This is a genomic window from Microbulbifer maximicatervae (SeqCode) (assembly GCF_056232625.1).
In genome coordinates, this window is the sequence record NZ_CP174324.1 from 3,806,543 (window position 1) to 3,864,213 (window position 57,671).

Annotated in this window: 48 protein-coding genes (1 of these 48 cut by a window edge); 35 read left to right on the forward strand and 13 right to left on the reverse strand. The window is 50.6% G+C overall.

The window, feature by feature from the left end; all coding sequences use genetic code 11:
* The 5 genes from ACJJI6_RS16595 to ACJJI6_RS16615 form a co-directional block, all read left to right on the forward strand.
* Positions 1–873: the 3' portion of a TrkH family potassium uptake protein gene (locus tag ACJJI6_RS16595; protein ID WP_282930546.1), read on the forward strand. 579 nt of this gene lie to the left of the window's left edge; the window shows 873 of its 1,452 coding nt (coding positions 580–1,452); its start codon lies beyond the left edge, outside the window; it ends in the stop codon at positions 871–873.
* 97 nt (positions 874–970) lie between these two features.
* Complete coding sequence (locus tag ACJJI6_RS16600) at positions 971–2,002, forward strand: efflux RND transporter periplasmic adaptor subunit (protein WP_108731210.1); 1,032 nt, start codon at positions 971–973, stop codon at positions 2,000–2,002.
* Between the two features lie 46 nt (positions 2,003–2,048).
* Positions 2,049–2,744: an ABC transporter ATP-binding protein gene (locus ACJJI6_RS16605; RefSeq protein ID WP_282930547.1), complete on the forward strand. Its 696-nt coding sequence runs from the start codon at positions 2,049–2,051 to the stop codon at positions 2,742–2,744.
* Complete coding sequence (locus ACJJI6_RS16610) at positions 2,741–3,901, forward strand: ABC transporter permease (RefSeq protein WP_444940347.1); 1,161 nt, start codon at positions 2,741–2,743, stop codon at positions 3,899–3,901. The genes ACJJI6_RS16605 and ACJJI6_RS16610 overlap by 4 nt, the downstream gene beginning before the upstream one ends.
* Before the next feature lie 63 nt (positions 3,902–3,964).
* Entirely contained in the window at positions 3,965–5,152 is a 1,188-nt protein-coding gene (locus tag ACJJI6_RS16615; RefSeq protein WP_445355334.1) for an ABC transporter permease, read from the forward strand.
* Positions 5,153–5,185: 33 nt separating this feature from the next.
* On the opposite strand, the gene ACJJI6_RS16620 is transcribed toward ACJJI6_RS16615, so the two are convergent.
* Positions 5,186–6,067 (reverse strand): lysophospholipid acyltransferase family protein, encoded by an 882-nt coding sequence (locus tag ACJJI6_RS16620; RefSeq protein WP_475713466.1) that lies wholly within the window; start codon positions 6,065–6,067, stop codon positions 5,186–5,188.
* A gap of 164 nt (positions 6,068–6,231) precedes the next feature.
* Between ACJJI6_RS16620 and glyQ the strand changes: the two genes are divergently transcribed.
* From glyQ to ACJJI6_RS16640, 4 genes are all read left to right on the forward strand, one after another.
* Positions 6,232–7,188 carry a glycine--tRNA ligase subunit alpha gene (glyQ, locus tag ACJJI6_RS16625; RefSeq protein ID WP_282930551.1) on the forward strand — a complete coding sequence of 319 codons (957 nt, stop codon included), beginning with the start codon at positions 6,232–6,234 and terminating at the stop codon, positions 7,186–7,188.
* On the forward strand, positions 7,188–9,269 hold the full coding sequence (gene glyS, locus ACJJI6_RS16630; protein WP_444918655.1) for a glycine--tRNA ligase subunit beta: 2,082 nt from the start codon (positions 7,188–7,190) through the stop codon (positions 9,267–9,269). The genes glyQ and glyS overlap by 1 nt, the downstream gene beginning before the upstream one ends.
* 56 nt (positions 9,270–9,325) lie before the next feature.
* Positions 9,326–9,877: a D-glycero-beta-D-manno-heptose 1,7-bisphosphate 7-phosphatase gene (gmhB, locus tag ACJJI6_RS16635; RefSeq protein ID WP_444918654.1), complete on the forward strand. Its 552-nt coding sequence runs from the start codon at positions 9,326–9,328 to the stop codon at positions 9,875–9,877.
* Between the two features lie 304 nt (positions 9,878–10,181).
* Positions 10,182–13,163, forward strand: a complete 2,982-nt coding sequence (locus ACJJI6_RS16640) for a S8 family serine peptidase (RefSeq protein WP_475711304.1) — start codon at positions 10,182–10,184, stop codon at positions 13,161–13,163.
* Positions 13,164–13,229: 66 nt separating this feature from the next.
* On the opposite strand, the gene ACJJI6_RS16645 is transcribed toward ACJJI6_RS16640, so the two are convergent.
* A complete protein-coding gene (locus ACJJI6_RS16645; protein ID WP_444892436.1) occupies positions 13,230–14,504 on the reverse strand; it encodes a serine hydrolase domain-containing protein in 1,275 nt (424 codons plus the stop codon).
* Between the two features lie 426 nt (positions 14,505–14,930).
* A complete protein-coding gene (locus ACJJI6_RS16650; RefSeq protein WP_444915111.1) occupies positions 14,931–15,926 on the reverse strand; it encodes a GlxA family transcriptional regulator in 996 nt (331 codons plus the stop codon).
* Between the two features lie 272 nt (positions 15,927–16,198).
* Here ACJJI6_RS16650 and ACJJI6_RS16655 point away from each other — a divergent pair, with 272 nt between their 5' ends.
* The gene (locus tag ACJJI6_RS16655; RefSeq protein WP_475711306.1) at positions 16,199–17,386 is read left to right on the forward strand and encodes a class I SAM-dependent rRNA methyltransferase; all 1,188 of its coding nucleotides are present in this window, start codon (positions 16,199–16,201) and stop codon (positions 17,384–17,386) included.
* A gap of 71 nt (positions 17,387–17,457) precedes the next feature.
* On the opposite strand, the gene ACJJI6_RS16660 is transcribed toward ACJJI6_RS16655, so the two are convergent.
* On the reverse strand, positions 17,458–19,638 hold the full coding sequence (locus tag ACJJI6_RS16660) for a TonB-dependent receptor family protein (RefSeq protein ID WP_475711308.1): 2,181 nt from the start codon (positions 19,636–19,638) through the stop codon (positions 17,458–17,460).
* A gap of 230 nt (positions 19,639–19,868) precedes the next feature.
* Here ACJJI6_RS16660 and ACJJI6_RS16665 point away from each other — a divergent pair, with 230 nt between their 5' ends.
* The gene (locus ACJJI6_RS16665) at positions 19,869–20,315 is read left to right on the forward strand and encodes a GNAT family N-acetyltransferase (protein WP_475711310.1); all 447 of its coding nucleotides are present in this window, start codon (positions 19,869–19,871) and stop codon (positions 20,313–20,315) included.
* Between the two features lie 139 nt (positions 20,316–20,454).
* Positions 20,455–21,135: a phosphoadenosine phosphosulfate reductase domain-containing protein gene (locus ACJJI6_RS16670; RefSeq protein WP_444911839.1), complete on the forward strand. Its 681-nt coding sequence runs from the start codon at positions 20,455–20,457 to the stop codon at positions 21,133–21,135.
* A gap of 221 nt (positions 21,136–21,356) precedes the next feature.
* On the opposite strand, the gene ACJJI6_RS16675 is transcribed toward ACJJI6_RS16670, so the two are convergent.
* Positions 21,357–21,863, reverse strand: a complete 507-nt coding sequence (locus ACJJI6_RS16675) for an SRPBCC family protein (protein ID WP_282930559.1) — start codon at positions 21,861–21,863, stop codon at positions 21,357–21,359.
* A 96-nt stretch (positions 21,864–21,959) separates the two neighbouring features.
* On the opposite strand from ACJJI6_RS16675, the gene ACJJI6_RS16680 reads away from it, so the two are divergent.
* Positions 21,960–22,853 (forward strand): LysR family transcriptional regulator, encoded by an 894-nt coding sequence (locus tag ACJJI6_RS16680; RefSeq protein ID WP_475711311.1) that lies wholly within the window; start codon positions 21,960–21,962, stop codon positions 22,851–22,853.
* Positions 22,854–23,104: 251 nt separating this feature from the next.
* Here the strand turns inward: ACJJI6_RS16680 and ACJJI6_RS16685 are convergent, their stop codons facing one another.
* From ACJJI6_RS16685 to dnaA, 5 genes are all read right to left on the reverse strand, one after another.
* Positions 23,105–24,886, reverse strand: a complete 1,782-nt coding sequence (locus ACJJI6_RS16685) for a hypothetical protein (RefSeq protein WP_475711313.1) — start codon at positions 24,884–24,886, stop codon at positions 23,105–23,107.
* A 315-nt stretch (positions 24,887–25,201) separates the two neighbouring features.
* On the reverse strand, positions 25,202–27,622 hold the full coding sequence (gyrB, locus tag ACJJI6_RS16690; RefSeq protein ID WP_444959780.1) for a DNA topoisomerase (ATP-hydrolyzing) subunit B: 2,421 nt from the start codon (positions 27,620–27,622) through the stop codon (positions 25,202–25,204).
* A gap of 18 nt (positions 27,623–27,640) precedes the next feature.
* On the reverse strand, positions 27,641–28,747 hold the full coding sequence (gene recF, locus ACJJI6_RS16695) for a DNA replication/repair protein RecF (protein ID WP_475711315.1): 1,107 nt from the start codon (positions 28,745–28,747) through the stop codon (positions 27,641–27,643).
* Positions 28,748–28,864: 117 nt separating this feature from the next.
* Positions 28,865–29,971, reverse strand: coding sequence for a DNA polymerase III subunit beta (dnaN, locus tag ACJJI6_RS16700; protein ID WP_108731194.1), 1,107 nt, complete (start codon positions 29,969–29,971; stop codon positions 28,865–28,867).
* Positions 29,972–30,004: 33 nt separating this feature from the next.
* Complete coding sequence (gene dnaA / locus ACJJI6_RS16705) at positions 30,005–31,624, reverse strand: chromosomal replication initiator protein DnaA (protein WP_475711317.1); 1,620 nt, start codon at positions 31,622–31,624, stop codon at positions 30,005–30,007.
* A gap of 511 nt (positions 31,625–32,135) precedes the next feature.
* Here dnaA and rpmH point away from each other — a divergent pair.
* The 20 genes from rpmH to ACJJI6_RS16805 all read left to right on the forward strand — a co-directional run bounded on the left by rpmH (position 32,136) and on the right by ACJJI6_RS16805 (position 52,118).
* A complete protein-coding gene (gene rpmH, locus ACJJI6_RS16710) occupies positions 32,136–32,270 on the forward strand; it encodes a 50S ribosomal protein L34 (protein ID WP_020413885.1) in 135 nt (44 codons plus the stop codon).
* 29 nt (positions 32,271–32,299) lie between these two features.
* On the forward strand, positions 32,300–32,686 hold the full coding sequence (gene rnpA / locus ACJJI6_RS16715; protein ID WP_413663877.1) for a ribonuclease P protein component: 387 nt from the start codon (positions 32,300–32,302) through the stop codon (positions 32,684–32,686).
* Positions 32,683–32,916 (forward strand): membrane protein insertion efficiency factor YidD, encoded by a 234-nt coding sequence (gene yidD, locus ACJJI6_RS16720; RefSeq protein ID WP_475711319.1) that lies wholly within the window; start codon positions 32,683–32,685, stop codon positions 32,914–32,916. Before rnpA ends, yidD begins: the two co-directional genes overlap by 4 nt.
* Positions 32,917–32,924: 8 nt before the next feature.
* A complete protein-coding gene (gene yidC, locus ACJJI6_RS16725) occupies positions 32,925–34,595 on the forward strand; it encodes a membrane protein insertase YidC (RefSeq protein WP_444892426.1) in 1,671 nt (556 codons plus the stop codon).
* A gap of 79 nt (positions 34,596–34,674) precedes the next feature.
* On the forward strand, positions 34,675–36,051 hold the full coding sequence (gene mnmE, locus ACJJI6_RS16730; RefSeq protein WP_475711320.1) for a tRNA uridine-5-carboxymethylaminomethyl(34) synthesis GTPase MnmE: 1,377 nt from the start codon (positions 34,675–34,677) through the stop codon (positions 36,049–36,051).
* An 866-nt stretch (positions 36,052–36,917) separates the two neighbouring features.
* The gene (mnmG, locus tag ACJJI6_RS16735; RefSeq protein WP_475711322.1) at positions 36,918–38,807 is read left to right on the forward strand and encodes a tRNA uridine-5-carboxymethylaminomethyl(34) synthesis enzyme MnmG; all 1,890 of its coding nucleotides are present in this window, start codon (positions 36,918–36,920) and stop codon (positions 38,805–38,807) included.
* 85 nt (positions 38,808–38,892) lie between these two features.
* Complete coding sequence (rsmG, locus tag ACJJI6_RS16740; protein ID WP_252083956.1) at positions 38,893–39,522, forward strand: 16S rRNA (guanine(527)-N(7))-methyltransferase RsmG; 630 nt, start codon at positions 38,893–38,895, stop codon at positions 39,520–39,522.
* 126 nt (positions 39,523–39,648) lie between these two features.
* Complete coding sequence (locus tag ACJJI6_RS16745; RefSeq protein WP_020413891.1) at positions 39,649–40,458, forward strand: ParA family protein; 810 nt, start codon at positions 39,649–39,651, stop codon at positions 40,456–40,458.
* 12 nt (positions 40,459–40,470) lie between these two features.
* Positions 40,471–41,373, forward strand: coding sequence for a ParB/RepB/Spo0J family partition protein (locus tag ACJJI6_RS16750; RefSeq protein WP_282930568.1), 903 nt, complete (start codon positions 40,471–40,473; stop codon positions 41,371–41,373).
* Positions 41,374–41,574: 201 nt separating this feature from the next.
* Positions 41,575–41,937, forward strand: coding sequence for an ATP synthase subunit I (locus tag ACJJI6_RS16755; RefSeq protein WP_282930569.1), 363 nt, complete (start codon positions 41,575–41,577; stop codon positions 41,935–41,937).
* A gap of 49 nt (positions 41,938–41,986) precedes the next feature.
* The gene (gene atpB, locus ACJJI6_RS16760) at positions 41,987–42,913 is read left to right on the forward strand and encodes a F0F1 ATP synthase subunit A (RefSeq protein WP_282930570.1); all 927 of its coding nucleotides are present in this window, start codon (positions 41,987–41,989) and stop codon (positions 42,911–42,913) included.
* Between the two features lie 59 nt (positions 42,914–42,972).
* Positions 42,973–43,218: a F0F1 ATP synthase subunit C gene (gene atpE, locus ACJJI6_RS16765; RefSeq protein WP_020413895.1), complete on the forward strand. Its 246-nt coding sequence runs from the start codon at positions 42,973–42,975 to the stop codon at positions 43,216–43,218.
* A gap of 52 nt (positions 43,219–43,270) precedes the next feature.
* On the forward strand, positions 43,271–43,741 hold the full coding sequence (locus ACJJI6_RS16770) for a F0F1 ATP synthase subunit B (protein ID WP_282930571.1): 471 nt from the start codon (positions 43,271–43,273) through the stop codon (positions 43,739–43,741).
* 12 nt (positions 43,742–43,753) lie between these two features.
* Positions 43,754–44,290 carry a F0F1 ATP synthase subunit delta gene (locus ACJJI6_RS16775; RefSeq protein WP_108735091.1) on the forward strand — a complete coding sequence of 179 codons (537 nt, stop codon included), beginning with the start codon at positions 43,754–43,756 and terminating at the stop codon, positions 44,288–44,290.
* Between the two features lie 48 nt (positions 44,291–44,338).
* Positions 44,339–45,883, forward strand: a complete 1,545-nt coding sequence (gene atpA / locus ACJJI6_RS16780; RefSeq protein ID WP_108735090.1) for a F0F1 ATP synthase subunit alpha — start codon at positions 44,339–44,341, stop codon at positions 45,881–45,883.
* Positions 45,884–45,960: 77 nt separating this feature from the next.
* Positions 45,961–46,821, forward strand: a complete 861-nt coding sequence (gene atpG, locus ACJJI6_RS16785; protein WP_282930573.1) for a F0F1 ATP synthase subunit gamma — start codon at positions 45,961–45,963, stop codon at positions 46,819–46,821.
* Between the two features lie 53 nt (positions 46,822–46,874).
* The gene (gene atpD / locus ACJJI6_RS16790; protein ID WP_282930574.1) at positions 46,875–48,278 is read left to right on the forward strand and encodes a F0F1 ATP synthase subunit beta; all 1,404 of its coding nucleotides are present in this window, start codon (positions 46,875–46,877) and stop codon (positions 48,276–48,278) included.
* Between the two features lie 18 nt (positions 48,279–48,296).
* A complete protein-coding gene (locus tag ACJJI6_RS16795; protein ID WP_108735087.1) occupies positions 48,297–48,716 on the forward strand; it encodes a F0F1 ATP synthase subunit epsilon in 420 nt (139 codons plus the stop codon).
* 109 nt (positions 48,717–48,825) lie between these two features.
* Complete coding sequence (locus tag ACJJI6_RS16800) at positions 48,826–50,967, forward strand: NHL repeat-containing protein (RefSeq protein WP_475711323.1); 2,142 nt, start codon at positions 48,826–48,828, stop codon at positions 50,965–50,967.
* Positions 50,968–51,143: 176 nt separating this feature from the next.
* Positions 51,144–52,118, forward strand: a complete 975-nt coding sequence (locus ACJJI6_RS16805) for a hypothetical protein (RefSeq protein WP_445355353.1) — start codon at positions 51,144–51,146, stop codon at positions 52,116–52,118.
* 1 nt (position 52,119) lies between these two features.
* On the opposite strand, the gene guaD is transcribed toward ACJJI6_RS16805, so the two are convergent.
* Positions 52,120–53,514, reverse strand: a complete 1,395-nt coding sequence (gene guaD, locus ACJJI6_RS16810) for a guanine deaminase (RefSeq protein ID WP_475711325.1) — start codon at positions 53,512–53,514, stop codon at positions 52,120–52,122.
* 239 nt (positions 53,515–53,753) lie between these two features.
* Here guaD and ACJJI6_RS16815 point away from each other — a divergent pair, with 239 nt between their 5' ends.
* Positions 53,754–54,182, forward strand: a complete 429-nt coding sequence (locus ACJJI6_RS16815; protein ID WP_444934527.1) for a VOC family protein — start codon at positions 53,754–53,756, stop codon at positions 54,180–54,182.
* A gap of 115 nt (positions 54,183–54,297) precedes the next feature.
* Positions 54,298–54,936, forward strand: a complete 639-nt coding sequence (locus ACJJI6_RS16820) for a glutathione S-transferase family protein (protein WP_475711327.1) — start codon at positions 54,298–54,300, stop codon at positions 54,934–54,936.
* A 78-nt stretch (positions 54,937–55,014) separates the two neighbouring features.
* Here ACJJI6_RS16820 and ACJJI6_RS16825 read toward each other — a convergent pair whose 3' ends face one another.
* Both ACJJI6_RS16825 and ACJJI6_RS16830 read right to left on the reverse strand, forming a co-directional pair.
* Positions 55,015–56,013: a hypothetical protein gene (locus tag ACJJI6_RS16825; protein WP_475711328.1), complete on the reverse strand. Its 999-nt coding sequence runs from the start codon at positions 56,011–56,013 to the stop codon at positions 55,015–55,017.
* Between the two features lie 24 nt (positions 56,014–56,037).
* Positions 56,038–57,384, reverse strand: a complete 1,347-nt coding sequence (locus ACJJI6_RS16830) for a methyltransferase (protein ID WP_475711330.1) — start codon at positions 57,382–57,384, stop codon at positions 56,038–56,040.
* Positions 57,385–57,671 lie beyond the last annotated feature (287 nt).

Sequence of the window (57,671 nt, forward strand, 5' to 3'; positions counted from 1 at the left end):
ATCCTCTGCGGCATCGGCTACTGGTGGGCCGGCATGACGGTATTCGACGCCGTTGGCCATGCGTTTTCCACCGTGGCCAATGGAGGCTTCTCCACCCACGATGCCAGTATGGGTTTCTACGCCCACAACCGCGCGATCATGATTATTTGTATCGTGTTTATGTTTACTGCTGCCATTAACTTCGGTCTGCATTTCTTCGCATTTCGCAACAGGACCCTCAGCCACTATTGGCGCGACTCAGAATTCCGCTTCTACGTTATGTTGATTCTCGGTGCCGGCCTGTTGATCAGCTGTTACCTGTGGATATTGAATATCTTCTCCCCCGGCAACAGCCTGCTACACGGTTTCTTCCAGGTGGTCTCGATCAGCACCACTGCCGGATTCGCCTCGGAAAATTTCTCAGCCTGGCCAGTATTCTTACCCTACGTCCTCTTGCTGTTAGGTATTCTCGGTGCCTGCGCCGGCTCAACCTCGGGGGGCATTAAGGCGGTGCGCGGTATGCTGATTATGAAGTCCGGTATGCGCGAGCTGAATCGCCTGGTACACCCCAATGCGGTTATCCCTATCAAGATCAACCGGAAAATTGTCCCCGATCGAGTTACCGACGCTGTGTGGGGCTTCTTCGCGGTCTATGTTTCATCCTTTTTTATCCTCGCCATTATCGTCATCGCCACCGGTGAGGACTTTGTCACCTCCGTTACTACAGTAGCCTCCTGCCTGAGTAATATCGGACCCGCCCTCGGCGAAGCCGCTGCCCACTATGGTGCGGTTAATGAAGTCGCCAAATGGTTTCTTATCCTGGCGATGTTGATGGGACGCCTGGAAATTTTTACCCTGCTAGTACTACTTACCCCGGCTTTTTGGCGCCACTAACGACACAAGATGTCATGGCCACGCTAACGCGTGGCAATATTTTTTAATTTCTGCCACAGTTGCTGTTTACAGGAAGTAACTAATAAAAACAGGCTGTATGAGCAGAGATACTAGTGCGCTGCTCGGTCAACTCAAAATTGATCGGGAAACAGCGCCCGAACCCAGTTCCCCATCGCGCAAAGTTATATTGGCGGCATCTGTCGGCCTAGTTACTGGCATAGTTATAGGCCTTGCCGGCGCTTCTCTATTTGCAGAAGACAGTACACCAGTGCTCCCCCAAAGTAGCGAACCTCAAGCCAAGACTCTCAGCTTGATTCCCAGGGAGGAAAAATTTCACGAGACCATTCTTAATGCTTCCGGCTATATCACACCGAGGCGCATGGCTACGGTCTCTGCTGAAGTAATGGGCCTGATCAGTAGTGTGGATGTCGAAGAGGGAATGCAGGTCGAGGAGGGGCAGGTTCTGGCCCGCTTGGATGATGCCAAAGCGCGGGTCGCGCTGGATTTTGCCCAGGCACAAATTCAAGTGCTTCAAGCCAAGGAAGCGAGTATTCACGCGAAGTTAAAAGAGGCTGAACGCCAATATCGGCGTTTTGCCGGACTTCGAGACAAAAATTATTCCAGCAAAGCGCAGCTCACCCAAAGTGAATCCTCGGTAGAGGGGTTACGGGCAGACTTAAAAAGTGCCCGCGCCAATATTCAAGTCGCCATTCTTGAAGCTGAGAGGCAGCGAGAACGCCTGGCAGATCATATTATCCGCGCGCCTTTTGCCGGCGTAGTCACGACAAAAAATGCACAACCTGGCGAGATAGTTGCCCCCAGCTCTGCCGGCGGAGGTTTTACCCGTACTGGAATCTGTACCATCGTGGATATGAATTCACTCGAAATCGAAGTGGATGTGAACGAGGCCTTTATCGGCCGGGTCGCCAAGGGACAGAAAGTTAACGCCAACCTGGATGCCTACCCGAACTGGGACATTCCAGCTACCGTTATCGCCATCATTCCAACGGCCGATCGAGCCAAGGCAACTGTTCGAGTGCGAATAGCTATCGATGACAAAGATGCTCGAATCCTGCCGGATATGGGCGTTAAGGTGGGCTTCCTCGCAGGCGAGGCCGCAGCTCCTTAGCAAACACCAATAAAAACACAACAGTATTTATAAGAGGGAATTTGAGATGTCAGAGGAAGTGTTGTTTCAGCTGAAGGATGTCAGCAAAAGTTTTACCAAGGGCAAAGAGACCATTTCCATTTTTGAATCCCTGAATATGGAAATTGATCGCGGTGATTTCGTTGCCATTATGGGGCCTTCGGGCTCCGGTAAAACAACGCTGTTAAATATGTTGGGCGGCGTCGATCAACCCAGCGGTGGAGAGATATGGTTTGACAGCGAGCGCATTGACTCCCTCAATGAAGGCGCCCTAACCCGCTGGCGAGCGAGAAATATTGGTTTCATTTTCCAATTTTACAATTTAATGCCGATGCTCAATGCCCAGCGCAATGTAGAGCTGCCGCTACTGCTGACAAATCTCTCCAAATCTCAACGCCGCCACAATGTGGAAACCGCACTGGCCCTGGTGGGGTTAAGTGATCGGGCAAAACATATGCCCAGTGAAATGTCCGGCGGGCAACAACAGCGTGTTGCCATCGCTCGCGCCATCGTTTCCGATCCAAAACTGATTCTGTGTGATGAGCCCACTGGTGACCTGGATCGTGCCACAGCAGATGAAATACTGGAAATGCTGCAATTGTTAAACCGCGATCACGGCAAAACCATCGTGATGGTTACCCATGATCCCGCGGCTGCAAGATACGCCAAGCGCACGCTGCATCTGGATAAAGGGCAATTTGTGCAGAGGGAAATAGTGGCATGAGTGATTTTTATTTGGTTTTTAAAAATATGACAAGGAAGCCCTTGCGGCTATTCCTTACTTGCTTTGCTATTTTTATCGCCTTCTTGATTTTCGGTTCGGTTACCAGCCTCAAGTCCGCATTAAATTCCAGCGTGGAATTATCCGCTGATAATCGTCTGGTGGTATTCAATAGAATTAACTTTACCCAGTCACTACCCATTGCCTATGTGCAAAAGGTTGCAGCCGTCGAGGGAGTGAAACATGTAACTCATCTCAACTGGTTTGGCGGTTATTTTCAGGAACCCAGCCGGCAGGTCGTTTCAATGGCTGTAGATCCAGAATCCTATTTAAAAGTCTATGAAGAAATTGTTATTCCCGAGGAACAAAAGCAGGCTTGGTTTAACAATAGGCAAGGGGCCTTGGTTGGGGAAAAACTCGCGCAGATTTACGGCTGGAAAGTGGGCGATAGGATTCCTTTATCCTCCAATATTTTTTCGCATAAAGATGGTGGCTACACCTGGGAATTTGTGATTTCCGGGATTTTTAAAGGGGATACGGAACAGTACGATACACGCCAATTATTGTTTCATTATAAATATTTTATGGAGACACAGACTTTCGGTGGTGACTGGATTGGCTGGATGGCACTAACAACCGATGACCCTGCCATCAATGAAAACGTCGCAAAAACTATCGATGACAATTTTGCCAACTCGCAGAGTGAAACCGATACCAGTACCGAGAAAGCCTTTAATAAAGCCTTTATTGAACAAATCGGAAATATTGGCTTAATTATTTTTTCTGTGGTGTTTACTGCCTTTTTCACCATTTTGGTAGTGGTTGGCAACACTATGGCGCTAGCTATTCGCGAGCGTACCGGGGAAATTGCTGTATTAAAAACCCTGGGTTTTTCCAGCACCCGTATTTTCCGAATGGTGCTGTCGGAGTCCCTGTTAATTGCCTTTGTCGGCGGCCTTTCCGGCCTGGCCGCAGCCTGGCTGCTGGTCGAAGGGGTAAAAACCTTCCTTGCCCGCTTTTTGCCCAACTTGATTTTGGATGGGGATATCGCCCTGCAAGCCATTCTATTTATGTTGTTGTTGGGTCTGATTACCGGGCTGATGCCAGCCTTTCAGGCTCTGCGACTTAACATAGTAACTGCATTTAACCGACAACAATAAACTGGTGCCCCACTGAGACTACACAATGGTTTTCACTGGGGAAGCCTTAAAGGAGAAGAAATTATGGGTTCTCTTATTGCACAAATTGTTTCGGTAACCCTGATGAATCTGGGCAGCCTGCGTCGGCGCCTGTGGATGTCACTGGCCATGGTATTTGCCTCGGCAGTTGTCGTCGCAATCCTGCTGGCGTTTCTCGCTATGGCCAAGGGATTTGAGGCGACCATGAGTGGGGCCGGCTCCAGCCAGATCGCTATCCTGATGCGAGAGGGGTCTGCCAGTGAAATCAACTCTGTAATCCTGCAGGACCAGGTCAACCTGATTGCGGAATCGGCCGGTGTTGCCAGGGATACGAACGGCCCGCTGGTATCACCGGAGCTCTACGTTATTGTCGATGGCCTGAAGAAATCCACCGGCACCGAAGCCAATATCCCCTTGCGCGGCCTCAATGAAACCGGCATGGCCATGCGCAATAACATGCGTATGGTGGAGGGGCGTATGTTTACTCCCGGCACTAACGAAATGATTGTTGGTGAAGGGGTATTGCGTGAATTTAATGGTTTCGAAATCGGTAAAGAAGTGCGCTTTGGCAAAAACCTGTGGACAGTTGTTGGGGTCTTTTCCACAGGGGGTAATATATTTGAGAGCGAGCTGTGGGCAGATATCAAAATTATCCAAAGTCACTACAACCGGGGTAACAGCTACCAGTCAATCCGTTTGCAATTGGAGAATAACGGCGATCTCAAGCCCATTCAGGAAACCATCAAACGCGAGCCCCGCCTGAACCTGGAAGCGCAAACCGAACAGGAGTACTTCGCCAGCCAGGGTAAACAACTGCAATATATCGCTACTTTTGGCTGGATTATCAGCTCTGTGATGGCGCTAGGCGCACTGGCCGGGGCGCTCAACACCATGTATACCTCGGTAGCGGACCGGGCTCGTGAAATCGCTACTTTGCGCGCATTGGGGTTCAGCAACTTCTCCGCGTTCTGCGGCACTATTGCTGAGGCAATGGTTTTAGCTGTTGCCGGTGGGCTTTTGGGTTCCCTAGCTGCTTACCTGTTTTTCGACGGCCTCAATACCTCAACTCTGGGAGGCAGTTTTACCCAGGTGGTGTTTAGTTTTGAGATGTCCCCAGACCTGTTTGTGCAGGGCGCCGTATTGGCGCTGGTAATCGGTTTTATCAGCGGCTTCTTCCCAGCCTGGCGCGCGGCACGCATGCCGGTTGTGGTCGCTTTCCGGCACGCGACTTAAATAATTTTATGTGGGGGCTTCTATGAAGAGCCCCTACTTTTTCTTGCGGTAAATTTTACTCTTGCCTTCCGGCTGTTTCCTGAAGCGCTTGTATTCCCACTGATACTGCTCTGGTGCCTGGGCAATACAGGCCTCCACTCCCCGATTCATCGCCGCCAGGGAAACTTTCTGCTCATCGCTTCTAATCGCATTTTCAGCGGGGAGAAATACCAGTTCAAAACCTTCATCGACACGTTTGCCGAAACCAAATACCACATGGCAGTTGGTGCGCTGAATCAAGTTGTGGGCGAGGGTCATCGTCAACGCGGGACGGCCAAAGAAAGGGGCAAAATCCCCCCCCATATCCGGCTCTTGGTCCGGTAACACCATCGTCACATGGCCCGCTTTCAGACATTTGAGCAGGGAGCGAACACCGTGAATATTGGTCGGTACCATGGTCGCATTGGTTTTCTCCCGGCCACCTCGAATCACAGGATCCAAAGCCTCAATTTTGGGAGGCTGGTACAACGCCATAGACGGCCCCATAGCAGCCAGGTACATGCCAAAAATTTCCCAGTTGCCCGTATGCGGCATCAATACCAAGGTACCGCGACCATCTTCTTTTCCTTGAAACAACAACTTCTCGTTGCGGACGTTCACAATAGTCTTCTTATTCGTGTCCCAGGAGTGATGCCAAATATTGGCCATCTCAAAACCGTTGATTGCAGTATTCACCACACTTGCACGCGCAAGCTTCTCACGCTGTTTCGGGTCCATGGCTGGGTAGCACTGAGCCAGGTTAATCCTACTCAGGCGTAGTCCTTCCGACCGGGTCCACACGGCAACCCTGCCAACGAATCGCCCCAAACGCCGCGACCAAGATAGCGGGAGTTTACCGATTAATTGCAGTGCCCCGACAGCAAGGCGCCCTTTCATATCCACTAAGTTACTTCCTATACAAAGAGCCGCATCTTAACGGCAATATTGCCAAAGTATGGCCAATGAGCTTTTTCATGCGGCTATAGCGCTTTAAGCACAGCAGCCGCTGCCGCTATAATTGCGTCCCTTTGCCCACAGCAGATACTGATCCGGAGATAGCGGTGTCCAAGCAATACGATCTCAGTACCTTTCAGGGACTCATTTTTGCCCTGCAGGATTATTGGGCGCGCCAAGGGTGCGTCATTCTACAGCCTCTGGATATGGAAGTGGGCGCCGGCACCTTTCATCCAGCGACCTTCCTCCGTGCCATAGGCCCGGAAAACTGGAATGCGGCCTATGTACAGCCCTGCCGCCGCCCTACCGATGGCCGCTACGGCGAGAACCCCAACCGCCTTCAGCACTACTACCAATACCAGGTAGTAATGAAACCATCCCCGGACAATATCCAGGAATTGTACCTCGATAGCCTTCGCGCCATGGGCGTAGATCCCGCTGTCCACGATATTCGCTTTGTTGAGGATAACTGGGAATCCCCAACCCTGGGCGCCTGGGGCCTCGGCTGGGAAGTTTGGCTGAATGGTATGGAAGTTACCCAGTTCACCTACTTCCAGCAGGTTGGCGGCCTCGAGTGCTACCCAGTTACCGGCGAGATCACCTACGGTCTTGAACGTATCGCCATGTATCTGCAAGGTGTCGAGTCTATCTACGATTTAGTTTGGACCCGCAACCCGGATGGCAGCCCCGTCACCTACGGCGACGTTTTCCATCAGAACGAAGTGGAAATGTCCCACTACAACTTTGAACACGCCGATGTGGAGTTCCTGTTCGCGACCTTCGATCACTGCGAGCGCGAGAGCACACGCCTGATTGAGCTGGGCCTGCCGCTCCCCGCTTACGAGCAAGTTATGAAGGCCTCCCACGCCTTCAACCTTCTGGATGCGCGCCACGCCATCTCAGTGACTGAGCGCCAGCGCTATATCCTGCGCGTACGAACCCTGGCCCGCGCCGTGGCACAGGCTTACTACGATGCGCGCCGCGCCTTAGGCTTCCCCATGGCAGATGAAGCACTGCGGGCAGATATTTTGGCGGAAGACATCGAGCAAGAGGAGAAGCAGTAATGGCTCAGGATTTTCTGGTAGAGCTGGGCACCGAAGAGCTGCCGCCCAAGGCGTTACACAAATTAATGAGCGCTTTCGCCGATGGTATTACCCAGGGCCTCAAAGGCGCCGAGTTGTCTTTTGGCGAAGTTAAAGCCTACGCAGCCCCACGTCGCCTGGCGGTAGCGGTATTCGGTTTGGCAGATAAGCAGCAAGACAAACAAATTGAAAAGCTGGGCCCGGCTGTCAAAGCCGCTTTCGATAAAGAGGGTAAGCCCAGTAAAGCCGCTGAGGGGTTCGCCCGCAGCAACGGCGTAACTGTTGAAGAGCTGGGACGCAAAGAGACCGACAAAGGCGAGCGCTTGGCCTTTATCAACGAGCAAAAAGGCGCTGAAACCGAATCCCTGTTAGCGAGCATTGTCGAGAAGGCATTGGCGCAACTTCCAATTCCCAAGCGTATGCGCTGGGGTGCGCGCCGCGAGGAGTTCGTGCGCCCGGTGCACTGGCTCGTCATGCTGTTTGGCAACAAGGTAGTAAACGGTGAAGTACTCGGCTTAAAAGCCGGTAACACCAGCCGTGGTCATCGCTTCCACTGCAATCGCGAGCTGGAGATCCACTCCGCCCACGACTATGCACAGGTTTTGCGCGAACCCGGCTACGTAATGGCTGACTTTGCCGAGCGCCGCGAAGCCATTCGCGCCCAGGTGATTGCCGAAGCCAACAACGTCAATGGTGAAGCGGTCATCGATGACGATCTGCTCGACGAAGTGACTGCATTGGTGGAGTGGCCTGTTGCCCTCACCGGCCGCTTCGAAGAGCGCTTCCTGGAAGTACCCGCTGAAGCCCTGATCTCCTCCATGAAGGAGCACCAGAAATATTTCCATGTAGTAGATGAAGATGGCCAGTTGCTGCCTTTCTTTATCACCGTGTCCAATATCGAGAGCCAGGATGCCGCCCAGGTTATCCACGGCAATGAGCGCGTAATCCGTCCGCGCCTGGCGGATGCCGCCTTCTTCTTTGAGACAGACAAGAAGACCAGCCTGGAATCACGACGCGAGAAACTGCGCCAAATCGTATTCCAGCAGCACCTGGGTAGCGTCTACGACAAGACTGAACGGGTAGCTGCCTTGGCCCGCACCATCGCTGAGAAAACCGGAAGCAACGGCGACTGGGCCGAGCGCGCTGGCCGCCTGTGCAAGTCAGACCTGGTTACCGAGATGGTGTTCGAGTTTGCCGATATGCAGGGCATCGCCGGCTACTACTACGCCGAAAACGACGGTGAGCCGTTGGATGTAGCCAAGGCCATGTACGAGCAGTATATGCCCAAGTTTGCCGGCGACGAGCTGCCCGCCAGCGACACCGGCACTGTAATTGCCCTGGCGGATCGCCTGGATACTTTGGTCGGCATCTTCGGCATAGGCCAACCTCCCAGCGGCTCCCGCGACCCCTTCGCCCTGCGCCGCGCCAGCCTGGGGATCATCCGCATCCTCATAGAGAAGCGTCTCGACCTGGACCTGCGCGAATTGCTGGAATTGGCCCGCGACAGCTATCCGCGCACTGCCCTGGGTGAATATGACAAGGTGGTGGAACAGACTCTGCAGTATGTACTGGAACGCTTCCGCGCCCGCTACGAAGACCAGGGTATCGCCACCGAAGTATTTATGTCCGTTGCCGCGCGCAAGCTGTCGCGCCCGCTGGATATCGACAACCGCGTGCACGCGGTCAACGCGTTTAGCCAGCTGCCAGAGTCTGGTGCTTTGGCCGCCGCCAACAAACGCGTTTCCAATATCCTCGCCAAGTTAGACAGTGCTGTACCCAGCAGTGTGGATGAGGCTCTGTTGCAGGAGGAGGCGGAAAAGGCTCTGTTCGCCGCAGTACAGGTTGCCCGCACAGAAGTCGAGCCTCTGTATAGCGATGCGCTCTTCGCTGAGGGCCTCGCCGGCCTGGCTGGCCTGCGTGAAACCGTAGACAGCTTCTTCGACCACGTGATGGTAATGAGTGACGACGAGCAACTGCGCAACAACCGCCTGGCCCTATTGGCCCAACTGCGCGCACTGTTCCTCGAAGTTGCCGATATTTCCCTACTGGTTCCTGCCAAGTAATGACTTGAAGAGGCGGGGCATTAACCCCCCGCCTCGCAAATCAGGGAGATACGAATATGGCAATTATCATTCTCGGCCGCGACGGGGTGATCAACGAAAACCCCGATAAATTCGTCAAATCCGCCGACGAATGGCAACCCCTGTCCGGCAGTATTGAAGCGCTGGCAGCGCTCAGTCAGGCCGGCCATCAACTGGTGATAGCCACCAATCAGAGCGGCCTGGCGCTGGGCCAATTTGACCTGGATGACCTGGAAGAAATGCACGCTAAAATGCGTGCTCAGGTGGAAGATGCCGGTGGCGAAATCGCCGCTATTTTCTACTGTCCCCACGGCCCTGAAGATAATTGCCGCTGCCGCAAACCCCTGGCGGGTCTGCTGGATGCCATCGAGGCTGAATTTGATACCAGCCTGCACGACTGTTATTTGGTCGGAGACAAGCTGGCAGATCTTTATCTGGCGTTGGAGAAGGGGTGTAAACCCGTTCTGGTAAAAACCGGTGCAGGTGATCAGACGTTACAGCACCTGATCGAGCAGCCGGATCCCCGCCTCGCTAATACTTCAGTATTTGTTGATCTTTCGCATTTTTCTCAGTTTCTATTATCCCCCTAAATCACTCCCTCTCTCTTTTCGCTAGATGATTCAAGCGACCAATATCTAACCTGGCGCACCATTTTTGCGATCTGTTGTTCAGCTAGGCGCCAACATGTTGAGCTGTATGGCGCATTCCTTTAAAAGCAACTAGCGGGAAGGCGAGCCCATTGTTGTATCAATGATTCGTGCCAAGCCAAGGATGGGTAAGGCTTAAATGACGCTCTGAACATTCCTGTCGGGGGAAAAGGAGTAATGCCCCCGGCGACGAGCTCTTTTAAGCCTTTTGTTGCCGCCTGCACAAAACAATAAAAGGGATACTTCAATGAAAAGAAAAATTCTTACTGCCCTGACAGCCGGTATGTTGTTATCCAACAGTGTATTTGCTGAATCAGCCACAAGTAAGTTTGCCCCCAGTCAAAAAAAACCAAAAAAAGTTTACATTGTTCAACTGGACAGCGAACCTCTGTCCTCCTATAGCGGTACCATCCCCGGCTTATCGGCCACCAAACCGACCAAGCGTGGCAAAATCGACCCCCAAAGCAGTAGCTACCAACACTATTCCAATTTCCTCCGGTCGCGGCGGGAACAAGTTCTATCCACCGTTCCCAGCGCACACACTGTTCATGAATACGACACCGCTTTTAATGGCTTCGCCGCCGTAATGAGTGAAAAGGAAGCGGCTGCTCTGCGCGGTCGCGCCGACGTTAAAGGTGTTTGGGAAGATGAATTACTAAAGCCCCATACTGACTCCACTGCGGACTTCCTCGGCATCACAGATATGCCCAGTCCATGGCTTTGGGGGATTACGGGTGAGGATATTGTTGTAGGTGTTATCGACACGGGGATCCACCCTGAACACCAGAGTGTCGCAGATATAGCTACACCGTTACAGGGCAACCTGGGGCCCCAAGTTCCCTACGGTTCAATACCCGACAGCTTTACTGGTGACGGTTGTGAATTTGGAAACAGTGACCAAAACCCCAACGACGCTGCGTTTACCTGTAACAATAAGCTGATTAAGGCCAAGTCATTTTCCGATGCCTTCCTGACCAACAACGAATTGGCAGATTACGAATTCCTGTCAGCCAGGGATGCAGACGGGCACGGTACCCACACCGCGACCACTGCCGCCGGTAACTATGGCGTTATTACCCCGGATGGAAAAACCCTTACCGGAATGGCGCCACGAGCCCGCATAGCGGTGTATAAAGTGTGCTGGGATGCTCCAGACCCCGATGATAGTGGTTGCTCGTCCGCCGACTCCATGGCGGCTATTGATGAAGCCGTGGCCGATGGTGTGGATGTTATTAACTTCTCGATAGGTGGCGCCAGTACCACCTTTAGTGGTGCCGATGACATCGCATTTTTATTTGCCGCCGATGCCGGCGTTTTCGTCGCCACATCTGCCGGTAATAACGGACCAGGCCCAGAGACCATGGGAACCCCTTCAGGGGTTCCTTGGATAACCGCAGTCGGCGCCTCTGAAGATGACCAGAGCTTCGGCTTAGCCCTACAAGTATCCTCACCAGAGTCGGTTTCCGGCACTTACGAAGGACGCGAGGGTAACGGCACAGTAAGTCTGGAAGAGGTTGGAGCAGTCTCTGCTGAGGTTGTTCTCAGCGAGCCGTTAGAAGCTTGTAGCGAAGTCACTAACAGCGAGTCTTTGGAGGGCAGTATTGCTCTGGTAAGACGTGGGGGTTGCTCCTTTACCGATAAATATAACAATGCTGCCGATGCCGGAGCCTTGGCTATCGTCGTTTACAACGATGGTACTGCAGACGATCGCATCAACCCGATTTCCATGTCAGCCCCTGATACCCGTATCCCCGGAATGATGATCTCGTACTACGAGGGCGAAACTCTCGCAGCCAGTAGCGAAGTTTCTGGGGTTATCGATCCATCTCAATTGATCCCCAGGGAAGACCGCGTCGCAAACTTTTCATCTCGCGGCCAGAACGGCGGAGCTCCGGATATTATCAAGCCGGATATCAGTGCCCCGGGGGTTGGCATTATCGCGGGGATTTCTCCAGTGTTAAGCGGAGGAGAACTATTCGGAGCCCTCAGTGGAACTTCTATGGCCAGTCCCCATGTCGCCGGTGTAATGGCCATGCTGAAACAGGCCAACCCCCACTGGAGCCCGGCAATGGCCAAGTCCGCATTGATGACGAGTGCACGCAATGACCTACGCAAGTCTTACGGACTAGCGGATGCAACACCATTTGATATTGGTGCCGGTGCCATAGTGCCCCGTGACGCCTTTAAACCGGGTCTGGTTTACGATGCGGGCTTCAATGATTATCTCGCCTTCCTATGTGGCGCTGAACTCCAGCCCGAGATGGTCGATAGCACAACCTGTGATGCTTTGACGTCCCTGGGATACTCTAGCGATTCCAGCGACCTGAACCTCGCTTCTATGGGGGTCGCCGACCTCCTCGGCAGCCAGACCATCAAACGCCGGGTTACTAGCGTCGCCCCCGGCCAGCGTTGGTATTGGGCATCCATCAACGCGCCACTCGGTATCGATGTAGATATCAACCCGAAAGTGCTACGCCTCAGGGAGGGAGAGAGTGCTGAGTTTGAGGTGACCTTCACCGCCACAGAGTCCGCCGAAATGAATACTTGGGTCTTTGGTGACCTCACCTGGCAATCCGTAGGCTCCCAGATCAGTGTGCGCAGCCCAATTGCTATTCGGCCTGTTCCTCTAGCTGCACCACAGCAATTAACTGGCAGCGGCACCGATGGCAACCTCGAACTCAATGTGGGCTTCGGCTACAACGGTGATTTCCAGGTGAATGTCACTGGCCTGGCGGAGGGTGAGGCCACTACAACCACTGTTGAAGATGGCGATGTTCAAGTAATTTTCTTTGATATACCTGAAGGAACAGAGCTTGCGCATATCGCTATGTATGATGCCGATGTGGGCGACGGTAGCGGAAGTGACGACCTAGACCTGGAAGTTTATGGCCCAGCGCCAAACTACCCCGAAGTCGGTACCAGCGGCAGCGCCACTTCCGCAGAGTCAGTTTCCCTGGCTAACCCCTCTCCCGGTCAATATGCAGCCGTTGTTGTCGATTATGCGACATCCGCCGGCCCCACCAATTTCAGCTTATTCAATTTTAATCTGAACGGGGACAATGGAAATACCGCAGTGGATGCGCCGGCTCAAGCACAGATTGGCGGAACTGGGGTAGTTTCTTTGGAGTGGATGAACATTACTCCCAATACCCGCCATCTTGGTATTTTGGCTCATGGTGACGGAGAAAAAGAATTTTCCGAAACTCAGGTCATGATTAATACTCAATAGGCCTCACACGCTAATAATTGATGGTAAGAAGTGAAAGTCAAAACCGGCCGGAGTTTGGCCGGTTTTTTATTCGCAATTGAGTGTATTCTGCTGATGAATAAAAGCGCTCGCTATGTCTAGGGATACTCGACCAAAGTCCCAAAAATCTTTTGTCTTTCGATTGATATTCACAGCAACAGAAAGCTGATATTCCGGTAATATCATTAACCAACTCTGACTGCCACGACTAACTCCGCCGTGATTGGCCACTTTTGTTAATCCTACCTCAGGGATTTCTACTTCAGTCACCCGCCAACCCAAGGCATAGTTTTGTTCATTCACTTCACCATTGGCCAATTTTTGTGGCGCCCAAAATATCTCACGGACTCCTGGGGACAAGTAGTCTGCTTTCAGGAACTGAGCCCCCAGTCTCACCAAGTCACTGGGTGTGGAAATAAAGCCTCCCCCCGGCAGGCGATGACTTAAATCCACTGGACGCCATTCCCGCAGGCGAAGGGCACTGCCAGACAAGCCATTACTTTTGTAGAAACGAGCAATATTACGTTCTATATCACCATTCAGTGGCGATACCTCTGTGCTGTTCATTCCGCTAAGCGTAAATACCTCATCATGCATCACTTCCAGATAAGGTTTGTCCTCAGCACCAGCCAAAACGGCTCCCAGAAGAACTGTGCCCAAAGTACTGTAATAAAAATCGGTACCCGGTTCGAAAAGTAATTCACTAGCATCAAAAATTCCCAGAGCCCGATACATATCTTCATAGTGAACATCCAGTGCCAGAGTTTGATACAACCCCAGCCAATCGGAGTTCTTTTTATAATGTGGCAAGCCAGACATATGGGAAGCCAATTGGCGCGGGGTCATTGACGCCCAATCGGGGTTTGGTAAGGGTTCCAAATAATTTGAGATAGATTTATCCAGATCAATAGCCCCCCTCTGTACCAAACGCGCCAATGCGGTTCCTGTTAAAGCCTTAGAAGTGCTACCAATACGAAAGCGAGTCTCTGTAGAAACAGGTACTCGCTCTTCTAAATCGGCCCAGCCGGCGGCCCCTGCCCAAACTACTGCACCACAAGCAGATACTGCCGCAGAAATTGCCGGAGCACCGATTTTCTCACGATGATCTTCAATTGCTTTAAGCGATTGCCCTGCGGCAAGCTGCAATCCAATATCGGAAAGTTCTTGCGTGGACGGCGCTTTTGTAGGTAGAGCCTGCCACCCCAATGGACTTAACGGCACTGCATTTAGTGACCAGGCATAGAATTGATAAACTGGCCACAACATATAAGTAAAACCACACAGAAGTGTGGCCACGCTCATCAATATGAGCTTACGTCTCATACCCCCTCCGAATTAAGCTTTAGGTCTGTTGCCCGATTTAGAAGCAAGCTTGACACAATTAAAAGTGTCGCAGGAGACACATTTACGACCAATTCCGACACGATTTTAGGTCGGCCCTAGGTCTCAAATTTTATTCTATTCCCATGTTTCCTAAGCGGTGAACAATATCGAAATTTATTTTTAGATTTTTCCATAAAGAAGTATTTCATTGGCAAACTAATAAACTCTAGCGCCATTAGGGTATTCATAGGTTTACCTCCAACTCAGTAAATTTTCTCTAAAGTTGAAAACTGACCTTCAATAAACAATTATTAAAAATTCCGTTTGGGAGAGATTTAAAGAATCATTTACTTTTTAACTAGGCTAAATATAAATCTCCCAAATTAAATATTTACAATTGTCTGCAAGTAATTAATAACTATATTTTTAGTGAAAACGCTTTCGATATTCACTCGGCAAAATACCCTTGTGCTTTTTAAAGGCTCTTCTCAATTGCTCTTGGGATTGAAACCCACAGAGTTTTGCCACTTTATCCTGTGACTGATTTTGTTCGGAAAATAATTGGCAAGCTCGTTCCACTCTTATTTGCTCTAGAAAACGAGCAGGCGTTACACCAAGCTCTCGCACAAAGCTTCGGGCAAAATTCCGTGGGCTCATAGCCGCTTCCTGAGCCAGCCTCTCCACCGTTAGAGGTTTCTTAATATTCTGGTACATCCATTCAATTAAAGTTGCAAAACGATCGCTGTTTATCTGATTTTCCAATCGCACACTAAATTGCTGCTGTCCTCCATCTCTCTTTAAGTAGAGAACAAGAATTCGAGCCAGGTTGAGTGCCAAGCCCCTCCCATGGTCCTCCTCAATCATCGATAGAGCCAAATCAATTCCAGCAGTAATTCCGGCCGACGTATAAACATTACCGTCGCGGACAAAGATGGCATCCGGATCCACTTCTACCTGGGAGAATCCCTGCAACTCAGGAACATCCGCCCAATGCGTCGTAGCACGCCGCCCATTGAGAATGCCTGCGTTGGCGAGCATCAAGGCCCCACTACAGATTGAACCAATACGAGCAACTTTTTTCTGCTGCTCAGCCAGCCACTCCAGAACAGAACTATTGGCACAAGCGCGCTGACAGGAGTCCGGTGGCATGCCGCTCACTAACAGGGTATGAATCCCCTCAGCTTCATGAAACGGGAGGTCTATAAAAACCTTAACCCCTGTCGAAGTCGTAACCGGACCAGACTCAAGTCCCACCAACTGAATATCATAGAAATCCTGGTTGGAACGCCCTTGTTTGCGCAACTGATCATTTGCCAAGGCAAAAACCTCTAGGGGACCTGTGATATCCAGGCTAGTTGCACCCGGGCAGACCACCATGGCGACTTTCCTAGCTCCATTTTGTGTTTGTTGGTGCTTATTCATCTCGGCAGTTTTCCACAACGGCTGGGGATAAGAATGATTTACAGGCGCCAGATTCTGCCAGTTATAGCCAGCTTAGACACCCTGTTACCCCAAATTGATAGTCATTTTCTCCGGTACTGACGTATAAACTTTGACGGATATGAGTAACCCTCGGGTGACTATTGGTTCTTAAAGCTCCGAACGAGCCATACATCAGCTTGAGGCTTGACCTTCACTTAGCTGTCCGCACAATTGGCCCCTAATTTGTACACATCAACGGAGATCCCCTTTTGGTGGAGTTAATACTGAATCGAGGCGCAGAGCGCCGACTCAAGCGTGGCCACCTATGGATTTACAGCAATGAGGTGGACACTAAGCGCTCTCCATTAAAGGGAATTGATGCGGGTAGTCAGTGCCAAGTTCACGATAGCCAGGGCAAGCTGCTCGGCACAGCCTTTGTGAATCCGAGCCAACTTATTTGTGGACGAGTAGTCAGCCGCAATTCTGACTTTTCCACAGATACTGTTTGTGAGCGCATACAAACTGCATTTGAACAGCGCCAACGGTACTTTTCCCACCCCAGCTACCGGATGGTATACGGTGACTCTGACTGGCTTCCGGGCTTGGTAGTGGATAGGTTTGGGGATTATTTAGTAGTCCAGGTCAGCAATTGGGGAATGGAGCGCTACCAACAAACGATTGTGGATAAGTTGGTGGAGCTGGTTAACCCCAAAGGCATCCTGCTGCGCAATGATCATCAGGGGCGCGCAGTTGAAGATATGCCGCTGGTACACACCGTAGCCTTTGGAGATGTACCCGAGATGGTCCCGTTCGAGGAGAACGGCGTTCCACTTCTGGCCCCGGTACACCAGGGGCAGAAAACCGGTTGGTTTTACGATCACCGGGAAAACCGCAGGCTGTTGAATCGCTGGGTCAACGGCAAAAAAGTATTAGATCTGTTTTCCTACGCGGGCGGTTGGGGTATTCAGGCACTGGCCAATGGTGCGGCAGAGGTAGTGTGCGTAGACGCCTCTCAGCAGGCCTTGGACTGGTGTTTGCTCAATGCGGATCACAATGGATTCGCCGACAAGCTCAAAACCATCCAGGGTAAAGCACTGGATGTCCTCAAAGGGTTGGTCGCAGAGGGGGAGAGGTTTGATGCGATTGTGCTCGACCCACCCGCTTTTATTAAGCGGAGGAAAGATCATAAAGCCGGCTTGGCGGCCTATCGCCATATCAATGAACTCGCAATGCGTTTGTTGGCGAAGGATGGGCTGTTAGTAAGCGCTTCCTGCTCTATGCATCTGCAATCCGATGAGCTTCTCGACTGTATCCGTGGCGCCGCTCACCGCTTGGGGCGCCCAGCCTCAATTCTGGCCAGTGGTGGTCAAGGGGCCGATCACCCTGTGCATCCAGCAATTCCGGAAACCAACTACCTAAAAGCTCATTTTGTACATCTCGGGGGAAACACCAATAAGTAGGTGCTCATGAGCCCCACAAGGCCTCGGTAATGACCGGGGCCTTGTTCTCAGATCGATGAGCCTACTTCAGGTCAAAAGACATACTTCATGCCTAAAGTGGCAGTGCGGGGCCGATTTGCACGGGCGCCATCTGGGCTGCGGCTAATAATAACCTGCTCATCCAACAGATTATCCACCTTCAGGTAACCGGTCAGGTCAGCCATGAAATCGTAATGCGCAGCAGCATCTACAACCCAAAATGACTCGGTATAATCAAATTGGTCGGTATCTCCCCGGTTGCATTGGGTATTAACACACATCTCGTCCTGATAGGCTGCAGTCAGGTTCAAACGCCAAGCAGCGCCGCTATCCAGACCCGCAGATATCGCAAAGACATTTTCTGGGAGGTATTCGAGATTGTCGCCCGCAAGCAGGTCATTATCGTCACTATCTTCACTGATTTCTGCATCAGTAAAGGTATAGGTTGCCCGCACCGGTAGTATCCAGCCGTTTGTGAGCACCCACCCACTCCCAAGCGTAGCTTCCAGCCCTTTGATTTCTGCTTCACCCAACTGGTAGGTACCACTCTCGGCACCATTGGGACATTTCACCGCCACCGAGCAGTTTTGCACAGCATTTTCATAGTCACTGTAGAAGGCGATCAATTCAGCATTCAGGCTTCCGTTATCGAAGCGAGCACCCCATTCATAGTTTGTGGATAACTCCGGCCCCTGGCCATCGGCTGCACCTGCGCCGGGAGGGGCGAAGCCGCGGTGCACACCTGCCAGCAGGCTCCACTGTTCGCTTGCTTGGTAAACAAGTCCCAAGCCTGGCAGCCATTCATCCACCTGATTGGAGCGATAGCTGCCCTTCTCGGTGCGCTCGGCGTCGTTATAACGCTGCTGCTCGGTCTCTATATCCTCGTAGCGAAGAACAGCAGTGAGAGTCAGCTTATCGTTCAGCTGGATATCGTCGTAGATAAAGAACGAAGTTGCATCTGCTTCTTCAACACGGTTATTGCTGCTTTCTTCAGCGGTATCGGGAATATCTGTGCTCAGATACACCAATTTGCCATCAACCTGTTCATAGTTTTCCACAGGCTGGAATCTATCCACTTCGTCTCGATGCTGGCGCACTCCAAAGGACAGCTCATGACTAACGGAAGCAGTATTAAAGCGCCAATCGGCACTGATCTGCAGGCCCTTGGCCTCGTACTCACGATTGTTGTGCTTAACACCAAAGGTGTAATCTTCAGTACCATCCAAAACCGCTTGAGGGTCTAAAACTCCATCAACACTGCCGCCGGTATTAACAGCATCTATCAAGTCACCCTCGCTGACCTTAAACCAGTCGCGCTTGAACTTGTTGTAGTAAGCCTGGGTATGCAAACTAAAGCTTTCGCTCAGTTCAATACTGTGGTTCAGCTGGATAGTGCTGTGGCGATTCTGCATTTCATCCAGGGCGCTGATACCGTATCGACGGTTTGGATCTTTCTTAAAGTCGGCATCCGTTAGGCCCAGATAACTCATGCCAGACTCCTCTTCGGAGTACTGAAGCTTGATATCCAACTGCTGGCGATAAGTTGCGTCTCTATCGGAACTGATACGACCCTTTAACAGATAGTCTTCTTTAGCAATATCTGCGCTGCCGGCACTATCGATTTCTCTGAATCCATCTGCATACTGCTGCTGTGTTTCAAACAGCCAGCCAGTATTTTCTGTACTGGCGCCATAATGAGCATGCAAACGGGTCTCACCAAATTCTCCGGCCTCTAGTTGCACCATACCTTCACTGGCAGTGGGAATAGGTGTGCTCAACATATTGACTGCACCACCCACGGTGAATGGGCCATATTGCAGAGATCCGGGGCCTTTCAACACCTCAATTGCATTCATGCGGCCCGCACTGGGGAAATAGTAAGCTTCTGGTGCAGAGTAAGGAGCCGGAGCCACTAACACTCCATCTTCCATCAAGGAAATTTTGGCGGAGCGTCCCCCTTGGGCACCGCGAATCCCGATATTCGGACGCAATCCGTAGCCATCTTCTTCAAGAATGTAGACCCCAGGAACTGAGCGCATCATGCGATTGATATCTACAAACTCGAATTCGGCTAACTCATCAGCATCAACCAAGTGTGCAGAGCCAGGCAACTTGGAAATAGATGAGGAGTCGCCGATTACTGTTACGCTCTCCAGCTTTTGCTCGGCTAAAGTCGGCGCAGCAATAAGAGTGGCTATCGTAAAGGCCAGGGGTGTAAATGGAATGTGCTTCATGAACCCTCCAAGGATTATTAGTAACCTTGAGTCATTGTTTTTATAAATACGAATGATTGTATTTTAACATTCCCATTACACTTTATTTACACTCTTATTTTTGTTGTTTAGCATCACGAACTTCGTTGGAGTGCCTGCAACTTTAAGGTTTTCTTATAAGCAGATGTTTTCTAGGATCTACTCTTCGATCTGACTAGCATTGGGCTCACGTATCCGCTTCGGGTGTGCCCATGATTAGAAAGGCAAAACTCAAAGAGCTGGACAGGTTGGAGCAACTTTGGCTACATGCATCAGCGAACTCCCACCCCTCCATACCCCGCCAGTTTTGGGTGGACCGTATAGCTCAATTTCGTAAAGACTGCCGTAACGCCACTCAATGCCTGGTATATACCGATCGCAATAATGCTGTCGCGGAAGCCTTTATCACGCTGCTTAGTGACGGTATCGTCACCCACCTCTGTGTCAGTCCTTTATTTAGCGGTTGTGGAATCGGCACTAACCTCATTTCTTCAATTCGTGACCGGCGTTACCCACTAAAGGCTGAAGTACTTCGTGAGAATCTTCGCACTCGATACTTTCTACAAAAGCATGGTTTTGTGGAGGTGGAGCGCAGCTATAACGTGGAGTATGGCCAGCATTCAATCTCCATGCAGTGCCCCAGGGCATCTGCAAGATAAAATTTGCCGCACTATGCCCATTGAATAGTCTTTCCCTTATAACTGAAGCTTATTGAATCACTTCTTTTTATTGTTTCTACGCGACTCTTGAACCGGGTAGCATGCCTCCCATCATAATTTTCCTGAGCGCTGAATTTTTATGGGACGCAACGCTTCCAGCCAAACTTTACAGCCTATTCCAGAACGCACCTTTCATCACGATGCGGACCTGGAGTCCATGAACCTGCGTTTCGCTGGCGCCAAGCCAAGCGAAATTATGCAATTCACTATGGAGCACGCTCAGAACCCGGTGGTTTTTACTAATTTCCGCCCATTGGCGATAGCCTTTCTCCACTTGGTTACGCGCGCCAAACCGGATATCCCGGTAATTTGGGTGGATCATGGATATAACACCCCAGAAACCTATCGCCATATTGAAAACGTGGTCAAATCTCTCGATTTGAACCTGCGCACCTACTCACCGAAGATGTCCGCGGCCCACTACAACGCTGTGTACGGGGGAATCCCACAGCTGGATACCCCTGAGCATGACTTCTTTTCCAGGACCGTTAAATTGGAGCCGTTTAACCGCGCTATGCAGGAATTGCAGCCGGATGTATGGCTAAACGGTATCCGCCACGATCAGAATTCGCACCGCAAAAACCTGGATATTTTCACCCAGGGCAACCACGGTACTATTCGAGTGGCACCGATGTTCCACCTCAAGGAAATCGATGTGGAAGAGTATGTTTACGAGAATGATCTTCCCGATAACGATATTTACTTTGATCCAACTAAAGGTGAGGAGCACCGGGAGTGCGGATTGCTGTTGGAAAAATAGAATGGGCTACTCGGCGAGGACTAGCGTACTTCGCCTATCTCTTTAACAAGACCTTCTATCCCAGCCGTTTTTAAAGTAAATACTTTTTACGTATTTACCGAATAATAAAATCTATTACAAAAGGCGAGTCTCGACTCGCTGTATTTTTTTAAAAAGGAGACTCTTCTATTTACTTCCGCGTAAATCCAGAAGAGTCTTTAAATTACTTATCATGCGATAGGCTAGGCAACTGCCCCTTTTGCAAGATGACCTCCTTTTTCCATGTAAATTTTCAGGTCCTTCAGCATTTGCTCAAATTGAGAGCCAGTCATCTTCTTCACCACAGGACTCAACACGCCTCCTAAAGCATTTAACTCCATATTTGCGGTGAAATTCACTGTTGTGCCTCCACCAACAGAGGGGCTTAATTTAAATTGAGATAAACTCTTTTTAACGGGGAATCCCGGTGGCGTATTTTTGGTTTCAACCGAGACATCCAGTTCATAGTTTTTCTCATCAAACCTTGTAATAGTTTCATCTGCGACAAGACCCGACGGTCCCTTATTTGTCAGGACACAAACCCGGCCTTCTACACTCGCATTTTCAACAGGTTTTCCCTCCTTAGCGAAGGAGTGAGGGATTAACGTCATCCACTCGTAAGCTGTATCAAAATCAACGGCGAGGACTTTCCAGACCTCATCAATTGGGCGGTTAATTGCGATTTCTCGGTTTACTTGGGCTTCTTTCATCTCTGATCTCCTGGGTTTCTCTACGGAGTGCTATTGACGGGAGACAGATTAACTGGACACTGTATGCAACGGAATACAGCAAAATAGGACATTGTGTTGCATAAAGAGTCCATCGATTGGGGAGATATCCAGTTCTTTATCGCGGTAGCCAGGAGTAAGAGCGCTCGCAGCGTTGCTGACGACTTTAAAGTCAGCCATTCCACAGTTTCTCGCCGTATTGATGCCCTGGAGGAAAAGCTCCAGGCCAAGCTGTTTTATCGCAGCTCCAAAGGCTATCAGCTGACGGAGGATGGCAAGGCGATGCTCGACTACGCCCAATCGGCAGAGCAGTATCTAAATGCCGCGCAGAAGCATTTACAGGGGGGGAGTAACCAGCTGTCCGGGGAAGTTCGCATCACTATGCCGGATGTAGTCGCATCGCACTTAATTATCCCCTACCTAAATGACTTCTCACGTACGTATCCAGAGATCAACGTACAGCTACTGGTTACTAGCCACGTTCTCGATTTGGAAAGTCACCAAGCCGACATAGCACTTCGTATTCTCCCCAAAGGCGACGTCGATGTTTCGGATCGACTTGTTGCTCGCAAGCTCGCCGACCTACCCAGTTGCTGTTACGGTTCTCCGAGGTATATCGAGAAATCCGTACCTGACGATGGCCACTGGCTCGGCTGGAGTGGCGATGACGCCACATTGAATTGGGCCAAAGACACGCCCTATCCACAGATGCCTTATCAGCACCAGATTAATCACGGCTTGATACAGCTAGAGGCAGTTAAGAGTGGACTGGGGCTGGCCAGGCTGCCCTGCTTTCTTGCAGATGGTGCTGAAGGAGTCATTCGGGTCCCTGGGGCAGCCCCATCCAGCCTGCATGAACTGTGGCTAGTCTCCAACCCAGAGCACCGCAATGTTATGCGTTTTAAGGTTTTTAGAGAGTTTATCGTGGAATTGTTTGGCCGTCTGAATGATAAGTTAATAGGCAAGGCTTAACTATATCGACTGATATTTTTCTAAAAGTGATGGGATGTATTGTGACTTTAGTGATGGCTCAATACTGATTTACACGCTTTTTGGCCATAATTTGTGCTGGCCACTCCCCAATGTTCTGGGAGCTAATTGTCAGAGTGGATACTTGGTAATGGGGTAATCGGTTCATCCACTCTCATCACCAAGCTTTATATTGTCGCAAAGTAAGCTCTATTACTGCCTACTTTGCGCCTTCCCTAACTTCTACTAGATAGTTACATCCTTGTAGTTGAATTCACCAACACCTCACCTTCCGCGTAGAGTTCACAACGGTCCCTTATCTGGTACTGCTTTCGCTGTTCCTCACAGGCTAGAAGAGCACTTTGATTCGCCTCAGCTTGGGTGCTTCCGCCATCTTCGTTAAAACCTGCCACAAATGCGCCACGATAGTCCGCAGCCATTGCCAGGGCTTTGTTTCCTGAGTACTTCCTGTAAGTTGACATTAATTGACCCAAACCACTGATCTCAGGCTCGAACTCCAACCCCTCTTCCTTCTCCAACTCATCCAGCATCGACTGCAACTGTGCCCGCGAGCCCTCCTCTGTAATTTGCATGAATAACGGTTGGGAGACTTTTACGAAGAGATCTTTATCTCGGTCTAGGTAAAGCTCCAGCACATACCACCAAGCGATTCCTGTTTCTCTCGGTGCACGTAAATACGCCTGCTCTAGTATTTCCGTATACTTCTGGCGGGGATACCCTAAAACTTGCATTGTGATCGCCAGTTCATGCCAGTACGCGGGTACTTCCCCACTGGCATTAACTAGTTGAACATATTTATCCCGGATACGTTTCATATTTCCAGGGTTGGGGAACCCCTCCTCCGCCAAGGCAGCCGATAGATCATTTTTTGCCTGGGCTTCAAGATACCAGGTTTCTTCGTGGTACTGCGCCGGAATAGAGTTCAAGACTTCCTCAGCTTGGGAATAATTTCCTTCGCCTGTCAGAGCAATGGCCAGTGCCGAATTTAACGATGGGCTAGAAGCCTGCTTTTCATCTGCATAGGCAATATATTTCTCTAGTACTTCGGAACCCTGCTCTGAAATTGCCATGAAGTAGGCCAGCTCTGCGACTGCGGTACTACTGTCCATCAGGTTAACGGAGGGGGATTTAACGATACCTTTATCAGAAAGCTCCCCCTCGTAATAATTGAAATGACTTCTCGACAGTTTCTTATACTGCTCATTGAGTTCTTCAAAAGTCATTCCCAGAGCTTCAGGTAGGCTCGCAATTGGATCACCGCCGGCGTTGTAAGCCTCCAAATATTCATTTAAGGCTTTATTTCTATCCGTGTCGAAAATCATCCAGTGAGCTAACATCCATCCACTGGCATAAAGTGCCTCGGTATCTCTTACATTCAGAGAGCCAGGTGTGGCTGAAAGGAGTTTATCCAGAGACAACTCTCTCGCTCGATTAAGACTAATCGCTCGATCAACCGGTATTTTCCCAAAGCTGTACTTTGCATTTTCATCAAAATCTACAGTGGAAAATACCTCAGCAATACCTTCACTAAACCAGTAGGGGTAGAGGTGCTGGCTTCCACTGTAGGTCAAAAAATGCGCATATTCATGAAACAACGTCTGACGGGCCGGATTGTCAGGAAGGGCACGATTTCCGTTTAGGTTTAGTAATGCAAAACTCCCATAAGCAGTATTATGGAACTGTCCAATGACAGTTCTAGATGACTCACTACCACTAACTCCTTTAAAGCTGAGCCGGTCATCCAGAGCGTAAATGGTCAGCTTCTGTTGATCTGCTGAATACTTGATATATCGTTTCGCGAAAATCCGAAATCGTTCTAAGTCTATTGCCAGCTTTTCAACTTGCTTGGGGTTGTCATTGGTAACGATCCGAAAATGTTCGGTTTCGATTTCATACCACTCGGAATTCACTAATTTCTGTGTGCTTGTGCAACCGTATAAAGCTAGTGCAATCACACCACTGATAGCTATCAAACGACGAGTATCGTCGAGAATAGAAGAGATGAAGTTCCCCATAAGTCTTATGGTCCGCCTAATTTTATTTGTTCGTAGAAATAGATAAGTAGGAAGAACATCTATAATTTTTTACTTTCTAAAAATACAGCAAAAATATTGCTTGGCCAAAATTTACCAAGAATTTTATTGTTTACTTTAATTGTTTGTCAGTAATTTCAGGCTTTAACGGAAAGGAGGGTATCTGATCGACGAGGCTCTTTTGACGGGACGAAAAACAAAAATATTGAATTTGCGGCTAATTATTTTAAGCGGAAAAAATACCCACAGTAATTCCCCTTTCGCGGAGTTACTGTGGGATTTTCGGAAAAATGACAATTAGACGTCGAGGTTTTCCACCGCCAATGCGTTGGTCTCGATAAAGTCACGGCGGGGCTCCACCTGATCGCCCATCAAGGTGGTAAAGATCTGATCTGCTGCGATAGCATCTTCAACGGTTACCTGCAGCATACGGCGGCTCTCTGGGTCCATGGTGGTTTCCCAAAGCTGCTCTGGGTTCATTTCTCCCAGTCCTTTATAGCGCTGAATACCGTAGCCTCTGCGACTCTCGCCCATCAGCCAGTCCATCACTTCAGGGAAGCTGCCAACAGGGTGCTGCTTCTCGCCGCGCTGGATAAAGGCACCCTCTTCCAATAAACCCACCATTTTCTCACCCAGAGCGCAGATAGACGCGTACTCGGCGGAATCGAAGAACTCGTGGTTAATCAGGTAGTCACTACCTACACCGTGAGCCACGATATGGATATGGGGCAGGAATAGGCCGCGCTCGGTGTTCTCCTGAACCGTCACTTCGTGACGACGGGTTCCACCACTTTCTTCGTCACCAAGTTTCTCCTGGAGCTTCTCACTCCAAGCTGCGACTTTCTCCTGGGACTGGAGGTCTTCCTGAGACAAGCTGGGCAGGTAGATCATGCTGCGCAGCACTTCCTCGGGGTACAGACGCGACAGGCGGTCGATTGTCGCCAGTACGCTGCGGTACTCGCCTACCAGGCTTTCCAGGGAGGCACCAGAAAGCCCTGGGGCGTCCGGGTTCACAAACAGCGTGGCGCCTTCAAGGGCGGCGTTGGTGAGGAACTGGGTCAGAGCGCCCTCATCCTTCAGGTACTGTTCCTGTTTGCCCTTGGAGATCTTATACAGCGGCGGCTGGGCGATGTAGATGTGGCCCCGCTCGATCAGCTCCGGCATCTGACGAAAGAAGAAGGTGAGCAACAGGGTACGGATATGGGCTCCATCCACGTCAGCATCGGTCATGATGATGATGCTGTGGTAACGCAGTTTATCCGGGTTGAACTCACTCTTGCCGATACCACAGCCCAGTGCGGTAATCAGGGTACCCACTTCGGCACTGGAGAGCATCTTATCGAAGCGCGCTTTTTCCACATTGAGGATCTTACCCTTCAGCGGCAGGATCGCCTGGGTACGGCGATCGCGGCCCTGCTTGGCAGAACCACCAGCGGAGTCACCCTCCACCAGGTAAATTTCAGATAGTGCCGGATCTTTTTGCTGGCAATCCGCCAGTTTTCCGGGCAGGCCGGCAATATCCAACGCACCCTTGCGGCGAGTCATTTCACGGGCCTTGCGTGCCGCCTCACGGGCTTTGGCCGCGTCGATCATCTTGGTGACGACAGATTTGGCTTCCTGTGGGTTCTCCATCAGGTAGTCTGTGAAGTGGTGGCCCATCTCCTGCTCTACTGCGGGTTTCACTTCGGATGAAACCAGCTTGTCTTTGGTCTGGGAGGAGAATTTCGGGTCCGGAACCTTCACAGAGATAATCGCGGTGAGACCTTCCCTGGCGTCATCGCCAGTGGTGTTCACCTTGTCTTTCTTGCCCAGGCCTTCCCGCTCGATATAGCTGTTCAGGCCACGGGTCAGGGCTGCACGAAAGCCCGCCAGGTGGGTACCGCCGTCGCGTTGGGGAATATTGTTGGTATAGCAGAAGATGCTTTCCTGGAAGCTATCATTCCACTGTAATGCCACCTCTACTGCAATGCCGTCTTCACGCTGGCTCTGGAAGTGCAGAACCTTGTTAATCGGGGTTTTGTTCTGGTTGAGGAACTCCACAAAGGCACTCAAACCACCTTCGTATTCATAGACCTCTTCCTTACCACTGCGCTCGTCCTTCAAGACAATACGCACACCGGAGTTCAGGAAGGACAGCTCGCGCAGGCGCTTGGCCAGCACGTCGAAATGGAATTCGATATTGCTGAAGGTGTCCTCTGAGGGTTTGAAGTGCACAGTGGTGCCGGTGGTATCGCTGTCACCCACGACTTCCAGGGGTGCCTGGGGCACACCGTGGTGGTAGGTCTGCTCGTGGATCTTGCCACCGCGACGGATAGTCAGCTTCAGCTCCTTGGACAGAGCATTTACCACCGATACCCCTACCCCGTGCAGACCGCCGGAGACCTTGTAGGTGTTGTCATCAAATTTACCGCCCGCGTGAAGGACGGTCATAATCACTTCTGCTGCAGAAACCCCCTCTTCCGGGTGAATCTCTGTCGGGATACCACGGCCATTGTCCGATACGGAAATGGACTCATCTGGATGGATGGTTACGCGGATCTCATCACAATGGCCGGCCAGCGCTTCATCGATGGAGTTGTCGACCACCTCGAATACCATGTGGTGCAGACCGGTGCCATCGTCGGTATCACCAATATACATTCCGGGGCGCTTGCGCACCGCATCCAGGCCTTTTAATACCTTGATACTGCTTGAGTCATAGCTTTGCTGCTCTGACATTTATTCGCTCCATTAAACTTATTGTGCGGCCGAAGCTTCGGCACTGATCTTCCCATGTTCCACGTGGAACACTTTCGGGCAATTCCAAGGGGCATCTAGTTGCCGCCAGGGGCGGCTTGTAGTGCCCTCCTCAATTCCGGTTACAAGCACCTGGCTGGCACAACGCCCAACCCAATGCGCAAAAATCTGTTGGTTACTGTCATCCAGCTCTGCCGGCAAGTCATCTACCAGGAATACTGGCATATCTCCCTGCCTACAGACTACCTCCGCCATGGCCGTGCGCATTGCACACACCAACATCTTCTGTTGGCCGCGAGATAGGATATTGTGGGCCGACTCACCGGCTACGCTAAAACGAATATCCGCCCTATGGGGACCAATACGCGTGTGCCCCTGTGAAACATCCGATTCCCGTGATTCAGATAGAGCGCTACGCAGGTCAACTTCTTTACGCCAACCTCGACGGTAACTCATATCGACACGGCTCAATAGGCTCTGTGGTAACTCACCAAGCAGTTGTGAAACGGCAGACTGCAATTGAGAAAACTGAGCTAATCGCAGATCGTTTACACGATCGCCACTAAGGGCCAACTGTTCTTCCCATACGCCGATGCTGGCCTCATCGATTTTACCACGACGTAGGAGAGCATTTCGCTGCCGCAGTGCGATTTGATAATTTTTCCACTCCTGGGCAAATAAATGTTCCACGTGGAACACTGTCCAATCCAGCAACCGGCGCCGAACGCCGGGGCCACCATCAAGTGCGGAAAAACTTTCGCTATTTATCAATTGAAGTGGCAGGCAACTAGCAAGCTGTGAGCTGGATTCTGCTGGAGCCTGGTTTACCCTGATTCGGCCCGAGCCATCTGCGAGGCGTTCTACCCCCAAGTTAAAACCTGTATCGAGCTGGGCAAAAACCGTAAGCCCACCAGTATCATGCTGAATAACCGACTTATGCTGGCGAGAGCGAAAGGAACGACCGGTTGCCAGCATATGTACCGCCTCTAGCAGTGAAGTCTTGCCACTGCCATTCGCACCACAAAACACATTAACGCCAGGACCCAGCTTGAGATCAGCAGAGCAGATATTTCGAAAATTAGATAAGAGAAGACGGGTCAGCGCCACAGACACCTCCCCTGGAGTGAAGAGCGCGATGCACAGGCATCGGTTTGTTTATCGGCTACCCCACCGAGCGGGGAGGTAGCCTCAATCCATTCAGAAAAGAGCAATGGGTGGGCTGCCTTACAGGCGCATAGGCATAATCACGTACAGTGCATCACCTTCTTCAGGTTGCTGCAGCAGTGCGCTGCTATTGGCATCGGCCAAACTGATACGGATCTGGTCACTGTGAATAGCACCAGTGACGTCCAGCAGATAGGAAACGTTAAAGCCAATTTCCATTGGCTCACCTACGTAATCCACCATCATCTGCTCTTCCGCCTCTTCTTGCTCCGGGTTGTTGGCAACAATTTGCAGCAGCCCCTCAGAAACCTGAAGGCGCACCCCACGGTATTTCTCGTTGGAGAGAATCGCCGCTCGGGAGAAGGCCTGGCGCAACCCCTGGCGATCCGCATAGACCACATTGCCCGCGCCTCGCGGCAACACGCGCTCGTAGTCAGGGAATTTGCCGTCTACCAATTTAGAGGTGAAAGTAAACTGACCACTAACCACACGAATATGGTTGTTACCCAGCACGACCTGTGCCTGTGCATCGCTGTCTTCAAGCAAACGACCCAGCTCGAGTACGCCTTTGCGCGGCACAATAGCCTGGATAGGCGTGGCGACATCCAGGCCGGGAGCATCGCGATCGCAGAGTGCCAAGCGGTGGCCATCAGTAGCAACCGCGCGCAGCTGCTGCGGGCGACACTCTAGCAGTAAACCATTCAGGTAATAGCGCACATCCTGCTGAGCCATAGCAAAACTGGTGGCTTCTATCAGGCGGCGGATCTCGCGCTGGGAGATATCGAAACGAGTCTGTGCACTGGCCTCTTCCTGGTTCGGGAAGTCCGCTGCGGGCAGAGTCGACAACTGAAAACGGCTGCGGCCACTGCGCAGAATCAGGCGTTCGCCATCGCGCTCAAACTTTAGTTCAGCACCATCGGGCAAAGAGCGACAGATATCCAGCAGCTTGCGTGCGGGAACGGTCACCTCGCCCTCCATTTCTACACCGTCTACACCGAGACGGCCGACAATTTCCACTTCCAGGTCAGTACCGGTCAGGGAGAGTTCCTGGCCCTGTAACTGCATCAACACATTGGCCAGGACTGGCAGTGTTTGGCGTTTTTCAACAACACCGGCCACCAGTTGTAACGGCTTCAGAAGGGCGTCCCGGCTCACATTGAATTTCATCGGTAGTTTCGCCTTGTTTTGTCAGTTATTCGATTAAGTGGTCAGCGACCGTGTTAGCAATTTAACGTCCTCGCGAATATCCGCGTCGGACTCCTGCAACTCACGTATTTTACGGCAGGCATGCAGTACTGTTGTGTGGTCGCGACCACCGAAGGCATCGCCGATCTCCGGCAAGCTGTGATTGGTCAGCTCCTTGGCCAGGGACATAGCGACTTGGCGGGGACGGGCCACCGAGCGACTGCGCCGCTTGGAGAGCAAATCCGCCACCTTAATTTTGTAGTATTCAGCGACAACCCGCTGGATATTATCCACACTGACCAGTCGATCCTGTAGGGCCAACAGGTCTTTTAGTGCTTCGCGCACAAGGACATCGTCAATAGCGCGGCCGGTAAATTGCGAATTGGCAATTACGCGGCGCAGTGCACCCTCGAGCTCCCGCACATTGGAGCGAATACGCTGCGCAATAAAGAAAGCGGAGTCGTGAGGTAAATCCACACCCACCTGCTCGGCCTTCTTCATCAAAATAGCTACCCGGGTCTCGAGCTCCGGAGGCTCTACAGCCACCGTTAATCCCCAGCCAAAGCGGGATTTCAAGCGCTCTTCCAGGCCGTCAATCTCTTTCGGATAGCGATCACAGGTTAGGATAATCTGTTGACCACCCTCCAGCAGGGCATTGAAGGTATGGAAAAACTCCTCCTGAGAGCGCTCCTTACCGGCAAAAAACTGGATATCATCAATCAAAAGGGCGTCAACAGACCGGTAATAGCGCTTAAAGTCGCTGATCGCATTCAGCTGTAGCGCTTTCACCATATCTGCAACAAAGCGCTCGGAGTGCAAATACACCACCTTAGCATTGGGGTTGCGCTCCAGCAGTGCGTTGCCAACCGCGTGCATCAAGTGAGTTTTCCCCAGACCCACGCCCCCATATATAAAGAGGGGATTGTAGGCGCCGCCCGGATTGTCAGAAATCTGTTGTGCCGCAGCGAGGCCCAGCTGGTTGGACTTACCTTCAACAAAGGATTTGAAAGTAAAGTTGCGATTGAGTGAGCTGCCGTGCTTGATAGCCCCCTCCACCTCAACCTGCCTGGCCGGCTGCTCCGGTACCGAGCGAGCCATACCATTCATAGCCGGTGGTCGCAGATCTGTCAGGGCCAGTTCGCCTGTCGTCATCTGTTCGGCAGTCACCTCCTCAGCCATAGCGGGATGAGGCACCGGCCTGCTGGCACCAAACCCAGATCCCAGCGGTGAAGTCACCGGAGGTGGCACAGTGGCAACAGGTGGTACAGATACCGGTGGCGGTGCCACTGCCGGCTGCACCGGAGGTGGTGGCGGAGTTGGCGCCGATGGCACGGGTGTCGGAGGGGCATTATTTGTTACATGGCCGCGCTGGAAGCGAGCCGGCCGGCGAGCGGTAATCTCGAGCGCCACTTGCAGAGGGCGTCCCGGTGCAAACTGTTGCACCAACTCGCGAATACGGTTCAGGAATTTATTGCCAACCCAGTCCAGCACAAAGCGGTTCGGTGCGATCAGGCGCAACTCGCCCTCCGCACTGACGGGATTGACGCGCAACGGTCTGATCCAGGTATTGAACTGCTGAGACGGCAGCTCGTCCTGTAAACAGCTCGCGCACTGCTTCCATACGGATTCAGTCAAGAAACCCCCCAAAAAACCCCAAAATGGTAAGACCAAGGAGAGACGGCAAGGCCGGATTAGAAATCACCCGGGGCCGTCAAATAAGATCGGCGCAGTATACCTTTCCACCTTTAGGTTATCCACAAGAAAGACTGCATCTGTTGAAAAAACTGCGCAAAAAGATCCACACAATCAAGGATTTGCACAACAATTAGACAATTGGGAGGGAAACCCACCAAAAGTTATCCACAGAGGTCTGTGGGTATCTTGGGGTCAATCGGTGGGCATTCAGAGATACCCCTGATGACTCAACGACTTGTTTAGTTGGCGTAAAAAATTACAGTAAACTCGCGCACCAATAAAAAGAATTTCCCTGATTAGCGCGTTGCTTTCACTGCTGGCTTTCTATACAATCCGCGGCCTTCGCAGCGCGTAGCTCCGTCTGCACCGGCTTTGTGCCGGACCGGAGTCCAGGCCGCGGCCGGGAAAGGTCCCGAGAAATTTTGAACACAAAGTCTCAGGTAGCAAGACTATGAAACGCACATTTCAACCAAGCAACTTGAAGCGCAAGCGCACTCACGGTTTCCGCGCTCGCATGGCAACCAAAAACGGCCGTAAGATTCTGGCCCGCCGTCGCGCTAAAGGCCGCAAAGTACTGTCTGCATAAGATCTCTTCCCTTTTAGAGATACCCCTTTATGCAGCAGGTGCGCAGCAGCTTCGGATTTGCCAAGACGCTGCGCCTGCTTAATGCGGCGCAGTATCGCTTGGTATTCAATGAAAACCAGGTGCGCGCCGCACACCCTCATCTGTTGATCCTCGCCCGTCCCAATTCCTTGGAACACCCGCGTCTCGGCCTCGTTATTGCTAAAAAGCATGTACGCAACGCCTCCGACCGCAATCAAATCAAGCGTATAACCCGGGAAACCTTCCGTCTGCAGCAATACGATTTGCCGCCGCTGGATGCCGTGGTGCTCGCGCGCCCTGGGGTCGCAGATCTGGATAAGGCCGAGTTGGCGAAACTACTTAATAAACTCTGGCGTAAACTGGCCAAGCGGGCTCGACAGCCGCAACCCCGACCATGAAGTGGATACTGATCAAGCTGATCCATGTATACCGCTACCTGGCCAGCCCCTGGGTAGGCAACCAATGTCGCTTCTACCCCACCTGCTCCCGGTACTCTGAAGAGGCCATTGAAACTCATGGAGCGATAAAAGGGGGTTATTTAACTCTGCGCCGCCTTATAAAATGCCACCCCTGGCACCCTGGTGGATTGGACCCGATTCCCCCCACCAGACACAAGAACACGCTCTAGGTAACAAGATGGATTGGCAACGCTATACGCTGCTCGGCGGAATTCTCGCGGTTCTCCTGGCACTTATCTTCCAGTGGAACGCATTTCAAGAGCAACACACTCCTGAACTCGACCGCGAAACCGTCGTGCAGACTGGCGGCGAGACTGTCAGCCAAATACCCGCCGAAACACCCGCGAGCACCGGCGACAGTGATGTTCCCCAACTTCGCTCCCAGGTACCCGCATCCGATGAAGGCAGCAGTACTGAGAGCAAGCTGATCAGTGTCACCACCGACGTTTTTGATTTGCTCATCAATCCTCGTGGCGGCGATATCGTCAAAGTAGCGCTGCGCAAACAACAAGAGAAGTTGGATACCCCGGACCAACCCCTGATTCTGTTGAACCAGACCCGCAACCATACCTATATTGCCCAAAGTGGCCTTATCGGTAAAAACGGGACCGACAGCGCCGCTGGCCGCCCGGTTTTCAAGGTGGCAAAAACCGAATATGCGATGGTTGAGGGCGACGATACCCTGATAGTAGACCTGACTCTGCAACAGGAGGGCGCCAATATCACCAAGCGCTTCACCTTCAAGCGTGGAGACTACCTGATCCAAGTGGCCTACCTGGTCGATAACACCAGTGACAAACCCTGGTCCGCGGCCATGTTTGGTCAGATTAAGCGCGATGCCAGTGAACCCGCAACCGACACCGGTTTCGGTATGTCGCCTTTCCTCGGCGCTGCCATCCGCACCAACGAAAAGAACTACTTCAAGCAGGACTTCGAGGAGATTGCTGAAAGCCCCACCCGCGAAACCATCGAAGGTGGTTGGGTAGCTATGGTTCAGCACTACTTTATCAGTGCCTGGATTCCCCCCCAGGACGAGCGCAATACCTTTGAATTGAAGGAGCTATCCAACGGCCTCTTCCGCATGGGCTTTACCGCACCTCAAGTGCAAATCCCCGCTGCCACCCAAGGCGAGCTGAGCGCTTCTTTCTACGCTGGCCCCAAAGATGTCTACCGCCTGGAAGAAATCTCTCCCGGCCTCGACCTGACCGTCGATTACGGCTGGCTCTGGTGGATCGCCAAACCGCTGTTCGGTGTCCTGCACTTTATCCAGGAACATATTGTCAGCAACTGGGGCTGGGCGATCATCCTGCTCACCGTATTTATCAAGACGCTGCTTCTGCCACTGTCCGCCGCTGGCACCAAGTCCATGGCGCGTATGCGCAAGTTTGCGCCGCAGATGAAAAAACTGCAGGAGCAGTACAAGGATAACCGGCAAAAACTGGCGGAAGAGACCATGAAGCTCTACCGCCGCGAGAAGATCAATCCGATGGGAGGCTGTCTGCCGATCCTGTTGCAGATGCCGGTATTTATCGCGCTCTACTGGATGCTCACCGAAACCGTTGAGCTGCGCCACGCGCCCTGGATTTTCTGGATTCACGATCTGTCGGCGAAGGACCCCTACTTTATCCTGCCGGTATTGATGGGCCTGTCTATGTGGTTTATGCAAAAGCTGAACCCAGCGCCCACCGACCCAACCCAAGCCCGCATCATGCAGCTGATGCCGGTGATGATGACCGTGTTCTTCCTGTGGTTCCCAGCAGGTCTGGTTCTGTACTGGATCGCCAACAACCTGATTACCATTGCGCAAACCTGGTATATCAATAAACAGGTGGATGCCGGTAAGTACTAACCAGTACCGATCCGCAGCAACACAATAAACAAGGGCCGCAAATGCGGCCCTTTTCCGTTCTGTCGAGTAAACTCAGCCGATGACACAAGAAAGCCTCAATCGCGACACTATTGCCGCTGTTGCCACCGCGCCCGGGCGCGGCGGTATCGGCGTTATCCGACTGTCGGGCACAAGAGCCCTGCAAATTGCCCAACAAATCTGCGGGGAAAAAACCCTCCAGCCCCGCTCTGCCCACTACCGGAACTTTACCCACAAAGAGCAGTTAATCGACCAGGGATTGGCGCTCTTTTTCCCCGGTCCCAACTCCTTTACCGGGGAGGATGTGGTGGAGCTCCAGGGACACGGCGGTCCGGTAATTCTCGATCAGTTACTTCAAGCCGCTATCGAGTTAGGCGCTCGACAAGCCCGCCCCGGAGAATTTTCCGAGCGGGCTTTCCTCAACGACAAAATGGATTTAACTCAGGCCGAAGCGATCGCCGATTTAATCGACGCCGGCAGTGCCCAGGCAGCGCGCAATGCCATGCGTTCACTGCAAGGCGCGTTTTCCGAGAAAATCGAAGACCTGGTGGAAAACCTTACCCACCTGCGTATCTACGTGGAGGCCGCCATTGATTTCCCCGAAGAGGAAATCGACTTCCTCGCCGATGGCAAAGTGGCAGCCGATATAGAAACCCTACTGGCACAAATGGTGGGTGTGGAAACCCAGGCGCGTCAGGGCGCAATAATGCGCGAGGGAATGCGAGTTGCTATCGCAGGACGCCCCAATGCAGGGAAATCCAGCCTTCTCAACACACTGGCCGGACACGACGCCGCTATTGTCACCGATATCGCCGGTACCACTCGGGATATCCTGCGCGAACATATTCATATCGACGGTATGCCCCTCCAGTTTGCCGATACTGCGGGATTAAGGGATGCCCCGGATAGAGTCGAGCAAATTGGTATCGAACGCGCCTGGGAGGAAATCCACGGCGCAGATAGGGTACTACTTGTCATGGATGCAGAGCAGCTCCACTCCCTGGACCCCACACAAGTTTGGCCAGAATTTACCAGTCAGCTAAAAGATCTCAACAAACTGACATTAGTACTGAATAAGATTGACCTCACCGACTACAGCGCTGGCCTTCAGGCACACACTGAAGGCGTGCCAGTGATTGCCATCAGTGCAAAAACAGGTGCCGGGCTCGATGCGTTAAAAGAACATTTAAAACAGAGTATTGGTTTCAGCGGCGCTGGAGAGGGAACATTCAGTGCCAGGCGCCGACACCTGGACGCACTGGGCCGGGCACAAGCTTTTATACACCAGGGCCAGCGGCAACTTCACACTAGCGGTGCAGGCGAACTGCTCGCCGAAGACTTACGCCAAGCCCAGCAGGCTCTGGGAGAAATTACTGGCACCGTCAGTGCCGATGAATTGCTAGGCAAGATCTTCGGCAGTTTTTGTATCGGTAAGTAAACGCTCCATCCCAACTTCCAAGTTATCCCAAGGGGGAGGCTACTTTATCCTCCCCCGCTTCTCTCCTTCCTGCTTCCCAACATATTTCTCACTTCTTTTACACAGGCTTAACCCCGACTTTCAGGGCGGGTAAATTAAATCCCCAATTTTTCCAGATCTTATTAAATAGATTCGCGAAAAAATCTGGCAAACAACTCTGCAAAATAAGATATGGCACCGATCGAGTTATACATGTCCACGGGGATTTCCCGTGGATATCTTTTCACTTGCTTCAATCACCTATAAATCACATAGATACAGCAACGAAACTCACAGACTTATACAATATTCACTCTTACGCACAATTAACCCCCAAGTCTTATCACCCTCTACACACAAGCTAAAACCTGAAATTGCCAGGTGTGAGTAAAAAAGGGGATAAACACCTGCGTAAGCAACGAATGCTATGATGATAACTTTCCCGCCAGCATGAGGCGCGCAAAGTTGTCCCGGCTTTCCACAATCGTCTACCGGGGTTGCACCCCCTTCAGCCAAGGGGTTATTGCCCATGTTTTCATTAATGTAACATGTTGATTTATAAGACTTTTTTTTGCTTATACATGATTTGCCGGGCACTAATAAAAACAACTAAATCAAAAACCTCTCTCTAAGAAATACATTTATTCATTTAAATAAACTTAAGAGAGTCCAAAAAAATGATTTCCTTAGAGAAAGAGCTCGATATGCATGGAACTGAATAGTCTCCGTTTTTACAGCTTTACAAGGGTCTACCAACTAGAGTGCAGGAATATGCTTGTAGCCAATTGCTGACTCACACCTACTGCCTATAAAATGTGCGCCCCCAGTTGTAACCAGTAGCAGCCACTATGGAATTCCCTAAGACCTATGATGTGATCGTGATCGGCGGAGGCCACGCAGGTACCGAAGCCTCACTGGCAGCGGCACGTATGGGAGCTTCCACTCTGCTGCTAACCCACAATATCGAAACCCTTGGGCAAATGTCCTGCAACCCGGCGATCGGCGGTATTGGCAAGAGTCATCTCGTGAAGGAGGTCGATGCCCTCGGTGGCGCTATGGCAACGGCAACAGACCTGGGCGGAATTCAGTTCCGGCTCCTCAATGCCCGCAAAGGCCCCGCAGTAAGGGCAACTCGTGCCCAGGCCGATAGAGCCCTGTATCGCGCCGCTATCCGTTCAATCCTGGAAGCACAGGAAAACCTGGAGATCTTCCAACAAGCGGCGGATGATCTGATTGTCGAAGGTGAACGGGTTGTTGGCGTTGTTACCAATGCGGGGGTGCGCTTTCGCGCAAAGACCGTAGTGCTGACCGCCGGGACTTTCCTCGGTGGGCGTATCCATATTGGCCTGGATAACCATGCCGGCGGCCGCGCGGGAGACCCGCCCTCGATTGCCCTGGCGGACCGTCTGCGCGAACTGCCTTTCCGCGTCGATCGTCTGAAAACCGGCACCCCCCCCCGTATTGATGCCCGCTCGGTAGATTTCAGCGAGCTGGAGGAGCAGTGGGGAGATAGCCCTACACCGGTGATGTCCTACCTGGGCAGCCGCGATCAACACCCGCGCCAGGTCTGCTGCTGGATTACCCACACCAATGCCCGCACCCACGAAATTATCCAGGGGGGGCTCGATCGCTCGCCCATGTACTCCGGCGTAATAGAGGGGATTGGCCCGCGCTACTGTCCCTCCATCGAGGACAAGGTGCACCGCTTTGCGGACAAAGATAGCCACCAGGTGTTTATCGAGCCGGAGGGGTTGACCACCAATGAGCTGTACCCCAATGGTATTTCCACCAGTCTGCCCTTCGACGTACAGATTGAGCTGGTACATTCCATCAAGGGCTTTGAAAAGGCACATATCACCCGCCCGGGCTATGCGATTGAGTACGATTTCTTTGACCCGCGCGACCTTTTGCCGTCCCTGCAAACCAAATTTATCCAGGGGCTCTACTTTGCCGGCCAGATCAATGGCACCACCGGCTACGAAGAAGCGGCCGCCCAGGGACTCCTGGCTGGCGCCAACGCCGCTCTGCAGGCCCAGGAGCGCGAAGCCTGGTCCCCGCGCCGGGATGAAGCCTACCTGGGCGTGCTTGTGGATGATTTGATCACCAGCGGCACTAAAGAGCCCTACCGCATGTTTACCAGCCGCGCGGAATATCGCTTGCTGCTCCGTGAGGACAATGCTGACCTGCGCCTGACCGAAAAAGGTCGCGAATTGGGCCTGGTCGACGATACCCGCTGGGCAGCGTTCAGTGAAAAGCGCGAGGCGATCGCCCGGGAGACCCAGCGACTACAAGATACCTGGGTGCACCCAAAGACGCCCCAGGCCGCCTCTGTAGAAACCAAACTGCCGCAGCCATTGGCGCGGGAATACAGCCTGATGGACCTACTGCGCCGTCCGGAACTGGGCTATCAGGATGTGGCGGGCCTCAAGGGGGAAGCGGTAACCGACGAGCAGGTTGCCGAACAGGTGGAAATTTCGGCCAAGTACGCCGGTTATATCGATCGCCAGCGCGAGGAAATTGAGCGTTTGCAGGCCTACGAAGATACCCCGATCCCGGCGGACTTCGACTACAGCGATATTTCTGGTCTGTCCAATGAAGTCAAGCAAAAACTGGGAGAGACCCGCCCGGATACCCTGGCGCGGGCCTCAAGGATACCGGGCGTGACGCCCGCATCCATATCCCTGTTGCTGATCCAGTTGAAAAAGCGCGGGCTGCTGAAGCGCAAAAAAGCGGTATAAATCGGTTTTCCACAGGGTATCCCGCGAGGCCCTGCGGGGTTTGAATTTCGCGGAACTACTGGGGGATAGACCCATTTCTCACTCAATGGAACAGTTTCGTCCGCGCCTGTTAGAGGCGGCGGCACAGATGTCGGTGGTACTCAGTGACCGGCAGCAGGATCAGCTACTGGAATACCTGGCGCTTTTTGCCCGCTGGAACAGTGCCTACAACCTGTCCGCCATACGCGACCCAGAGCAGATGCTGGAGCGCCATATTATCGACAGCCTCAGTGTGGTAAATCTCTGTGGCGAAGGCTCTTTGATCGATGTGGGTAGCGGTGGCGGCCTGCCAGGGATTCCTCTGGCAATTGTGCATCCGGAGCGCGCCATTACCCTGCTCGACAGCAATGGCAAGAAGACCCGCTTCCTGTTCCAAGTCGCCAGCACCCTGCCCCTACCCAATATCACGGTAGTCAATGAGCGGGTAGAAGCCTTTGTGCCAGAACAGCCTTTTGCCGGTGTGGTGTCCCGCGCCTTTGCCTCCATCGAAGATATGGTCAATGGCAGTGAGCACATGTTGGCACCTAGGGGTCGTTTTTATGCCATGAAGGGCAAGCTGCCTGAGGATGAGTTGAGCGCTCTGCCAAAAGGCATTAAGGTCGAGCAGGTGCACCGGTTGTCGGTGCCCGGCTGCGACGGTGAGCGACATATGATTCAGCTCTGTCGCACAGAATAAGATGATAGTTTGGCGGGTTTGTCGCCCGCCCAATCCTGCTCCCCTATCGTGGGGCACAACAGCCGCCGCCCGAAGCCGAGCCGGCGTCGGGGCAAACGCACCCGGAAACAACAAAGGACAAGAATCTTGAGCAAGATATTTGCTGTGGCCAACCAGAAAGGCGGGGTTGGCAAGACCACTACCTGCGTCAACCTGGCCGCATCTTTGGTTGCCAACAAGCGGCGCGTATTGCTGATCGACCTGGACCCCCAGGGTAATGCCACCATGGGCAGTGGTGTGGATAAAAGTGACCTGGAAGTTTCCGGTTACGATGTGCTGGCCGCTGAATTACCCGTTGAGCAGGCCATTGTATCCACAGAGAGCGGTTTTGATTTGATCCCGGGCAACGGTGACCTGTCTGCGGCAGAGGTGGAGTTGCTGAATCTGGAGGGGCGCGAATCCCGCCTGCGCCGCGCCCTGGCTGCGGTGAGTAATCGTTACGACTACGTGATTATCGACTGTCCGCCATCGTTGAATATGCTGACGGTAAACGCCCTCTGTGCAGCTCACGGCGTATTGATTCCCATGCAGTGTGAATACTATGCCCTGGAGGGGTTGTCAGCACTGGTGGACACCATCACCCAGATCCAGCAGGCCGCCAATCCGGACCTGAAAATCGAGGGTATCTTGCGCACCATGTACGATCCGCGCAACAGCCTCACCAGCGAAGTGTCGGCGCAGTTGCAGGAGTTTTTCGGCGATCGTCTGTATCGAACCTGTATCCCGCGCAATGTCCGTTTGGCAGAGGCTCCCAGCTTCGGCAAGCCGGCGCTGGATTACGACCGCCATTCGAAAGGGGCTATTGCCTATCTGGCACTGGCTTGCGAAATCAATCGCCGCCATCCCGCCAATCAATCTTCCAATAAGAAAAGCCGCCCTGTGGCGGAAGCCGTATAAGGGGTAATTACTATGGCCGCCAAACGCAAAGGACTGGGCCGGGGTTTATCCCACCTGATCAGCAATAAAAACAGCACCGCGATCGCCGAGGCTACCGGTGAAGCTGAAACCGAAACCGCCGTGGTCGACGGTGAGCTGAAGGAGTTGCCGATAGAGTTTTTGCAGCGCGGCCGCTACCAGCCACGCCGGGATTTTCCACAGGAATCCTTGCAGGAGCTGGCGGACTCGATACGCGCCCAGGGCATTATGCAGCCGATCGTCGTGCGCGGTATCGGTGAGCAGAGCTATGAAATCATCGCCGGTGAACGGCGCTGGCGCGCGGCCCAATTGGCGGGACTGGAGAAAGTGCCGGCACTGGTGCGCAGCGTTTCCGATGAAGCGGCCATCGCTATGGCGCTGATTGAAAATATCCAGCGTGAAGACCTGAATCCGGTAGAGGAAGCTGTAGCCCTCAAGCGTTTACAGGATGAGTTCAAGCTCACCCAGCAGGAAGTGGCCGATGCGGTGGGCAAATCCCGTACCGCAGTAACCAACCTTTTGCGACTGTTGAGTCTCAGTGAAGAGGTACGGACTTTCCTGGAGCGTGGCGATCTGGAGTTGGGGCACGCCAAAGCCCTGCTCGGTCTATCCGGTGCCACCCAGCGCTCTGCTGCGCGCCAGGTGGTCGAGCGCAGCCTTACCGTGCGCCAGACAGAGGCGCTGGTGCGCCGTTTACAACAGCCGGCTGCCCCCGCACCGGAAAAACCGAAGCCCGACCCCAATATCCGTCGCCTGACTGAGCGCCTGGCAGAAAAAGTCGGAGTGCCCGTATCTATCGATCACAACGATAAAGGCAACGGCCGCCTGGTACTCAAATACACCACTCTGGAAGAGCTGGATGGAATCCTCGCCCACCTGGGTTACGCCGAGGACTGAGGCCACAGGGAAATGCGCGTCCTAGTGGCGCGCGCAATAACTGTTGGCAAATACTCACTGCGGCGAGTAATTCCGTGCAAAACCTCCTGAAAATCAAATAAGTTGACGACATTTGCCGGTTGAATCGGCGATGCTGTTGCCGCATAATTCGCACGCCCAAATTTTGGGCGGACAGCGCAAAAAAGTCGGCTTATCCCGTCTATGACAAAACCCCCGGTATTACGAATAGCCGCGGTACAGCTTCTGCTGATATCGGTGGCCAGTGCGGCACTGCACTTGAGCGGTAAACCGGTGACTGCGCTCTCCGTATTTATCGGCGGTGCCCTGTGTGCACTGCCCGGAGCATATTTTGGCAGGCGCGCCTTTCGCGATAGCGGTGCGCGCGCGGCCCATCGCGTGGTAGGCAATTTCTACCGCGCGGAAACCGGCAAATTTATATTGACCATGGCAGGTTTTGCAGCGGTGTTTGCCACCGTCAAGCCACTGAATGCCGCGGCGCTTTTTATCAGCTACGTCCTCTGTGTAATCGTGCAGTGGATTTTGGTAGCGCGCATGGTCCGCTAGCCGGTGGATAAGAAAAAAGAATTCTTACTTTTACGATTGTTGAGGAACTATGGCAGGCGAAGCTCAAACCGCGACGGGGTATATCCAACACCACCTGCAAAACATGACTTACGGCAAGCTGCCGGCCGGGTATACCCGCGCCGACGGTACTGTGCTGAATGAGTCTACTTGGACTATGGCGCATTCCTCCCAGGAAGCTGCGGATATGGGCTTTTGGGCCCTGCACGTAGATACTCTGGGCTGGTCTATCGGCCTTGGTCTGATTTTTTGCTTCCTGTTTGCCCGCGCAGCCAAGAAGGCCAGTGTGGACAAGCCCACAGGCTTCCAGAGTTTTGTGGAGCTGGTTACCGACTTTATCGACAAGCTGGTTAAGGAAACCTTCCCCCACCGCAACACTATGGTTGCCCCGATGGCTCTGACCATCTTTGTGTGGGTGTTCCTGATGAACCTGATGGACCTGGTACCGGTAGACTGGCTGCCGATGGCTGCCGCCAAGATCTCCGGCAACGATCACCTCTTCTTTAAAGTGGTCCCAACCACCGACCCGAACGCCACCCTGGGTATGGCCCTGGCGGTGTTTGCGCTGATGATTTTCTTCAGTATTCGCGAAAAAGGTGCCATCGGCTTCCTTAAAGAGCTGACTCTGCACCCTTTCCATACCGGCAAGTTGTTCTTTGACATCCTGCTGATCCCGGTGAACTTCCTGCTGGAAGCAGTATCCCTGATCGCCAAGCCGATCTCCCTGGGCCTGCGTCTGTTCGGAAACCTCTACGCCGGTGAAATGATCTTTATCCTGATCGCAATTGTCTTTGGCGTTGGCGTTCTTGGCTTTATTGGTGCGGGCCTCCTGCACATGGGCTGGGCGATCTTCCACGTACTGGTAATCGTGCTGCAGGCGTTCGTATTTATGGTATTGAGCACCGTGTACATGGCGATGGCACACCATCGCGACGATGAGCACGAGCACGATCAATAAGTTTTTAACCCTTTTTTCGACCTTTACAACAACTCTTTAACTTTGATTTGGAGAACACAATGGAAGCATTAGGTCTGGTTTACATCGCAAGTGCACTGCTGATCGGTCTGGGCGCCCTGGGCACCGCAATCGGTTTCGGTACTCTGGGTGGCAAGCTGCTGGAAGGTTCCGCTCGTCAGCCTGAACAGGCTCCGGCTCTGCAGGGCAAGATGTTCCTGATGGCTGGTCTGCTTGACGCGGTTCCGATGATCGGTGTTGGTATCGCTATGTACCTGATCTTCGCCGTAGCTCCTGGTCTGGTTTAATTACGCCGTTCCAATTGCCCTTAACCCTATTTAAAGAGCAAGAGGTGTCGGAGTGAATATCAACCTGACTCTAATCGGCCAGTCGATTACTTTCCTGTTTTTCGTCTGGTTTTGCTGGAAGTTTGTTTGGCCGCCGCTTTTGGGCGTGATGAAAGAGCGTGAGCAGAAGATCGCAGATGGTCTCGCTGACGCCGAACACGCACAGAAAGACCTGGAACTGGCCAAGCGTAAAGCTGCCGAGCAGTTGAAGGAAGCCAAAGATCAGGCTAACGAGATCATTGATGGTGCCAACAAGCGCGCCAACCAGATTCTCGATGAAGCCAAGCAAGCGGCTCAGTCTGAAGGCGATCGCCTGAAAACTGCGGCCAAAGCTGAGATCGACCAGGAAGTGAATCGCGCTAAAGAGCAACTGCGCAGCCGTGTGGCAGACCTGTCTGTCCTGGGTGCGGAGAAGATTCTCGCGGTCAATATCGACGCTAAGGCGCACGACGACCTGATCGATAAACTGGCAGCCGAGCTGTAAGCGAGGAACCCAATGGCGGAACTCAGCACACTGGCCCGGCCCTACGCTAAAGCTGCATTCTCTTATGCGCAGGAAGCCTCCCACTTAGGTGGTTGGAGCACTGCGCTGAGCACTGCGGCAGCGGTCAGCCAGAACGAAAAAGTGCGTGAGCTGCTGGATAACCCCCAGCTCACCAGTGAAGAGCGCGCAGATAAATTCCTGTCGATCTGTTCAGACGAACTCGGCGAGCACGGAAGGAACTTCATCCGGTTGCTGGCGGAAAACAACCGCCTGCAGCTGCTGCCGGAAATTTCCGAACTGTTCGAAGAGCTGAAAGCGCAAGCGGAAGCCACCCTCGAGGTGGAAGTTGTTTCCGCGCACGCCTTGAGCGATGCACAGGCGCAAGCACTGGGCCAAAAGCTCAGCGCGAAGTTTGAACGCGAAATACATCTGCACAGCTCGGTGGACGAGAGCCTGCTGGGCGGCGCGATCATCCGCGCCGGTGATACAGTCATCGACGGTACCGTACGCGGCCGTCTGGCCAAGCTCGCCGAGGCGATGAACTCCTAAATTACTCTCCCCGTTGGCGTTAGCCGGCGGGGACTTGAGGAACAGAGCATGCAGCAACTGAATCCCTCTGAGATCAGTGAAATCATCAAGAGCCGCATCGAAAATCTCGATGTGAGCACTGAAGCCCAAAATGAGGGCACCATTGTTTCCGTATCCGACGGCATCATCCGCATCCACGGCCTGGCCGATGTGATGTACGGCGAGATGATCGAGTTCGAAGGCGGCGTTTACGGTATGGCGCTGAACCTGGAGCGCGACTCCGTTGGTGCTGTAATCCTGGGCGACTACAAGGCGCTGGCTGAAGGCCAGAAGTGCCGTTGCACCGGCCGTATCCTGGAAACCCCCGTTGGCCCGGAACTGCTCGGCCGCGTTGTAGACGCGCTGGGTAACCCGATCGACGGCAAGGGCCCGCTGAACAACAAGCTGACCGACGCGGTAGAAAAAGTAGCGCCTGGCGTTATTGCCCGTCAGTCCGTTGACCAGCCTGTACAAACCGGTTTGAAAGCGGTTGATACCATGATCCCGATTGGCCGTGGCCAGCGTGAGTTGATCATCGGTGACCGTCAGATCGGTAAGACTGCTGTGGCGATCGACGCCATCATCAACCAGAAAGGTACCGGCGTTAAGTGTGTCTACGTTGCCGTGGGCCAGAAGCAGTCCTCTATTGCCAACGTAGTGCGCAAGCTCGAAGAGCACGGCGCTATGGATCACACCATCGTAGTAGCCGCTGGCGCCGCCGATCCGGCCGCGATGCAGTTCCTGGCTCCCTACGTCGGTTGTACCATGGGTGAGTACTTCCGCGACCGCGGTGAAGACGCCCTGATCGTATACGATGACCTGACCAAGCAGGCTTGGGCCTACCGTCAGATCTCCCTGTTGCTGAAGCGTCCGCCTGGACGTGAAGCCTACCCCGGTGACGTTTTCTACTTGCACTCCCGTCTGCTGGAGCGTGCCGCGCGTGTAAACGCCGACTACGTAGAGAAGTTCACCAACGGTGAAGTGAAAGGCAAGACCGGCTCTCTGACCGCCCTGCCGATCATTGAAACCCAGGCCGGTGACGTATCTGCGTTTGTACCGACCAACGTGATTTCCATTACCGACGGCCAGATCTTCCTCGAGACCGATCTGTTCAACTCCGGTATCCGCCCAGCGATCAACCCGGGTATCTCTGTATCCCGTGTAGGTGGTGCTGCGCAGACCAAGGTGATCAAGAAGCTGTCCGGTGGTATCCGTACCGCTCTGGCTCAGTACCGCGAACTGGCGGCATTCTCCCAGTTTGCCTCTGACCTGGACGAAGCTACCAAAGCCCAGCTGGATCACGGTGAGCGCGTAACCGAGCTGATGAAGCAGAAACAGTACTCTCCGCTGTCTATCGCGGACATGGCTGTTTCCGTTTACGCCGCCGACAAGGGTTACCTGAAAGAAGTAGAAGTTGCCAAGGTTCTCGATTTCGAAGCCGCCCTGCTCGCTTACATGAATAGCGAACACGCAGAGCTGATGGAGAAAGTGAACAGCACTGGTAACTACAACGACGAAATCGACGCAGCTTTCAAAGCAGCTATCGAGAAGTTCGTCGCTACTAGCAGCTGGTAAGAACTCCCTGGAGAGCGCGAGAGAGCGGCGTGTCCGCTCTTTCGGAATCTAACTTCCAGCGAACAAGGTAAATCACTATGGCAGGCGGAAAAGAAGTACGCACAAAAATTGCCAGCATCAAGAGCACGCAGAAAATTACTGCCGCAATGGAAATGGTTGCAGCCAGTAAGATGCGCAGGGCTCAGGATCGCATGGCACTGGGGCGTCCCTACGCCCAGCGCATACGCGCAGTGATCGGCCACGTCGCCAACGCTTCGGCCGAGTACCAGCATATTTACCTGCAAGAGCGCGAGGCCAAGCGGGTCGGTTTTATCCTGGTATCCACTGACCGCGGACTCTGTGGTGGCTTGAACGTCAATATGTTCAAAGCCGCTATTCGCGAGATGCAGGCGTGGTCCGAAAAGGGTGTCGACGTCGAAGTCTGCGCGGTAGGTAACAAGGCGGCCAGTTTCTTTAATGCCATCGGCAGCAAGGTTGTCGCAGCGGTGCGCGATCTGGGCGATGCGCCCCAGGCCAACCAGCTGATTGGCTCAGTTAAGGTAATGCTGGACCGTTACGCAGAAGGCGATATCGATCGCCTGTTCCTGGTATCCAATGAGTTTATCAACACCATGTCCCAGAAGCCGCAGGTTGAGCAATTGCTGCCGCTGCCGAAGGACGAAGATGAAAAACTCATGCACGAGTGGGACTACCTCTACGAGCCGGATCCGGTTGAATTGCTGGATGGATTGCTGGCTCGCTACATCGAGTCCCAGGTATACCAGGCAGTAGTTGAAAACAAAGCCTGTGAACAGGCAGCGCGTATGATCGCGATGAAGAGCGCCACCGATAACGCCGGTGAGCTGATCGATCAGTTGCAGCTTGTCTACAACAAGGCGCGCCAGGCGGCCATTACCCAGGAACTGTCCGAAATTGTCGGCGGTGCGGCGGCGGTTTAATCCGCTGCCAGTAATGGTCAGCCTAGAAAGAATTTAAAGCTGAGGATCCGGAAATGAGTAACGGGCAAATTGTGCAAGTGATCGGAGCGGTCATCGACGTGGAATTCCCACGCGATTCTGTTCCGAATGTATACGACGCACTGGTGGTTGAGGACAAGAACCTCACCATGGAAGTGCAGCAGCAGTTGGGTGACGGCGTGGTACGCGCTATTGCCATGGGTTCATCCGAAGGTGTCAGCCGCGGTCTGTCCGTGCGCAATACCGGCGCTCCGGTTTCTGTACCGGTTGGCCTGGAAACCCTCGGTCGCATCATGGACGTGCTCGGCAACCCGATTGACGAGTGTGGCCCTATCGGTGAGAAAGAGCGCTCCTCTATCCACCGCGCTGCGCCGACCTACGAAGAGCAGTCCAGCTCTACCGAACTGCTGGAAACCGGCATCAAGGTAATCGACCTGGTTTGCCCGTTCGCCAAGGGTGGTAAGGTTGGTCTGTTCGGTGGTGCCGGTGTAGGTAAAACCGTAAACATGATGGAACTGATCAACAACATCGCTACCGAGCACTCCGGTCTGTCCGTGTTCGCAGGTGTTGGTGAGCGTACCCGTGAAGGTAACGACTTCTACTACGAGATGGCTGAATCCGGCGTTGTTGACCTGGAAAATAAAGCCAACTCCAAAGTGGCGATGGTTTACGGCCAGATGAATGAGCCGCCCGGCAACCGTCTGCGCGTAGCCCTGACCGGTCTGACCATGGCGGAGAAATTCCGTGATGAAGGCAAAGACGTACTGCTGTTCGTCGACAACATCTACCGCTACACCCTGGCCGGTACCGAAGTATCCGCACTGCTGGGCCGTATGCCTTCTGCGGTAGGTTACCAGCCGACCCTGGCGGAAGAGATGGGCGTTCTGCAGGAGCGTATTACCTCCACCAAGACTGGCTCTATCACCTCTATTCAGGCGGTATACGTACCGGCGGATGACTTGACTGACCCGTCTCCGGCGACCACCTTCGCGCACTTGGACTCCACTGTAGTACTGAGCCGTGATATCGCCGCTAAAGGTATCTACCCGGCTGTTGACCCGCTGGACTCCACCTCTCGTCAGCTGGACCCACAAGTAATTGGTCAAGAGCACTACGAAGTGGCTCGCGGCGTACAGTCTGTACTGCAGCGCTACAAAGAGCTGAAGGACATCATCGCGATCCTGGGTATGGACGAGCTGTCTGAAGAAGACAAGCAGACCGTAGCCCGCGCCCGTAAGATCGAGCGTTTCCTGTCCCAGCCGTTCCACGTTGCGGAAATCTTCACCGGTGCACCAGGTAAATACGTTTCCCTGAAAGAAACCATTCGTGGCTTCCAGGGCATCCTGAATGGTGAGTATGACCACATGCCGGAACAGGCCTTCTACATGGTGGGAACCATCGACGAAGCTGTGGAAAAAGCCAACAAAGCCAAGGGCTAATCGAGAGAGGCATATACTATGGCCATGACAGTACATTGTGACATTGTCAGCGCCGAGCAGTCTCTCTTCTCCGGGCTGGTAGAGATGGTGATTGTGAGTGGTATCGAAGGTGAGCTGGGTCTCTCCTACGGTCACGCTCAGTTGCTCACCGCTCTGAAAGCCGGTCCGGTGCGCATCATCAAGCCCGGTGGTGAAGAGGAAGTACTGTTCGTCAGCGGTGGCTACGCCGAGGTACAACCTAATATGGTGACTATCCTCGCCGATGTAGCCGAACGTGAGATCGATGAAGACGCCGCGCAGAAGGCCCGCGAAGAAGCGGAACACGCCCTGCACAAGGCGCCGTCCGAAGTCGACTACGCGCGCATCTCAGCCCAGCTGGCCGAAGCCGAAGCGCGTCTGCGTACCCTGCAGGCAATTCGCAAGGCGGCCGGTAAGTAAACAGTTCTTACCTACTCGTAAGGCCTGTTTTCAGGCGACAAAAAAGCAGCTTCGGCTGCTTTTTTTTTATCTATTTTTTCGAGTGACTCCTCTACGATAAAGAGCATTAATGTTGAAAACCTCTATTAGAAACTACTTATTAATAACCTTCCTGATGTACTTAATGGTTGGATGCGGAGGGGGTTCTTCTTCAGGCGGCAATGACTCTTCGATACCGAAAGAGGAAACCGATAGTGAATACCCAAGCGCAAGTATTATCTTTCCCGCTAGCGACGGGCTATGGAGTGATAAAGAGCAGCTGGTTGTGCGTGGTAGCGCAAATGATAATGTTGGTGTTGCCAGGGTATCTGTAAATGGAATTGACGCAACATCGGATGATGATTTTGCAACCTGGCAGGCAGAAATAACGCTTGAGGAAGGCACTACGACGAGCATTAACATTGAGGTAACAGATATTAATGGGAATACCTCCCCAGCTGCTGCCTCAGTGAGTGTTAATAGCTATGACGGATTTAATAGCTACAGATTTTGCGGTCCGTTGGCATTTGATAGCGATAGAAATCTAGCGTACGCCTTTAACCCTACTAGGGTATTAAATCTGGAAAGCATGCAGGAAGATTATATTTCCTCAGAGTTCTCCGATGTGGTCGGAGCTGAATTTGACCACACTACGGGTAATTTCTTAATCATCCAAAATGATCAGTTAATTTCTATCGATCGTGAATTTAATAGCTTAAATATCATTTCCGAGTCAGGGGATGATTCACTGTCATTTGGGAGAAGACCACAAATTTCTATTGATATCAGTTCTGGTGATATCTATGTGCAAAATTATTTTCCGAGCTATTTAATAAAAGTAGACCCTATCACCGGGGACCGTGAAAAAATATCCTCTTTTAATTATGAAGACGGAAGTTCAGTAGGCTATTTCAATCAAGGTTTCGAAATTGTCGACGGACGATTTTTTGTTGTAAGTGAGGATGGATTACTGGAGTTAAATCCTGCTACTTGGCAGGCAACCGAATTATCAGGAGTGAGTGTAGGCTCGGGCGAATCTCTACAAAGCTTGACCGGTTTAACTATCAATTTGGAAGCTAATTTAGCTTATTCCACCGATTTGCACGGTAAAGTACTTGAGATCAACCTAGTTAGTGGTAATCGAAACTTATTATCATCAGTACTCGATACAGGTAGTGACAACTTAGATTTTGACTACGGGAGAAACGGAATCATTGACACAGGAAAATCAATCTTAGTTAACTCGTGCTCAACAGGACATTCCTTTTTGGTTAGCAAGGAAGATGGAAGTCGAATATTAGTATCAAAAAAAATAAGAGGAGAAGGTCCTCTACTCTCGACTAACTCTGACTTGGTGTATGACGAGTACAATGAAAGACTTCTTCTGCTTAATGACAATTATGCAGAATCTCGCTACTCTAATTTTGAATATAAAAAAATTGACCAAATAATTTCGGTAGATCCACAGAGTGGTGATAGGCAGATTATATCTGGCCCGCATAAAGGAGATGGGTTGATAGAGGGATACTTCCACGATTTGGCAGTCGATAAACGGAACGGAGATATCTATGTAATAGAGCCATATTCCCAAAGTATAGTTAAAGTAGACCCTATAACCGGAAATAGATCGATCATTTCTGGGGGGGATATCGGCTCCGGTGATGCATTTAATGGTGTTAGTGGTATAGCTATAGATACCGCTCGAGATAGAATACTGGCTATTTCTGCTGACGCACTGATTTCTATAGACTTACAGTCTGGCGATCGAACTGAAATCAATTCTTTCCCCGATATGGGGTTCTGGTATCCAAACCATATCTCAATAAATGCAGAATCTACAGAAATATACATTTCAGATATTCATGGGAAAGTTGTCGAGTTTAATCTGGAAAATGAAATAACAAAAATCATATCAAGTAATGAAATTGGCGGTGGAGAAAGTGTCCATGAATTAGGGGATTTGGCGTATAGCAGTGAAGGTAATCTAATATATATAGAAGATTACAATCACACAGACAGCGATGATGAACCAGTTAACATGGAACTTTTGGCTATAGATAGGGAAACTGGAAATAGAACCCTGCTTTTAAGTGCCATACAACAAGAGTGGGAGGATATGCTGCTTACTCCAGCAGTAGATCAAGCTAAAAATGTTCTGTATATCTCTATGCCAAATCGAGGCGTTGCTGTTTTTGATGTTGAAACAAAACAGTATCTAATGGTGTCACAATAATTTATTTAGCAGGTATAAGCTATATGAGCTAATACCTGCATATAAAGGACGATAAATATAATAACTGTCTCACTTGATAGTTAAGTTAACATGTAAAATAGAAAGCTATATAGAGAACCTTGTTGCTACACTAACAAATGAAACTTTATGGATTCATATTAAAGATGTTTTCAACGATGAAGCACTTGGCATTTGGCGTATTAATTTTTACTTTTGTTGTTTTATATGCTCTTTCTAAAAATACACATGCTGAGGGTAGCCCCCCTACTTTGGGCGCTAACTTGAAGCAAACAGAACGCATTTTTTTGCATGGAAACATTGTGTCATCGACAGCTATAAATCCGGGTAATATTGTGCCAGAGCATCTAACGGATTTTGGATTTTTTCATTCCGGTTGGACAATAGATGAAATTGCTCAAGTTGCGTCATTCACCACTTTTGTAGACGTATATTACTATGACATAGATATAATGAAAGAAGCCAGAAGTCATGGATTAAAGCTTTGGATACAACTAGCACCTATATTTTTTGATGGTTATCCTACCTATAGGAAAAGAGAGGATTATCTTGAACGCTGGGAAAGAGCAAAGAGGCAGTTAGAGCCATTTAGCGATATTATAATGGCCTTTGACCCGCTAGATGAACCATTTTATCGCTCAAAATTAAGTAACATAACGCTTAAGCTCTATCTTGAAGAGATCGCTCAACTAGTTAAAGATAGTTTTCCAAAAGCAAAAAGAGCAATTACATTTATGAATGAAACGGTCAGAAGATCACGTTTTGAGGAAATGGTACCAAAAAAATATAATCTGTTTGCTGTAAATTATTACGTGGGAGTAAGTTTTCAAAATAAGATAGTCGAAAAACTAATGACAAGAACATCACATCTAGATGCAAATTATTATCTTATCCCGAGAGCTTTTAAAACATCGAATAGAGCCTTCGGTAGCATTACAGAGCCACAATTAATTAGCCAGGCTAGGCAAGCTTATGACTTTGCGATAGGAAACCCCAAGGTAATTGCCATATACCCTTTTGTTTGGGAGAGTATGTTTGGCGATGGTGAAGAGTACTACCTTGGGGTTGATAACCTAAATCGAATACAAGAAGAATACCGAAAAATAGGTAATGCGATATCAAGTTCTAGATGAACTATTTTCTATTTCCCATTATATATGTGCTATGTATAGCCCTGTCATCACCGAGTACCTGAAGTGCAAATAATTTCTCTTCGAGGGTTCTAGCCGACTTCATTCTAAATTTCATTAAATCGGTGGCTTTTAAATCAATTACGATAAAATCAGCTTCCTTACCCTTCTCAAAACTCCCGACTTTGTCATCAATATCTAATGCCTTGGCAGATCCCAACGTAGCAAGGTAAAGTGCTTTTAATGGAGAGAGGGTTTTCACTCCGGTGTTATTGCCGATGGATTTTTGTAGCTGAATCACCTTATAGGCCTCATCCATAGTCTCTAACATCGAGAAACTGGTGCCAGCTCCTACATCGGTTCCCAGGCCCACACTAACATTGATTTCTTCAGCTCTATTAAGCGGGAATAATCCGCTCCCTAGAAACAGATTAGACGTTGGGCAAAAAGCTATAGCGCTACCTACTGAAGCCATACTTTCCATCTCTTGGTCATCCAGATAAATACCATGAGCAAACACTGAGTGGTCCCGATTTAATCCATATATGTTATAAACATCAAGATAACTGTTTGCTTCTGGGAACAATGATTTTACCCAATTAATTTCATCCTTATTTTCGGAAACATGGGTATGCATATACACATCGGGATATTCATCTAGTAACTTAGCTGCCTGCTTAAGCTGTTCAGGAGTACTTGTCGGGGCAAATCTTGGAGTAATGGCATAGCTCAATCGATCCTTATTATGCCAACGTTCGATTAGATTCTTGCTATCGGAATAAGCACTTTCGGGCGTATCTAGCAGGTATTCTGGAGCATTGCGATCCATCAATACCTTGCCTGCAATTAGTCGCATGTTTTCCCGTTGGGCAACTTCAAAGAGAGCATCTATAGACTCTGGGTGAACGGTACCAAATATAAGTGCTGATGTTGTGCCATTCTTTAGCAACTGACTAATAAAGAACTCTGCAACTTCCTTCGCGTGTTCTTTGTCGGAAAATTTACTTTCAGTTGGAAAGGTGTATTCTTTAAGCCACTCTAATAATTGCTCGCCATGAGCCGCAATCATCCCCGTCTGTGGATAGTGAATATGAGAATCGATAAAGCCGGGAAGTATTAACTTGCCGCGATAATCTACAATCTCTGCGCCTCTTTGTTTTTTCGAAATTTCTTCTTCAGAAATTATCTCGGCAATTATTCCATCTTTGACAATTAATCCACCATTTTCAATATATTCATAAGCTTTACTAGTCTTCGCCGGGTCGGCAGTAAAATGAAGTATGTCACCTTGATATATAGTTGTCTCTGCATAAACAAAATTGCTAAAGGCTGAGAGTAATAGAAATAATTTAGCTAAATTGAACTTTATATTGCTGCTTAAGGATAAAGTTTCGACCACCAGTTCACTCCGTTAAAACAATAAGCAAACCTATATATTTAGCATTTGAAAGATAATGTGACAAATTTATTTCGGTTGTCTCTAGAAGAGCTGGAATACAAAACAACAAATTAACTTATATATTGAGTAATAACCTACTTAAAAATACAGAAATTTGATTTGTATATTTTGTATTTGGAAAAACCTTAATAAATTCCATCTAAACTTGTACTTAAATCTAGATTGAAGGCTCTCAATCCATGTTTAAACATCCAGATCACGTAACAGTAGTTGTTACGAAATTAGAGGAAAGTGTCAGTTTTTTTGAATTGCTGGGTTTTGAGCTTCTACTCAAAAATTTTCTAACTGGCGAGAAAGCGTCACGGTATCTCCAGGTGGATAATGTAGAAGCAGATCACTTTACGATGGTACTAAAGCAGTCATCTCCGAAATTCGAGATACAGCTACTTCACTACCGAAATCCAGTGGTTAAAACTAATCCATCACTAATTGACTTGGCAAGGCCCGGTTATAACCATTTGTGTTTGAAGGTAGATAATTTGAATGAGGCTTTAGAGTATTTATCGAAGCAAGGAATTAGCACAAGAAGTGGAATATTGGAATATCAAAATAAAAAATTAGCATTTATCTTGGGGCCAGAGAATATAACTGTGGAATTAGCCGAGTGAATTGTCCAAGCAAATAGATAGTACTTCTACTAAACAACTTGACATGTAAATCTCTCGAATAAATGATACTAGCCTAGCTAAAATTTATGTCTCCATATAAATTCGAGATATTGAAATGGCAAATAAAATCATCTTTTATACGAACCCTCAATCGAGAGGCTGTATTGTTCGATGGATGCTAGAGGAGATATCAGTACCCTATCAAACTAAAGTACTTGAATATGGCGAAGACATGAAATCGCCACAGTATCTTGCTGTGAATCCTATGGGAAAAGTTCCAACACTAGTGCATGACAACAAAATAATAACTGAAGCAGCAGCAATATGTGTCTACTTGGCAGATGTGTTTTCCGGTTCAGGTTTGTCTCCGATAAATAACGAAGAGCGTGCCAATTATTACCGGTGGATGTTTTATTCGGCTGGACCTCTGGAGTCCGCCATTGTGAATAAATATATCTTTGATGAAGATGTGGCTAAAGATAAACAGCAAATGTTGGGTTACGGTAATTATAAATTGGCACTAGATACGCTATCTAGTGCGATTAAATCAAACCCGTATATTGTTGGAGAACGTTTTACAGCAGCAGATGTATATATCGGTGCACAGCTGGGGTGGGGGTTACAGTTTGGAACTATAGATAAACGTGAAGAGTATCAGGAGTATGTAACTCGTTTATCTCACCGTAAAGCATTTCAGCGAGCTCATGAACTTGATGTAGCTTTGGGAAAAGATATGAATATAAGTCCTGCTTAAATTTAAATATATTTTGTTTGAACTAAAAGGTCAGAAATTATATTTCTGACCTTTCTAATTTATCCCAAATACTAGTTTTCAACTAAAAATTCCGCTTTTTATTTGCCGAACAGCTCTGTTGAATCGAAAACGATCATTTCTGTCTATAGAAGTATTTTCATCCATCATATGCTCATAATCACTTTCAACTACTTTGAGATAATCTAGTGCTTCATCTTTATCCCCTTTCATTGCAATAAGATATGAGCGAGACAAACACATTCTCAATTTATGAGCATCTGTTAGATGTTCTTTAGGGTGATTATCGTGGAGTTTCAAGCATTCCTCTAGGCTAGCCTCGGTGAATGGGTCGTATTCAGCTATTTCCTTAGGAATTGGTTTTTTACACTTATAGATCGAACTTGAAAATACTTGCCCATACCAGTCGAAATAATCTTCAAGATATCCCATGGTTACTTTAATCCATGGCAAACGGTCAAAGAAAAAATCCTGATTAATGAAAAATGATTCTCCCTCAATAAGCTTTGGCATAAACTCTGCTGAAACATGTTTATTTAGGTCCTGAGTTTTACATACATCAATAAAACAAATTTCAATTGGATTATCAGGCCAGGAAAACTCATTAAAATCACCGATATTTAGTTCTATCAATGACTGAAATGGAGAAATGCTATTTTCTAGAATAGGAACAAAAGATTCTCCAAATTTATAGGTTAGTGAATCACATTCCCAAACACGATCCGAACCATTTGCAGGCTTAGGTAGAAAACCCAATTCATAACTACTAATAGGTTTACTATCCAATATATTTGAGTTTCTGTTGTTTGAAAAATCTGAGTTACTCATCAACCCATGTGCGAGAGAAACCACAGATGCTCCCATAAAGCTTCCGGCATCAACAATATACCCTTTTTGCTGGAAATTTTTTGACGCCAATGAATAGAGTAATTTGCGTTCGGCAATCGAAACCATTCCTGGTGTCTCAAATACGCTCTGGGGAACTTCAGTTTTAGAAAATGAAATTTCTGGGTGTACATAACAACCCCTTGCAATTTCCGCATCATCAATTTTGTACATTATTTTGCTCCGGAAAAAAATTGATTACTTAGCGTAAGCTACACAAAAAACAACATTTGTCTTCATTTCATCCAGTGTAATATCGGGAACTTCTTCTCTTACTCTGGTCTCTATTTCCGGAGTTAAGCGCTCTAAAACATTACTATGGGAAGGCTGTAGCTCCCAGGTTTCGATATTAAAATACTTACGTGTTAATGCGCGTAATTCATCGATTCGAATTCGATTTAGATGTGTGTGTAAATAGTGATCGTGTGGCAAATGGCGAACAATATTAATATGGTTCCAGTCACAAAACTTAAGATGATCTGGATTTCCCTCGTCTAAAACTGATGGATTATGAGGAGGCATATGGTGCCCACTCCAGCCATAAAAGTTGTGATGCAGAAATATAATTTTCCCTCCTTTGGTTAACAAGCCAGCAATATCCTCGAATACACCCTCAATTTCCAATAGGTGCTCAGTGACATTGTGAAGGCAAACCGTATCAAAGGTCTTTATACCGACGAGATCGCGGGTAGAGCACTGGCGTAGATCAATATCCGGGATCAAATCCATGATGTCCTGGCCGGACATTGGAGCGTTAACCCACTTTCTTATCCTTTTATTGCGAACTCTCCTGGAGTCTAAAGACATTGCAGGGTCTACACCGGTATAACTGTTTGCCCCAGCACAGAGGTAGCCCATGGCATAGCCGCCAAAACCACAACCGACATCTAAAACATTGCACCCTTGTACATATTTATGTAATTTTCTTGGCCATGAGCAGTAGCCGAGTTCAACGGCACTAGTGATGAGATCCGAATCAAAATTCTTCAGTGCGTGGCGTATATTAGTGCAATTGTGGAAAAATGCGATTTTAGCCTGCAATTCATGATTGTCCCAATCTTCTAAAGGCTCGATTTTCTTCAGTTGTTTTGCTGCCTTTGAGCGTGATAGTTTTGAAAATGCAGGGTGAGAACGGGAGGTGTCTAAAATTTCAATCGCTTCCCTGGCGTTATTTTCGATTCGTATCAGTTTAACTTGGTCAAAGACTTTCAGAGCTCGTTTATGTTCTGGGTTGCACTTGATTGCTATTTTTATATCTTTTTCAGCTTGATCTATGTCTCCTTTAGCTATATTTAGCATAGCGGAGATTATTCTCATGCCTACATGGTGTGGATGCCTTGAGATGAAGGTCAGCGCATACTTATCACAATTTAGAATCGAACCATTTTTTGATTCGGCATAGCACAGAAAATAAGTAGCCGGATGAAAAGGGTTGAGATCGGCAATTGGACGCAATAACTCTCTCGCCAGGTCTATTTCTCCAGCTAATGCAGCTTGCTTCCCTTGTTCAAAGTTATCCAGCTGATTGATTTCTAAAGTAGACATTTAATTTTCCAAGTAATGGTAACCAGGTTTTTTGGCGTGGATATTGACTTGCATGCTGCAAATAGGTGCAGTTGCGCTCGATTTAAATCAAATATAATAAGATTGCTTATTATTGAGTACATGCTCGCAGCTAGCACTGATTTTCTTAAGCTATGAAAATATTCATAAATGTGAAAGTTGGAGCTGTCAAATAATAAATTTATTTTCTCTGAGAAAACTATTCAAGGTGCAATCTATAAAAGTTGGCGCGGATGCTAACTCGTATAATCGGTAAAGCTGGAAAGCCT

Coding starts and splice junctions, on each gene's coding strand:
- ACJJI6_RS16600 (WP_108731210.1), top strand. CDS start 971: ATGAGCAGAGATACTAGTGCGCTGCTCGGTCAACTCAAAATTGATCGG.
- ACJJI6_RS16605 (WP_282930547.1), top strand. CDS start 2,049: ATGTCAGAGGAAGTGTTGTTTCAGCTGAAGGATGTCAGCAAAAGTTTT.
- ACJJI6_RS16610 (WP_444940347.1), top strand. CDS start 2,741: ATGAGTGATTTTTATTTGGTTTTTAAAAATATGACAAGGAAGCCCTTG.
- ACJJI6_RS16615 (WP_445355334.1), top strand. CDS start 3,965: ATGGGTTCTCTTATTGCACAAATTGTTTCGGTAACCCTGATGAATCTG.
- ACJJI6_RS16620 (WP_475713466.1), bottom strand. CDS start 6,067: ATGAAAGGGCGCCTTGCTGTCGGGGCACTGCAATTAATCGGTAAACTC.
- glyS (WP_444918655.1), top strand. CDS start 7,188: ATGGCTCAGGATTTTCTGGTAGAGCTGGGCACCGAAGAGCTGCCGCCC.
- gmhB (WP_444918654.1), top strand. CDS start 9,326: ATGGCAATTATCATTCTCGGCCGCGACGGGGTGATCAACGAAAACCCC.
- ACJJI6_RS16640 (WP_475711304.1), top strand. CDS start 10,182: ATGAAAAGAAAAATTCTTACTGCCCTGACAGCCGGTATGTTGTTATCC.
- ACJJI6_RS16645 (WP_444892436.1), bottom strand. CDS start 14,504: ATGAGACGTAAGCTCATATTGATGAGCGTGGCCACACTTCTGTGTGGT.
- ACJJI6_RS16650 (WP_444915111.1), bottom strand. CDS start 15,926: ATGAATAAGCACCAACAAACACAAAATGGAGCTAGGAAAGTCGCCATG.
- ACJJI6_RS16660 (WP_475711308.1), bottom strand. CDS start 19,638: ATGAAGCACATTCCATTTACACCCCTGGCCTTTACGATAGCCACTCTT.
- ACJJI6_RS16665 (WP_475711310.1), top strand. CDS start 19,869: ATGATTAGAAAGGCAAAACTCAAAGAGCTGGACAGGTTGGAGCAACTT.
- ACJJI6_RS16670 (WP_444911839.1), top strand. CDS start 20,455: ATGGGACGCAACGCTTCCAGCCAAACTTTACAGCCTATTCCAGAACGC.
- ACJJI6_RS16675 (WP_282930559.1), bottom strand. CDS start 21,863: ATGAAAGAAGCCCAAGTAAACCGAGAAATCGCAATTAACCGCCCAATT.
- ACJJI6_RS16685 (WP_475711313.1), bottom strand. CDS start 24,886: ATGGGGAACTTCATCTCTTCTATTCTCGACGATACTCGTCGTTTGATA.
- gyrB (WP_444959780.1), bottom strand. CDS start 27,622: ATGTCAGAGCAGCAAAGCTATGACTCAAGCAGTATCAAGGTATTAAAA.
- dnaN (WP_108731194.1), bottom strand. CDS start 29,971: ATGAAATTCAATGTGAGCCGGGACGCCCTTCTGAAGCCGTTACAACTG.
- rpmH (WP_020413885.1), top strand. CDS start 32,136: ATGAAACGCACATTTCAACCAAGCAACTTGAAGCGCAAGCGCACTCAC.
- rnpA (WP_413663877.1), top strand. CDS start 32,300: ATGCAGCAGGTGCGCAGCAGCTTCGGATTTGCCAAGACGCTGCGCCTG.
- yidD (WP_475711319.1), top strand. CDS start 32,683: ATGAAGTGGATACTGATCAAGCTGATCCATGTATACCGCTACCTGGCC.
- yidC (WP_444892426.1), top strand. CDS start 32,925: ATGGATTGGCAACGCTATACGCTGCTCGGCGGAATTCTCGCGGTTCTC.
- mnmE (WP_475711320.1), top strand. CDS start 34,675: ATGACACAAGAAAGCCTCAATCGCGACACTATTGCCGCTGTTGCCACC.
- mnmG (WP_475711322.1), top strand. CDS start 36,918: ATGGAATTCCCTAAGACCTATGATGTGATCGTGATCGGCGGAGGCCAC.
- rsmG (WP_252083956.1), top strand. CDS start 38,893: ATGGAACAGTTTCGTCCGCGCCTGTTAGAGGCGGCGGCACAGATGTCG.
- ACJJI6_RS16750 (WP_282930568.1), top strand. CDS start 40,471: ATGGCCGCCAAACGCAAAGGACTGGGCCGGGGTTTATCCCACCTGATC.
- ACJJI6_RS16755 (WP_282930569.1), top strand. CDS start 41,575: ATGACAAAACCCCCGGTATTACGAATAGCCGCGGTACAGCTTCTGCTG.
- atpB (WP_282930570.1), top strand. CDS start 41,987: ATGGCAGGCGAAGCTCAAACCGCGACGGGGTATATCCAACACCACCTG.
- atpE (WP_020413895.1), top strand. CDS start 42,973: ATGGAAGCATTAGGTCTGGTTTACATCGCAAGTGCACTGCTGATCGGT.
- ACJJI6_RS16775 (WP_108735091.1), top strand. CDS start 43,754: ATGGCGGAACTCAGCACACTGGCCCGGCCCTACGCTAAAGCTGCATTC.
- atpA (WP_108735090.1), top strand. CDS start 44,339: ATGCAGCAACTGAATCCCTCTGAGATCAGTGAAATCATCAAGAGCCGC.
- atpG (WP_282930573.1), top strand. CDS start 45,961: ATGGCAGGCGGAAAAGAAGTACGCACAAAAATTGCCAGCATCAAGAGC.
- atpD (WP_282930574.1), top strand. CDS start 46,875: ATGAGTAACGGGCAAATTGTGCAAGTGATCGGAGCGGTCATCGACGTG.
- ACJJI6_RS16795 (WP_108735087.1), top strand. CDS start 48,297: ATGGCCATGACAGTACATTGTGACATTGTCAGCGCCGAGCAGTCTCTC.
- ACJJI6_RS16800 (WP_475711323.1), top strand. CDS start 48,826: ATGTTGAAAACCTCTATTAGAAACTACTTATTAATAACCTTCCTGATG.
- ACJJI6_RS16805 (WP_445355353.1), top strand. CDS start 51,144: ATGAAGCACTTGGCATTTGGCGTATTAATTTTTACTTTTGTTGTTTTA.
- ACJJI6_RS16815 (WP_444934527.1), top strand. CDS start 53,754: ATGTTTAAACATCCAGATCACGTAACAGTAGTTGTTACGAAATTAGAG.
- ACJJI6_RS16820 (WP_475711327.1), top strand. CDS start 54,298: ATGGCAAATAAAATCATCTTTTATACGAACCCTCAATCGAGAGGCTGT.
- ACJJI6_RS16825 (WP_475711328.1), bottom strand. CDS start 56,013: ATGTACAAAATTGATGATGCGGAAATTGCAAGGGGTTGTTATGTACAC.
- ACJJI6_RS16830 (WP_475711330.1), bottom strand. CDS start 57,384: ATGTCTACTTTAGAAATCAATCAGCTGGATAACTTTGAACAAGGGAAG.